Annotated in this window: 54 protein-coding genes (3 of these 54 running past the window's edge); 29 read left to right on the forward strand and 25 right to left on the reverse strand. The window is 69.5% G+C overall.

What is annotated here, in order from left to right; all coding sequences use genetic code 11:
- Positions 1-3, reverse strand: the 5' end (the start) of a protein-coding gene (locus tag LRA89_RS01735; protein ID WP_055758158.1) for a hypothetical protein. Its footprint begins 330 nt before the window's first position; 3 of the gene's 333 nt are visible here — the first part of the coding sequence; its start codon is at positions 1-3; the stop codon falls past the left edge of the window.
- On the reverse strand, positions 1-289 hold the 5' portion of the coding sequence (gene flgM, locus LRA89_RS01740) for a flagellar biosynthesis anti-sigma factor FlgM (RefSeq protein WP_082448124.1). Its footprint begins 11 nt before the window's first position; 289 of the gene's 300 nt are visible here — the first part of the coding sequence; its start codon is at positions 287-289; its stop codon lies beyond the left edge, outside the window. Before flgM ends, LRA89_RS01735 begins: the two co-directional genes overlap by 14 nt.
- A gap of 97 nt (positions 290-386) precedes the next feature.
- A complete protein-coding gene (locus tag LRA89_RS01745) occupies positions 387-920 on the reverse strand; it encodes a flagella basal body P-ring formation protein FlgA (RefSeq protein ID WP_230635915.1) in 534 nt (177 codons plus the stop codon).
- Positions 917-1459 carry an OmpA family protein gene (locus tag LRA89_RS01750; RefSeq protein ID WP_056498864.1) on the reverse strand — a complete coding sequence of 181 codons (543 nt, stop codon included), beginning with the start codon at positions 1457-1459 and terminating at the stop codon, positions 917-919. The genes LRA89_RS01745 and LRA89_RS01750 overlap by 4 nt, the downstream gene beginning before the upstream one ends.
- A complete protein-coding gene (locus LRA89_RS01755) occupies positions 1456-2106 on the reverse strand; it encodes a motility protein A (protein WP_055758171.1) in 651 nt (216 codons plus the stop codon). The genes LRA89_RS01750 and LRA89_RS01755 overlap by 4 nt, the downstream gene beginning before the upstream one ends.
- Before the next feature lie 417 nt (positions 2107-2523).
- Here LRA89_RS01755 and flgB point away from each other — a divergent pair, with 417 nt between their 5' ends.
- From flgB to LRA89_RS01820, 13 genes are all read left to right on the forward strand, one after another.
- Complete coding sequence (flgB, locus tag LRA89_RS01760) at positions 2524-2874, forward strand: flagellar basal body rod protein FlgB (RefSeq protein WP_055758174.1); 351 nt, start codon at positions 2524-2526, stop codon at positions 2872-2874.
- A gap of 3 nt (positions 2875-2877) precedes the next feature.
- Positions 2878-3285 (forward strand): flagellar basal body rod protein FlgC, encoded by a 408-nt coding sequence (flgC, locus tag LRA89_RS01765; protein ID WP_230635917.1) that lies wholly within the window; start codon positions 2878-2880, stop codon positions 3283-3285.
- A gap of 5 nt (positions 3286-3290) precedes the next feature.
- Complete coding sequence (locus LRA89_RS01770) at positions 3291-3968, forward strand: flagellar hook assembly protein FlgD (RefSeq protein ID WP_230635919.1); 678 nt, start codon at positions 3291-3293, stop codon at positions 3966-3968.
- A gap of 28 nt (positions 3969-3996) precedes the next feature.
- Entirely contained in the window at positions 3997-5274 is a 1278-nt protein-coding gene (locus LRA89_RS01775; protein WP_230635921.1) for a flagellar hook protein FlgE, read from the forward strand.
- 54 nt (positions 5275-5328) lie between these two features.
- Positions 5329-6081, forward strand: a complete 753-nt coding sequence (locus tag LRA89_RS01780; protein WP_230635923.1) for a flagellar basal body rod protein FlgF — start codon at positions 5329-5331, stop codon at positions 6079-6081.
- A gap of 12 nt (positions 6082-6093) precedes the next feature.
- Positions 6094-6882 carry a flagellar basal-body rod protein FlgG gene (gene flgG, locus LRA89_RS01785; protein WP_055758190.1) on the forward strand — a complete coding sequence of 263 codons (789 nt, stop codon included), beginning with the start codon at positions 6094-6096 and terminating at the stop codon, positions 6880-6882.
- Positions 6863-7546 carry a flagellar basal body L-ring protein FlgH gene (locus LRA89_RS01790; protein WP_230635924.1) on the forward strand — a complete coding sequence of 228 codons (684 nt, stop codon included), beginning with the start codon at positions 6863-6865 and terminating at the stop codon, positions 7544-7546. Before flgG ends, LRA89_RS01790 begins: the two co-directional genes overlap by 20 nt.
- 11 nt (positions 7547-7557) lie before the next feature.
- The gene (locus tag LRA89_RS01795; RefSeq protein WP_230635926.1) at positions 7558-8649 is read left to right on the forward strand and encodes a flagellar basal body P-ring protein FlgI; all 1092 of its coding nucleotides are present in this window, start codon (positions 7558-7560) and stop codon (positions 8647-8649) included.
- Positions 8646-8987, forward strand: a complete 342-nt coding sequence (locus LRA89_RS01800) for a rod-binding protein (RefSeq protein WP_329958501.1) — start codon at positions 8646-8648, stop codon at positions 8985-8987. The genes LRA89_RS01795 and LRA89_RS01800 overlap by 4 nt, the downstream gene beginning before the upstream one ends.
- Complete coding sequence (flgK, locus tag LRA89_RS01805) at positions 8984-10312, forward strand: flagellar hook-associated protein FlgK (RefSeq protein ID WP_230635928.1); 1329 nt, start codon at positions 8984-8986, stop codon at positions 10310-10312. The genes LRA89_RS01800 and flgK overlap by 4 nt, the downstream gene beginning before the upstream one ends.
- Before the next feature lie 8 nt (positions 10313-10320).
- Entirely contained in the window at positions 10321-11220 is a 900-nt protein-coding gene (locus LRA89_RS01810) for a flagellin N-terminal helical domain-containing protein (protein ID WP_055758206.1), read from the forward strand.
- A gap of 114 nt (positions 11221-11334) precedes the next feature.
- Positions 11335-12198 (forward strand): flagellar motor stator protein MotA, encoded by an 864-nt coding sequence (gene motA, locus LRA89_RS01815; RefSeq protein WP_055758208.1) that lies wholly within the window; start codon positions 11335-11337, stop codon positions 12196-12198.
- A 25-nt stretch (positions 12199-12223) separates the two neighbouring features.
- The gene (locus LRA89_RS01820; protein WP_056498900.1) at positions 12224-13135 is read left to right on the forward strand and encodes a flagellar motor protein MotB; all 912 of its coding nucleotides are present in this window, start codon (positions 12224-12226) and stop codon (positions 13133-13135) included.
- A 149-nt stretch (positions 13136-13284) separates the two neighbouring features.
- On the opposite strand, the gene LRA89_RS01825 is transcribed toward LRA89_RS01820, so the two are convergent.
- The 4 genes from LRA89_RS01825 to LRA89_RS01840 form a co-directional block, all read right to left on the reverse strand.
- A complete protein-coding gene (locus LRA89_RS01825; RefSeq protein WP_230635930.1) occupies positions 13285-13998 on the reverse strand; it encodes a hypothetical protein in 714 nt (237 codons plus the stop codon).
- Positions 13999-14127: 129 nt separating this feature from the next.
- The gene (gene metW / locus LRA89_RS01830) at positions 14128-14715 is read right to left on the reverse strand and encodes a methionine biosynthesis protein MetW (protein WP_055758216.1); all 588 of its coding nucleotides are present in this window, start codon (positions 14713-14715) and stop codon (positions 14128-14130) included.
- A complete protein-coding gene (gene metX / locus LRA89_RS01835; RefSeq protein WP_230635932.1) occupies positions 14712-15836 on the reverse strand; it encodes a homoserine O-acetyltransferase MetX in 1125 nt (374 codons plus the stop codon). Before metX ends, metW begins: the two co-directional genes overlap by 4 nt.
- Before the next feature lie 32 nt (positions 15837-15868).
- Entirely contained in the window at positions 15869-17440 is a 1572-nt protein-coding gene (locus tag LRA89_RS01840; RefSeq protein ID WP_230635934.1) for a flavin monoamine oxidase family protein, read from the reverse strand.
- 136 nt (positions 17441-17576) lie between these two features.
- Here LRA89_RS01840 and hisC point away from each other — a divergent pair, with 136 nt between their 5' ends.
- On the forward strand, positions 17577-18671 hold the full coding sequence (gene hisC / locus LRA89_RS01845; protein ID WP_056498911.1) for a histidinol-phosphate transaminase: 1095 nt from the start codon (positions 17577-17579) through the stop codon (positions 18669-18671).
- Positions 18671-19579: a prephenate/arogenate dehydrogenase family protein gene (locus LRA89_RS01850; protein ID WP_056498912.1), complete on the forward strand. Its 909-nt coding sequence runs from the start codon at positions 18671-18673 to the stop codon at positions 19577-19579. Before hisC ends, LRA89_RS01850 begins: the two co-directional genes overlap by 1 nt.
- A gap of 209 nt (positions 19580-19788) precedes the next feature.
- On the opposite strand, the gene gspN is transcribed toward LRA89_RS01850, so the two are convergent.
- Positions 19789-20496 carry a type II secretion system protein N gene (gspN, locus tag LRA89_RS01855; protein ID WP_230635936.1) on the reverse strand — a complete coding sequence of 236 codons (708 nt, stop codon included), beginning with the start codon at positions 20494-20496 and terminating at the stop codon, positions 19789-19791.
- On the opposite strand from gspN, the gene LRA89_RS01860 reads away from it, so the two are divergent.
- From LRA89_RS01860 to LRA89_RS01870, 3 genes are read left to right on the forward strand one after another with little or no spacing between them, the layout of a single operon-like run.
- Entirely contained in the window at positions 20496-21518 is a 1023-nt protein-coding gene (locus LRA89_RS01860) for a hypothetical protein (protein WP_230635938.1), read from the forward strand. The genes gspN and LRA89_RS01860 overlap by 1 nt on opposite strands.
- Positions 21515-22180, forward strand: coding sequence for a type II secretion system protein GspJ (locus LRA89_RS01865; RefSeq protein ID WP_268934889.1), 666 nt, complete (start codon positions 21515-21517; stop codon positions 22178-22180). Before LRA89_RS01860 ends, LRA89_RS01865 begins: the two co-directional genes overlap by 4 nt.
- Entirely contained in the window at positions 22177-23055 is an 879-nt protein-coding gene (locus LRA89_RS01870) for a general secretion pathway protein GspK (RefSeq protein WP_230635940.1), read from the forward strand. The genes LRA89_RS01865 and LRA89_RS01870 overlap by 4 nt, the downstream gene beginning before the upstream one ends.
- Positions 23056-23705: 650 nt before the next feature.
- On the opposite strand, the gene LRA89_RS01875 is transcribed toward LRA89_RS01870, so the two are convergent.
- Both LRA89_RS01875 and rsmI read right to left on the reverse strand, forming a co-directional pair.
- Positions 23706-24074, reverse strand: a complete 369-nt coding sequence (locus LRA89_RS01875; protein WP_230635942.1) for a YraN family protein — start codon at positions 24072-24074, stop codon at positions 23706-23708.
- Positions 24071-24907, reverse strand: coding sequence for a 16S rRNA (cytidine(1402)-2'-O)-methyltransferase (rsmI, locus tag LRA89_RS01880; RefSeq protein ID WP_230635944.1), 837 nt, complete (start codon positions 24905-24907; stop codon positions 24071-24073). The genes LRA89_RS01875 and rsmI overlap by 4 nt, the downstream gene beginning before the upstream one ends.
- Positions 24908-24918: 11 nt before the next feature.
- Here rsmI and LRA89_RS01885 point away from each other — a divergent pair, with 11 nt between their 5' ends.
- A complete protein-coding gene (locus LRA89_RS01885; protein ID WP_230635946.1) occupies positions 24919-26118 on the forward strand; it encodes a penicillin-binding protein activator in 1200 nt (399 codons plus the stop codon).
- A 309-nt stretch (positions 26119-26427) separates the two neighbouring features.
- On the opposite strand, the gene LRA89_RS01890 is transcribed toward LRA89_RS01885, so the two are convergent.
- Positions 26428-27243, reverse strand: coding sequence for an LD-carboxypeptidase (locus tag LRA89_RS01890; protein ID WP_230635948.1), 816 nt, complete (start codon positions 27241-27243; stop codon positions 26428-26430).
- Between the two features lie 48 nt (positions 27244-27291).
- Between LRA89_RS01890 and LRA89_RS01895 the strand changes: the two genes are divergently transcribed.
- The 3 genes from LRA89_RS01895 (at position 27292) to LRA89_RS01905 (ending at position 30528) form a co-directional block, all read left to right on the forward strand.
- Positions 27292-28692 (forward strand): glutamate ligase domain-containing protein, encoded by a 1401-nt coding sequence (locus tag LRA89_RS01895; RefSeq protein WP_230635950.1) that lies wholly within the window; start codon positions 27292-27294, stop codon positions 28690-28692.
- 73 nt (positions 28693-28765) lie between these two features.
- Positions 28766-30118, forward strand: coding sequence for an MFS transporter (locus LRA89_RS01900; RefSeq protein WP_230635952.1), 1353 nt, complete (start codon positions 28766-28768; stop codon positions 30116-30118).
- A 68-nt stretch (positions 30119-30186) separates the two neighbouring features.
- Positions 30187-30528: a DUF3060 domain-containing protein gene (locus LRA89_RS01905; RefSeq protein WP_055758259.1), complete on the forward strand. Its 342-nt coding sequence runs from the start codon at positions 30187-30189 to the stop codon at positions 30526-30528.
- 16 nt (positions 30529-30544) lie between these two features.
- On the opposite strand, the gene LRA89_RS01910 is transcribed toward LRA89_RS01905, so the two are convergent.
- On the reverse strand, positions 30545-31477 hold the full coding sequence (locus LRA89_RS01910; protein ID WP_230635954.1) for an ROK family protein: 933 nt from the start codon (positions 31475-31477) through the stop codon (positions 30545-30547).
- Positions 31478-31572: 95 nt separating this feature from the next.
- Positions 31573-32775: an ROK family transcriptional regulator gene (locus LRA89_RS01915; RefSeq protein WP_055758264.1), complete on the reverse strand. Its 1203-nt coding sequence runs from the start codon at positions 32773-32775 to the stop codon at positions 31573-31575.
- A gap of 251 nt (positions 32776-33026) precedes the next feature.
- Here LRA89_RS01915 and LRA89_RS01920 point away from each other — a divergent pair, with 251 nt between their 5' ends.
- The 3 genes from LRA89_RS01920 (at position 33027) to LRA89_RS01930 (ending at position 37835) form a co-directional block, all read left to right on the forward strand.
- Positions 33027-35540, forward strand: coding sequence for a glycoside hydrolase family 3 protein (locus tag LRA89_RS01920; protein ID WP_230635958.1), 2514 nt, complete (start codon positions 33027-33029; stop codon positions 35538-35540).
- Positions 35541-35685: 145 nt separating this feature from the next.
- Entirely contained in the window at positions 35686-37218 is a 1533-nt protein-coding gene (locus tag LRA89_RS01925; protein ID WP_230635960.1) for a carboxylesterase/lipase family protein, read from the forward strand.
- A gap of 284 nt (positions 37219-37502) precedes the next feature.
- Entirely contained in the window at positions 37503-37835 is a 333-nt protein-coding gene (locus tag LRA89_RS01930; RefSeq protein WP_055758270.1) for a hypothetical protein, read from the forward strand.
- Here the strand turns inward: LRA89_RS01930 and LRA89_RS01935 are convergent.
- The gene (locus LRA89_RS01935; RefSeq protein ID WP_230635962.1) at positions 37832-38740 is read right to left on the reverse strand and encodes an ROK family protein; all 909 of its coding nucleotides are present in this window, start codon (positions 38738-38740) and stop codon (positions 37832-37834) included. The two genes, LRA89_RS01930 and LRA89_RS01935, sit on opposite strands and share 4 nt — an antisense overlap.
- Positions 38725-40575: a M61 family metallopeptidase gene (locus LRA89_RS01940; protein WP_230635964.1), complete on the reverse strand. Its 1851-nt coding sequence runs from the start codon at positions 40573-40575 to the stop codon at positions 38725-38727. Before LRA89_RS01940 ends, LRA89_RS01935 begins: the two co-directional genes overlap by 16 nt.
- 132 nt (positions 40576-40707) lie before the next feature.
- On the opposite strand from LRA89_RS01940, the gene LRA89_RS01945 reads away from it, so the two are divergent.
- Genes LRA89_RS01945 through LRA89_RS01960 form a run of 4 tightly spaced genes read left to right on the forward strand, consistent with a single transcriptional unit; the run spans position 40708 to position 46091 of the window.
- Positions 40708-42471, forward strand: coding sequence for a type I secretion system permease/ATPase (locus LRA89_RS01945; RefSeq protein WP_230635966.1), 1764 nt, complete (start codon positions 40708-40710; stop codon positions 42469-42471).
- Positions 42471-43847 (forward strand): HlyD family type I secretion periplasmic adaptor subunit, encoded by a 1377-nt coding sequence (locus LRA89_RS01950; RefSeq protein WP_230635968.1) that lies wholly within the window; start codon positions 42471-42473, stop codon positions 43845-43847. Before LRA89_RS01945 ends, LRA89_RS01950 begins: the two co-directional genes overlap by 1 nt.
- A complete protein-coding gene (locus LRA89_RS01955; protein WP_230635970.1) occupies positions 43837-45387 on the forward strand; it encodes a TolC family outer membrane protein in 1551 nt (516 codons plus the stop codon). Before LRA89_RS01950 ends, LRA89_RS01955 begins: the two co-directional genes overlap by 11 nt.
- 47 nt (positions 45388-45434) lie before the next feature.
- The gene (locus LRA89_RS01960; protein WP_230635972.1) at positions 45435-46091 is read left to right on the forward strand and encodes an HPP family protein; all 657 of its coding nucleotides are present in this window, start codon (positions 45435-45437) and stop codon (positions 46089-46091) included.
- Here LRA89_RS01960 and pelF read toward each other — a convergent pair.
- The 8 genes in view from pelF to LRA89_RS02000 are tightly spaced (at most 45 nt apart) and all read right to left on the reverse strand, a layout consistent with a single transcriptional unit that may run on beyond the window.
- Positions 46088-47569 carry a GT4 family glycosyltransferase PelF gene (gene pelF, locus LRA89_RS01965; protein ID WP_230635974.1) on the reverse strand — a complete coding sequence of 494 codons (1482 nt, stop codon included), beginning with the start codon at positions 47567-47569 and terminating at the stop codon, positions 46088-46090. The genes LRA89_RS01960 and pelF overlap by 4 nt on opposite strands.
- A complete protein-coding gene (locus tag LRA89_RS01970; RefSeq protein ID WP_230635976.1) occupies positions 47566-48405 on the reverse strand; it encodes a hypothetical protein in 840 nt (279 codons plus the stop codon). Before LRA89_RS01970 ends, pelF begins: the two co-directional genes overlap by 4 nt.
- The gene (locus LRA89_RS01975; protein WP_230635978.1) at positions 48402-49343 is read right to left on the reverse strand and encodes a hypothetical protein; all 942 of its coding nucleotides are present in this window, start codon (positions 49341-49343) and stop codon (positions 48402-48404) included. The genes LRA89_RS01970 and LRA89_RS01975 overlap by 4 nt, the downstream gene beginning before the upstream one ends.
- Positions 49340-50815: a hypothetical protein gene (locus tag LRA89_RS01980; RefSeq protein WP_230635980.1), complete on the reverse strand. Its 1476-nt coding sequence runs from the start codon at positions 50813-50815 to the stop codon at positions 49340-49342. Before LRA89_RS01980 ends, LRA89_RS01975 begins: the two co-directional genes overlap by 4 nt.
- Entirely contained in the window at positions 50812-52539 is a 1728-nt protein-coding gene (locus LRA89_RS01985; RefSeq protein WP_230635982.1) for a hypothetical protein, read from the reverse strand. The genes LRA89_RS01980 and LRA89_RS01985 overlap by 4 nt, the downstream gene beginning before the upstream one ends.
- Entirely contained in the window at positions 52536-53399 is an 864-nt protein-coding gene (locus tag LRA89_RS01990; RefSeq protein WP_230768868.1) for an endo alpha-1,4 polygalactosaminidase, read from the reverse strand. Before LRA89_RS01990 ends, LRA89_RS01985 begins: the two co-directional genes overlap by 4 nt.
- A 2-nt stretch (positions 53400-53401) precedes the next feature.
- Positions 53402-54799: an exopolysaccharide Pel transporter PelG gene (pelG, locus tag LRA89_RS01995; RefSeq protein ID WP_230635984.1), complete on the reverse strand. Its 1398-nt coding sequence runs from the start codon at positions 54797-54799 to the stop codon at positions 53402-53404.
- Positions 54800-54844: 45 nt separating this feature from the next.
- Positions 54845-55649, reverse strand: the 3' portion of a protein-coding gene (locus tag LRA89_RS02000) for a cadherin domain-containing protein (RefSeq protein WP_230635986.1). Its footprint extends 3224 nt past the window's final position; 805 of the gene's 4029 nt are visible here — the last part of the coding sequence; its start codon lies off the right edge, out of view; its stop codon occupies positions 54845-54847.

Consider the following 55649-nt stretch of genomic DNA (forward strand, 5'->3'; position numbering starts at 1 on the left):
CACGGCTGATCCAATCGAATTTGAGAGCGATGAGATTGTCGGCGATGGTCGCGGGCGAGATCGGGAAGCGGCCTTCCTCGATCGCGCGACGGATCATCGCCACCCGGTCGACATCGACCGGGGGTGACTGGGCGAGCGACGCGGCGGTCTTCGCGACCGCGCTCGTCTTGTCGACGGGGGCGGTGGTATCGACGCTCGCGACGGGCGCGGTCGGCGACGGGGCTTGCACCCGCGTGACGCCACGCGGGCCTGTCGTTACTATCGGGCGATTGCCGATCGGGTCTACCATGTCCCTCGTCCTTGTACGAACTGCTGACACAGAGGGTAACGGCCGATCGGCAAAGTCCTTTAGGAAAAATTACCGGCATTTTTTCGAAGGGCAATATTTAGCCGGCAAAGCCCGGCAGCGCGGCCCGCCCCGCCTCGATCGCGACCGCCTGAATCGGTGGTTTGGCGGGGTCGACCTTGACCATCAACCGTCCCCCGGCGGGCGCGTCGCCCATCGCCACCCCGTCGCGGGTGATCGAAAAGCCGCGCGCGCCGGCCTCGACCATGATCGGGTCGCCGCGCCGGATCACCGGTTCGGCCTTCACCGGCGCGGCGGCGATCACCGCTGCTGCCGGTGCGCTCGGCGCCACCGGCACCGCGCGGCGCACCGGTACATAGATTTTCCACGCCGGGGCCATGCAGCTCACCACCACCGCGTCCTTGCGATCGGACAGCCACCCGAACTGCGGCATCGCGCAGCGCGCCAGTTTCAGGCGCGGATCGACCGGCATCTGCGCGCCGCCTACCTGACCCACGCCCACGCCGGTGAACTGCGCGACCGCCGCATCGAGTTGCGCGGTCGGCTGGAACCCCTGCGCGATCGCGGGCAGCGCCAGCGCGAGCAGCGGGATGCCAAGGAACGGGCGGATCATCGGGTCACTCCTGTGGATGGCCGGCAACCGGCATCTGCCGGGCGGCAAGCGCTTGCCGGGTCGCCGGCAAAGCCCAGATCGATACGGACGCCGCGTCCGCCGGTGGCGGGGGCGGCAAGGACGATTTGTGCGGGGCGGACCGCCCCTTGCGCGACGAGCACGGCGGCGAGCGCGCGGGCGCGGTCGCTGGCGAGGATCGCGGCGCTGCCGGTTGCGGGATCGCTGTCGCCGTCGCTCGACCCCGTCAGCGTCACCGCGATGCGCGGGTCGCGCGCGGCATCGCGCACCTCGGCGACCAGCCGGGCGTGATCCGGCGGCAACACCGCCGATCCTACCGCGAAGCCGGGCAGGGCGAGGCCGGCGACGGTCATCGGCGGCGCATCGAACGCGGCGCGGATGCCCTCGGCCAGCGCCGGGCGATCGGTCCCCTGCGTCGCCTGCAGAAAGACGAAGAAGCCGACGAGCAGCAGCGACAGATCGGCCAGCGTCGTCAGCCACAGCGGCCGCCCCGGCGCGGTATCGAACCGGGCGAGCATCATTCCGCCGCCTCGCGAAACTGCGGTCGTTCGCGGCGGGCCAGCGCGACCAGCGGCGTTTCCAGCCGGCTGCGCTCGAACGCCTCGGCACGCGCGCGGGCGCGCAGTCGCCCGGCGACCGGCATGCCGACCAGCGCGGCGATCACCGCGCCATACAGGGTGGCGAGCAGCGCCATCGCCATCGCCTGTCCGATCGTCGCCGGGTCAGTCATCGCCATGAACATCCTGACCAGCCCGACCAGCGTCGCGACCATGCCGAACGCGGGGGCAAGTTCGGCGACCGCGCCCCACATCTCGGCAGCGGCGAGATGGCGTTCGGCGCGCGCGGCGACACGGTGGCGGACCAGCGCCTCGACCTGGCCCGGCCCGGCGCCATCGACGATCGCGGCGATCGCGGCGGCGGTATCGGGATCGGCGATCCGCGACTTGTCGAGCGCCATCACCCCATGCCGCTTGGCGATCCGCCCCAGCGCGTCGATTTGCTCCAGCACCGGTTCGGCGAGGAACGGCGCGCGCCCGATCGCGCCGACCGCGCGCAGCGCGCGGGCGACGACCGCGACCGGCGTGCGGATCAGGATCGCCAGCGTCGTCCCGCCGACGACGAACGCGGCGGCAAGAGGATCGGCGAAGGGGGCAAGGGCGGCAAGCATCGCGTTCGCTCCTGCAAGCACGATGCCAAGTTCAGGGCCGGCAAGCGATTGCCGGGCGGCATGCCGCCTTGCCGGTCGTGGCACCCGTCATTCCGGCGAAGGCCGGAATCCACGGATACGAAGCGACGCGCTTCCTTCGATGCCGCCCGTGACCATGGATTCCGGCCTGCGCCGGAATGACGGCTTTTGATGCGGGCCGTGCCCTCCTTCTTTTCGTCTTTCCCGCGAAGGCGGGAATCCATATACGCCGACGTTGCCCCTCATGCTGCGACCGTAGCGGCTATGGATTCCCGCCTTCGCGGGAATGACGAGGGGGTACGCTGCAACACTCGCCCGGCTCACACCCCGAAACTGGCACGCCCCTTGCTGATCCATGCCCGACGCGCAGCGAGCGTGCCGGTTGGGGAACAAGGGTCGATGGCCGAAAACAGTCTGTTCGGGGTACATGGTGCCGCGCTCGAAGTGCGCGGACAGCGCATGGGCGTGCTGGCGTCGAACATCGCCAATGCCTCGACCCCCGGCTTCAAGGCGAAGGACATCGATTTTCGCGCCGCGCTGTCGGGCGTCGAGATGGGCGGCGACGCCGATGCGACGATCGGGCGCAACACGCTCTATCGCCTGCCGCTTCAGGCATCGCTCGACGGCAATACCGTCGAACTCGCGACCGAACAGACCGCCTTCGCCGAAAACGCGGTGGCGTATCAGACGACGCTCTCGTTCCTGAACGGCCGCATCTCGACGATCACCCGCGCGCTGAAGGGAGAATAGGCGATGCCCGGTCCCATGAATCTGTTCCAGGTCGCCGGGCGCGCGATGTCGGCGCAGCTCGTCCGCATGAACACCACCGCCTCCAACCTCGCCAACGCCGGCGCGGTATCGTCGACCGAAGGCGGCGCGTTCCGCACGATGAAGCCGGTGTTCCGCACCAGCTTCGATCGCGCGACGGGACTTGCGACGGTCGATGTCGAGAAGGTCGTGACCGCCGGCGAGAACCCGACGAAGCGCTACGATCCGGGCAACCCGATGGCCGATGCCAGTGGCAACGTCTGGGAAAGCGCGGTCGATGAATCGCGCGAGCTGGTCGACATGATGGAGGCCGCCCGCACCTATCAGAACAACGTCGAGGTGATGTCGACCGCCAAGACGCTCATCACCGAAACCCTGAAGCTGGGACGCTGACCGCCATGAGCTATGAAACCACCGTCGCCGGTCTGGGCATCCAGCGCACCGGCACCGATGCGACCAGCACCGCCAAGCTCGGCCAGCGCTCGCTTGGGCAGGAGGATTTCCTCGCGCTGATGACCGCGCAGATGAAGAACCAGGACCCGTTCAAGCCGGTCGACAATACCCAGATGGTCGCGCAGATGGCGCAATTCTCGTCGCTGGCCGGCATCACCGAGATGTCGACCACGATGAAGGCGATCGCCGACAAGCTGGGCGCATCGACCCCGGCCGACGCGCTGTCATGGGTCGGCAAGACCGTGCTGACCGAAGGGGTCACCGCCTACCCCCGCAGCGACGGCGGCGTGACCGGCGCGGTCGAGCTGGACGGCGATGCGAGTGCCGTGGACCTGACCATCAAGGACGCGGCAGGCACTGTCGTGCGGCAGGTCGCGATGGGCGCGCAAGGGAAAGGCGCGGTCGGCTACGACTGGGACGGCACGACCGACAGCGGCGCGCCCGCCGGATCGGGTCCGTTCACCATCACCGCGAAAGCCACCGGCACCGACGGCAAGGCCGTGGCCGCGCGCAATCTCGTCTGGGCGCCGGTCACCTCGGTCACGCTGACCGATGGCCAGCCCGTCCTCAACGTCACCGGGGTCGGCCATATCGCCCCGTCCGCCATCCGCCAGGCCGCCTGAGCCAGCCCTTTCTCCACAGGAGCATCCGATGTCCTTCTACACCTCGCTCTCCGGCCTGAAGTCGGCGCAGAACGACATGTCGTCGATCAGCCACAACCTCGCCAACGTCTCGACCACCGGCTTCAAGAAGAGCCGCGCCGAATTCGCCGATGTGATGGCGAGCAACTTCACCCGCTCGCCGACGCAGATGATCGGGCAGGGCAGCGTGATGAAGGCCAACCGCCAGCAGTTCGGCGAGGGGAATCTGGCCCAGTCGTCGGGCGCGCTCGATCTCGCCATCGCCGGCGATGGTTTCTTCGCGGTCAAGGGGGCGGGCAGCGGCGTCAACTATACCCGCAACGGATCGTTCCGGGTCGATGCCGAGCAGTTCGTGACCGACGCCGGTGGCAAGCGGTTGCAGGTCTATCCGGTCGACGGATCGGGCAACGTCATCGGCCAGACGATGGGCGCGCTGACCGATCTCAAGCTCGCCGAGACGTCGGGCACGGCGAAGGCGACCGGCGAGGTCCGGCTGAACGTCAATCTCGCTGCCAAGTCGACGCTGCCGACCAACACCCAGTTCGATCGCTTCGATGCCAGCAGCTATAATCAGGTGACGACCACCACCGTCTATGACGCGGGCGGCAATCCGATGACGATGACCAGCTATTTCCAGCGCGCGACCGCGCCGGTGGAAACCGCCGCGGGTGCCGCCGCCGACCTGTCGGGCACGTGGAACGTCCACAGCTTCATCGGCGACCAGCCGCTGAAAGCCGGCGAGAATACGTCGGTCCAGATGACGTTCGACGCGGCGGGTAAGTTGACCACGCCGACCGATGCGGTGACGTTCGGGGCGTTCATGCCGCCCAGCGGCGTGGCGCAGCAGCAATTCTCGCTCAACCTCGCCCAGTCGACCTCACTCGCCACGCCGTTCAAGGTCGCCACCCAGACGCAGGACGGCGTCGCGGTCGGCGAGTTGCAGAGCGTGGCGGTGGACGAGAAGGGGCTGGTCAAGGCCAGCTATTCGAACGGCGAGAGCAAGACGCTGGGGCAGGTGGCGATCGTCAACTTCGTCAACCCCGCCGCGCTGCGCCAGTTGGGCGACAGCACCTGGTCGGCGACCGGCGTGTCGGGCCAGCCGGTGGCGGGTGCCTCGGGCCAGAATGGCGCGGGCGACCTGAAATCGGGCATGATCGAGGGATCGAACGTCGACATCACCGAGGAACTGGTCGGGCTGATCGCGGCGCAGCGCAATTTCCAGGCGAACGCGAAGGCGCTCGATACCGCCGGGCAGATCACGGAATCGATCATCAACATCCGCACCTGATGAAATTGGCATGACCCTTGCTGCGAAGCAGGGGTCATTCGGAGGAAAGCATCGATGGACCGTCTGGTCTATACCGCATTGTCGGGGCTCAAGAGCCACCTCGCGTCGCAGGCGGCGATCGCGAACAATATCGCGAACGCCTCGACGGTCGGCTACCGCGCCGACCGCGTGAACTTCGAGCGGCTGGTGATGAAGGGCGGCAACAACGAGCTCGACTCGCGTGCGCCCGCCGCCGAGGAGGTGGTCGATATGGACCGCCGCGCCGGCGCGATCATGTCCACCGGCCGCAACCTCGACATCGCGGTCCAGTCGGATTCGTGGATCGGGGTGCAGGCGGCGGACGGTTCGGAGGCGTATACACGGCGTGGCGACCTTCAGGTGACGCTGGCCGGCACGCTGGAAACCGGCGATCACTTCCCGGTCATGGGTGCCGGCGGGCCGATCACCGTGCCGCCCTATCAGTCGATCGAGATCGCCGAGGACGGCCGCGTGCTGATCGTGCCGCAGGGGGCCGAGCGCGGCACCCCGCCGCAGGAAATCGGGCAGGTCAAGCTGGTCAGCGCGACCGGCAGCAAGACCGTCAAGGGCCTCGACAACCTGCTGCATGTCGAAGGGGGCGGTGCGCTGCCCGCCGACATGACGGCAAAGGTCCGCTCGGGCGCGCTCGAACAGTCGAATGTCAATCTGACACAGGCGCTGGTCGACATGATCGAGAACCAGCGCAGCTACGAGGTGCAGGCCAACCTGCTCAAGGAGGCGAAATCGATGGACGAGAGCGCCGCCAACCTCATGCGAATCCAGGCATAAAGGGAAACCACCATGGCAAATGCGGCAATGCACATCGCGCGCACCGGGCTGGATGCCCAGGACATGCGGATGCGCGTCATCTCGAACAACCTCGCCAACGTCAACACCACCGGCTTCAAGCGCGACCGCGCGGCGTTCGAGACGCTGTCGTATCAGGTCGTGACGGCGGCCGGATCGCAGTCGACGCAGGAATCGCGCTACGCGACCGGCCTCAACCTTGGCACCGGTGTCCGGGTGCAGGGTACCGCGCGGATCGATACGCAGGGCTCGCTCCAGACGACGGGCAACAGCCTCGACATGGCGATGGACGGCGACGGCTTCTTCCAGATCCAGTTGCCCAACGGCCAGCTGGGCTACACCCGCGCCGGCAATTTCTCGCGCAGCGCCGAAGGGCTGCTGGTGACGAGCGAGGGTTATCAGGTGATGCCCGGCATCACGATCCCCGAAGGCACCACCGCAGTCACGGTCGGCGGCGACGGCACGGTATCGGCCAAGGTCGCGAACCAGACCGAGGCGCAGCAGCTGGGCCAGGTCCAGATCGCGAACTTCGCCAATCCGGCGGGACTGCAGGCGACCGGCGACAATTACCTGATCGAGACGGCGGCATCGGGCGCGGTCGCGATGGGCATCGCCGGACAGGACGGTCGCGGCCAGATCCGGCAGGGGATGCTTGAGGGATCGAACGTCAACGTCGTCGAGGAACTCGTCGACATGATCGAGACGCAGCGCGCCTATGAGGTCAATTCCAAGATGATCTCGGCCACCGACGAAATGCTGAAATATGTCAACCAGAACATCTAGGGCGCTGGCCACCCTCGCGGTGTTCGCGCTGGCGGCAGGCCCGGCAACCGCGCGTCCGCTGTTCGGCAAGAAAGCGCCGCCCGAGGATTACAGCGCGACCTTGTCCGCGCCGCCGGCCCCGGTGCGCGTCGCCACCGGCGCGATCTTTCAGGCGGACGACGGCTATGCCGCGCTGTACGAGGGATGGCGCGCGCGGAAAGTCGGCGATCCGCTGACGATCGTGCTGGTCGAACGCACCACGGCGTCCAAGTCGGCGGCGTCGAAGCTGGACAGCGGCGGCGGCTTCGGCATTACCCCGCCGTCGGCGGGGCCGCTGTCGTTCGACCCGAACATCGCGCGCGCCTCGGGCACCCGCAATTTCAACGGCGGCGCACAGGCGGATCAGGCCAATGCCCTGTCGGGCGAAGTCTCGGTCACGGTCGCTGCGGTCTATCCCAACGGTACGATGCTGGTGCAGGGGCAGAAGCGGGTGACGCTCAATCGCGGTGACGAATTCGTCGCGATCAAGGGGATCGTGCGCACCGCCGACGTGGACGCGAACAACCGCGTTCCCTCTACCCGCGTCGCCGACGCCCGCATCGCCTACACCGGCAAGGGCGATGTCGCCCGTGCCAGCCGGCAGGGGTGGCTCAGCCGCTTCTTCCAGGTCGTCAGCCCTTTCTAGGACCCGCATCCATGCGCTTCCTGCTCGCCATCCTCGCGTTTCTTGTCGCCGCCGCGCCGGTCCATGCCGAACGGGTCAAGGACCTCGGCCGGTTCCAGGGCATCCGGTCGAACCAGCTGACCGGCTACGGCATCGTCGTCGGGCTGCCGGGGACGGGAGACGACAATCTCGAATATACCGTGCAGTCGGTGAAGGCGATCACGTCGCGCATGGGGCTGCAACTGCCGCCCGGGGCCAATCCCGGCCTCAAGAACGCGGCGGTGGTCATGATTACCGCCGAACTGCCCGCCTTTGCCAAGCCCGGCCAGCGGATCGACGTCACCGTCGCCTCGATGGGCAAGGCCAAGTCGCTTCGCGGCGGCGCGCTGGTCATGACCCCGCTGATGGGCGCGGACGGGCAGATCTATGCGATGGCACAGGGCAATCTCGCGGTCGGTGGCTTGGGCGCGGAAGGTGCCGATGGCTCGAAGATCGTCGTCAACATCCCCTCGGCCGGACGCATTCCCGATGGCGCGACCGTCGAGCGCACCGTCGACACCGGCTTCGCCACCGCGCCGACGCTGACCTTCAACCTGGCGCAGGCCGATTTCACCACCGCGCAGAATGTCGCGAGCGCGATCAACCGTCGCTTCGGCATGGGCACCGCCACCGCGATCGACGCGGTATCGGTCGCGATGCGCGCCGCGCCGGGGGCGACCACCCGGTCGATGCTGATGAGCGAGGTCGAGAACCTGCGGGTCGAGGCGGCGGAGACGGCGGCGCGCGTCATCGTCAATGCGCGCACCGGCACCGTCGTCATCAACTCGGCGGTGCGCGTGTCGCCCGCCGCCGTCACCCACGGCAAGCTGACCGTCCGCATCGACGAGGACCAGCGCATCAGCCAGCCCGCGCCGTTCAGCCAGGGCCAGACCGCGCTCGAACAGAAGAGCGGCGTGACGATCGAACAGGAGACGCGGCCGATGTTTCTGCTCGATCCCGGCCCCAAGCTGGCCGACGTGGTTAAGGCGATCAACGCGATCGGCGCATCGCCCGCCGACCTCGTCGCCATCCTCGAGGCGCTGAAGGAATCGGGCGCGCTCAAGGCCGAACTGGTGGTCCTGTGAGCATCATCGGGTCCACCACCGGCATCGACGCCGACACCAGCCGGCTGGGCGGCGAAAAGAACCTCAAGGCGGCGGGCGAACGCTTCGAGGCGGTCTTCACCGGCATGATGCTGAAATCGATGCGCAAGACCAAACTCGCCGAAACGTTGTTCGAGAGCAAGGCCGCCGACCAGTTCCGCGACATGTGGGACCAGAAGGTGGCCGAAAGCATGGCGGTGTCGACGCCGCTTGGCATCGGCAAGGCGATGACCGACTTTCTGATGAAGGGACAGGGCGCGAATAGCACTGAAGCCGCGCCGGCTTCTGCCGTTACTTCCGGAGAAGGGAAGAACGGATGAGCGACCTGATGTCGATCGGTGCGAGCGGGGTCAGGGCGCACCAGGCGGCGCTGACCACCACCTCCGACAATATCGCCAATGCCGCGACGCCGGGCTATGTCCGGCGCAGCACCACGCTGACGCAGGTCGGGGGCACCTCGGTCCGGCTGGGCGCGGGCATGGGCGTGGCGGTATCGGGCATCGCCCGCGCCGCCGACACGTTCCGTTCGGCACAGGTCCGCGCGGCGGGCAGCGATGTCGCGCGCACCGAAACCGGCATGGTCTGGCTCGACCGGATCGAAAGCGCGCTGGGTGGCCAGGCGCTCGACGAGCGGATGGGCGATTTCTTCAACGCCGGCACCGCGCTGGCCGCCGACCCCTCCGCCACCGCGCCGCGCGCGGCGATGCTGGAAGCGGCAAGCGGTGTTGCGCAGGCATTCTCCGGCACGGTCCGCGCGATCGACTCGGCCATCGCCGACCTCGACACCGCCGCCGCCGCCGATGCGGCCAAGCTCGGCGAATTGTCGAGCGGCCTTGCCAAGATCAACGAGGGCCTCGGCCGCGTCACCGACGGCAGCGCGGGGCAGGCGCAACTGCTTGACCAGCGCGACCGGCTGCTGGAGGAGATGAGCGGCCTTACCGACGTCACCACGACCTTCGATTCCGCCGGCCGCGCCAGCGTGCGCGGCGGCGGGGCCGATGGCGCGCTGCTGGTCCATGGGTCGGACGCGGCGAAGGTCGGCTATGCCCGCAACGCCGATGGCGCGGTCAGTTTCGTCAGCAGCCGCGCCGGGGTCGAATCGATCCTGACGCCGACCGGCGGCTCGCTCGCCGGCATCGCCGAGGGCGCGGCGCGGCTGGGCGAGGCGCGCGCGTCGATCACCACACTCGCCACCGAATTCGTGAACGGCGTGAACGACGTGCAGGGCAGGGGGCAGGATCTTGCCGGCAAGGGCGGCAATCCGATGTTCGCGCTGGAAACCGGCGGCACCGTCAAGGCGGAGCTGAGCGATCCCGCCGCCATCGCCGCCGCATCGCCGGGCAAGGGCACGCGCGACAATGGCAATCTGTCGAAACTCGCCGACCTGCGCTCGACCGCGAAGTTCGAGACGCGCACCGTCGCGCTACAGGCCGCCAACGGCTCGGCGCTCGCCGCGCGCAAGACGGTGGCGCAGGCGCAAGGGTCGATCAACGACTCGGCGGTCGCCGCGCGCGATGCCGCCTCGGGCGTCAACCTCGATGCCGAGGCGATCGACCTGATGCGCTTCCAACAGGCCTATCAGGCGTCGAGCCGCGTGATCCAGGTCGCGCGCGAGACGCTCGATACGCTGCTCCAGATCCGATAGGCGCTCCGATGCAGATTTCCACCGCAGGCTTCTACAACCGCGCCGCCGCCCGCATGGCCGACCTGTCGTCGACCACCGAACGGTTGCAGACCGAAATCGCGACCAAGAAGGTCAACATCGCCTCCGACGACGCGACAGGCTGGACCCGGTTGGGCGGCATCAAGCGCGACGACGCGGCGGATGGCGCGTACAAGGCCAATATCACGCTGGCACGCGGGCTGTTGTCGCAGACCGATACCGCGCTCGAACAGGTGAGCGACCGGCTGGTCCGCGTCCGCGAACTGGCGATCAGCGCCAACAGCGGCACGCTGAGCATGGACGGCCGCGCGGGCATCGCCACCGAACTGGAGGCGATCCGCGACGACATGCTTTCGGTCGCGAATAGCAAGGACGTGCGCGGTCAGCCGATCTTCGGCGGCACCGGCGATGCGGCGTTCACGAAGGGGACGGGCGGCGCGATCGGCTATGCCGGCACCGGCGACGTCGCGACGCTGCCGATCGGCGAGGGCGCGCAGGTACAGGTCGGTGCCGACGGCGGACGGGTGTTCGGCGGTGCCGCCGACGCGACCGACATCTTCGCGACCATCGCCACGCTGGTGGCCACGCTGCGCGATCCCGCCGCCGCCTTGCCCGCCGCCGCCGGCAAGGCGCTCGACGATCTGACGAAGGTCGAATCGCAGGTCACGACCGCGCGCGCCTCGGCCGGTGCCCGCGCCGCGCGGCTGGAGGTCGAATCGGCGCGACTCGACACCGTTGCGCTCGACCGCACCGAAGCGCGCGTCGCGATCGAGGCGACCGACCTGCCAAGCGCCATGGTCGAGCTGCAAAAGACGATGACGGTGCTGCAGGCGACCCAGGCCAGCGTGGCCAAACTGGCCGGCATGTCGTTGTTCGATTACCTGAAATAAGCGCGACCCACCCCGACTCGGGGCCTTGGTAACCATTTCTCGACCTTCATGGTGAATAACCGGGAAAGCATGATCGCGCGTTCGGCGATCCCATTCCAAAGGGGCTAGTGCCACATGTTTCCGGCCATCGGTTTCGTCGTGCTGATCGCGATGGTGTTCGGCGGGTTCGCCATCACCGGCGGTGCGCTCGGCCCCGTCATGCACGCACTGCCGCACGAGATGCTCATCATCGGCGGCGCGGCGGTCGGCGCGCTCATCATCGGCAATTCGGGTAAAGAGCTGAAGGCGATGGGCGGCGGCTTCATGAAGGTGATGAAGGGGCCGAAATACAAGAAGCAGGATTATCTCGACGCGATCTTCCTCGTCTCGAAACTGATGAAGATGCTGCGCGCCGAAGGGCCGATCGCGCTCGAACCGCATGTCGAGGATCCGAAGTCGTCGGCGATCTTCTCCGAATATCCCCGGCTGATGGCCGATCACACCTTGGTCAACCTGATCGCCGACACGCTGCGCCTCGTCGTCGTTTCGTCGGGCACGCTCGACGTGCATGCGGTCGAGGAGGTCATGGATAATTCGATCAAGACCCATCATCACGAGGTGCAGGGGCCGCAGGGCACGCTCCAGGGCCTGGCCGACGCGCTGCCCGCGCTCGGCATCGTCGCCGCCGTGCTCGGCGTGGTCAAGACGATGGGTTCGATCGACAAGCCGCCGTCGATTCTGGGCGGCATGATCGGCTCGGCGCTGGTCGGCACCTTCCTCGGCGTGTTGCTGGCCTATGGTATCGTGGGGCCGCTCGCCACGCGGTTGCAGCAGGTGATCGACGCCGACGCCGCGATCTATCACGTCGTCAAGCAGATCATCATCGCCTCGCTGCACGGCCATCCGCAGCCGCTGGTGATCGAAGCGGCGCGTTCGGGCATCGCCCATCACAACCAGCCCGGCTTTGCCGAGGTGTTCGACGGCCTGCGCGGACGGTGAGGATGATGACCAGGAGGATCCGCTGATGGCCGCCCGCGCTCCGCACGGCAACAACCAGCCGCCCAAGATCATCATCGTCAAGAAGATCATCGACGCCGGCCACGGCGGCCATCACGGCGGCGCGTGGAAGGTCGCCTATGCCGACTTCGTGACGGCGATGATGGCGTTCTTCCTGCTGATGTGGCTGCTCGGCGCGACCAACGAGAAGCAGCGCAAGGCGCTCGCCGATTATTTCGCGCCGACGCTGGTCGAACTGAAGCAGAACTCGGCCGGATCGAACGGCATCTTCGGTGGTGAATCGATCATCGACAAGGACAATTACCCGCACAAGGCGCAGCAGACCGGCACCCGGTCGATGACCATCCCGGTCGATGCAAGCGGCGGCGACCGCACCGGCGCGGGCGACAAGGGCGCGATGAAGAACCGCCAGCAACTGGCGGCAGAGGACAAGCAGGCGTTCGACAAGATCAAGCGCACGCTGTCGCGTCGGATGCAGAGCGACGTACGTCTTGCCAAGCTGGCCAAGAACGTCCGTATCGTGCCGACGCGCGACGGGGTGCGGATCGATCTGGTCGACAATGCCGATTATTCGATGTTCGCGCTGGGCACCACCGCGCTCGCCCCCGAAGCCGGGGAGCTGATGCGCCTGATCGCCGATACCGTGCGCGACCTGCCCAACACCATCATGATCCGCGGCCATACCGATGCCGTCGCCTATGGCCGGCCGCAGGACATGAACAACTGGATGCTGTCGTCGGGCCGGGCCGAGGCGACCCGCCGCCGGCTGGCGCTGGGCGGGGTCGGCGAACGCCGCTTCGAACGGATCGAGGGCGTCGCCGATCGCGAACCGATGATCGTCAAGGATCCCTACGATCCGCGCAACCGCCGCGTGGCGATCACCCTGTTGTATCAGGCGACGCGCGGCTTTGGCGGCTGATCCAGCCGGCGTTCGGGCGGGGCCGGTCGTGACGCCGCGACCGGCCCCGCGTCGCGCTGCGGCGAAGTAGCAGGACGCCGCCAACGCCAACGAGGAACGCCCGCGCTCATCGCGCGGGCGTTCGTTTTACCGCCAGTCTGTCCAGGAAATCAGCGCGCCGCCACGCGGTAGCTGCCGCCGGTCACTTCGGTCGAGGCGACCAGGATTTGCGGATCGACCGCCAGCTTCGGCCCTTGCCCCGCCTGCCACTGCGCGAGCGCGATGCGATAGGCGTCATAGGCGCGATAAAATTCGACGAACGGCTCGTCGAGCGAGCCGAGGCCCGGCGCGGCGAAGCCGTCGAGGCTGCCGGCGGGCAGGTCGGCGACCTGCGCCAGCATCGGCAGCGCGGTCGCGCAGAAGCGCGCCCGCACCGGCGGCTGGGCGAAATAATTATACACCCGCGTCATCGAATCGTCGAACCGGTCCTGCCAGTCGCCACCGCCGCGCCGGTATTCCGCCTCCAGCGCGCGGTGCGCGGCGGCGAAGCGGGCGGCGTGGACCTTCAGCAACCGGTTATACTGCGCGACGCCATTGGGATCGCCGATGTCGCACTGGAGCGCGGCGACGTTCAGCGCCGAGCGGAGATGCCACAGCGCGGCGTTGGTGGAGAGCGTGCGGTTGATCGTCGCATAGCCACCATCGGGGGTGGCGGCGGGAATGGCGAGGTTGGCGGCCGCCCCCAGCGGTGGCTTGGGCATCGGTTGTGGTGCGGCGGCCACCGGCGGCACCGGCGGCGGAGCGACCGCCTCGGGCGCCTTTCTGGCGCACCCGTTCAGCAGGACCCCGCCCGCGAGGAATAGCGTGAAAAGCCGTGTACGCATCGAACCGAATCCCGTTCTGCCCCGAACCCCGGACGGTGACGACTATCGGCATCAATGACTTAGGCTTGGTTAACGGCGGTGATTTGTACTCCACCACTGACAGGTGGGGGGAGCCACAAGGCGAACTGCTCAGCGCTTCAGCAGAAACACCGCATGTTCAGCGCGGAAGTTCGCCGCCGCCGCCGTGGTGCGCTTGCCGCCCGACAGGAACCAGGCGTCGACCACGGTGATGCCGCGCTTGCCGACGAAGGCGCGGAAATCGTCGATCGTCACATGATGGATGTTGGGCGTGTCATACCATTCGAGCGGCAACAGCTTCGTCACCGGCATCCGCCCGCCCCACAGCAGCGAGGCGCGTACCCGCCAGTGCGCGAAATTGGGGAAGGATACGAACGCCTGCCCGCCGATGCGCAGCAGATGGTCGAGCACGACATGCGGGCGCATCGCAGTCTGGAGCGTCTGGCTGAGGATCGCATAGTCGAAGCTGGCGTCGGGATAGTCGGCGAGGTCGCGATCGGCATCGCCCTGCATCACCGACAGCCCCTTGGCCATCGCATCGGCGACGTTGCGCGCGTCGATCTCCAGCCCGCGCGCATCGACGCCGCGCGTGTCGCGCAACGCCGCCATCAACTGCCCGTCGCCGCAGCCCACATCAAGCACGCGCGATCCCGGCGCGACATGGGCGGCGATAATCGCCAGATCAGGGCGAAGCGTCATGCCCGCGCCTCCAGAAAGCCGCGCATCACCCGGTCGAGATCGGGCGATTCGAGCAGGAACGCATCATGGCCGAACGGCGACGACAGCTCGACGAAGCTGGCGGGCGCACCGGCGGCGTTGAGCGCATGGACGATGCTGCGCGACTCCGCCGTCGGATAGAGCCAGTCGGTATCGTAGCTGACGATGCAGAACCGCGCTTTCGTCGCGCGAAAGGCGTTGGCGAGAATGCCGCCATGTTCCTCGGCCAGATCGAAATAGTCGAGCGCGCGGGTGATGTAGAGATAGGAATTGGCATCGAACCGGTCGGTGAAGGCAAGGCCCTGATGCCGCAGATAGCTTTCGACCTGAAAATCGGCGTCGAAGCCGAACGTCTTGGACCCCGCCTGTCCATCGGCGCGCGCCTGCAACTTGCGGCCGAACTTGGCGGTGAGACCGGCTTCGGACAGATAGGTGATGTGCGCCGCCATCCGCGCGACCGACAGGCCGGCCGATGGGGCCGCGCCGTCGTAATATTCGCCGCCGGCCCAGTTGGGATCGGCCATGATCGCCTGCCGCCCGACTTCGTGGAACGCGATGTTCTGCGCCGAATGCCGCGCGGTCGAGGCGATCACCACCACCGCCTCGACCCGGTCGGGCAGCGTCGCCCCCCATGACAGCGCCTGCATGCCGCCCATCGACCCGCCGACCACCGCGCGAAGGCGTTCGATGCCGAGATGGTCGAGCAACATGCCCTGCGCGCGCACCATGTCGCGGATGGTCAGCACCGGGAAGCGCATCGCATAGGGGCGGCCGGTCGCGGGATCGATGCTGGCGGGACCCGACGATCCCATGCAACTGCCCAGCACGTTCGAGCAGATGACGAACTGTTTATCCAGATCGATCGGCTTGCCCGGCCCAATCATCCGCGACCACCAGCCGGGCTTGCCGGTGCGCGGATGGGCGGAGGCGACATGATGGTCGCCGGTCAGCGCGTGGCAGATCAGCACCGCATTGTCGCGCGCCGGGTTCAGCGTGCCATAGGTTTCATAGGCGATGTCGATCCGGTCGAGCACCGCCCCGCCGTCGAGCGCGAGGGGGGTGTCGAGCGTGACGCGGCGATCGGGACCGAAGCGGGAATCCATGGGCTTGCCGCTACCGGTCCGCGCCGGCCGGTTCAAGCCGCGTCGGGGGCGATCCGCCGTCCGAGCAGGCTGGCGGCGGCAAGCCGTCCGGTCTGCGCCGCGCCGTTCATATAGCCGGGATAGGCATCGGACAGATGCTCGCCCGCGAACACGATCCGCCCCGCGCGCGCCACCTGAGTCGCGCGGCCGTCGGCTTCCTCCAGCCACAACAGTTTCGCGAAACGGGTCAGCATCCCCGGCGGATAATTGACATAGGCCCCGCCGATCAGCGGATCGGCGCTCCATCCGGTGCGATCGAAGCTCCAGTCGGCGCTGCGGTGCGCGTTCAGCGCCACGAGCGCGGGGGCGAACAGCGCGTCGAGCTGCCCCGGTGCGGGCGGCGCGCCATGGGCGGTGAAGCCCGCCGCCTGATCGCCGCCAAAGAACCAGTTCCACACCGGGCGTTCGGGTCCGCCGCGTACCGTCGCGTCCCACCCTTGCGCGGCGGCGGCGGCTGGATCGGCCGACCACAGCTCGCCACCCTCGCCGATCGCCGCGCGCCATGGCGTGCTCGCCATCGCCCATTGCAGCTTTTCGTTGCGGCCCAGTTGCATCGCGCCGAGGAACTGCCGCCACGGCGCGGGCAGCGGGGCGGCGATCTCGATCCGGCGGGCGACGTTGGCGGGAAGCGCCAGCACGACATGATCGCAGGCGATGCGCGACAGGTCGCGGAACACGATGCCCGCGCCCCGGCCATTCGCCTCGACCCGGATCGCCTCGCGCGCGGTAGCGATGCGATCGGCGTGGAGTGCGGCCAGCGCCTCGACAAGCGTCGAGCTGCCGCCCGACAGGACATAGCGTTCGTCGCTGCCGCCCAGCACCTCCACCCGGTCCCCGTCGACGACGGGCAGGTTGAACAGCAGTCCGATCGCCGACACCCGATCGGGCTCCGCGCCATATTCGGTGCGCGCGGTCTGTTCGAGCAGGCGGCGGACCCACGGGTCGGGCAGCAGCGCGGCGTGGAGATCGAAATAGGCGGCCATCGACAGCCGGTCGAGCCGGCGCGCGGTGCCCTCGAAATCGTCCGACAGCGCCTTGGCGTCGAGGTCGATCCGCCGCGCGATCGGGCGCAGCGCGCGCGCCAGCCGGGCGTCGGACACGCTATCGCCATTCTCGACGATGATCGTGCGATGGGCGGTGTCCTTGCGATCGATCAGCGCGATGCCGAAGCGGCGGGCGAGCGCGTGCATGTCGGCATGGTCGGTGTTGACCAACTGTCCGCCGCGCTCGAACGCGACGCCGTCGGGCAGGCGACGGGTATGGACCCGCCCGCCCAGCCGCGCCTTCGCCTCGTACAGCCACGCATCGACCCCGGCGGCGCGCAGATGGTGCAGCGCGGTCAGCCCGGCGAGGCCACCGCCCAGAATCGCGACGCGGCCGGGCGCGGTCGGCCGGGCGGCCAGCGGCGCGGCCATGCCGGCCAGTCCGGTCGCCGCCAGCCCTTGCAACAACGCGCGGCGGGTGGCGCTCCAACTCGCCGGGACAGGCGCGGGCGCACCTTCATCGATCAGGTTGGCACGCCGTGCCGCCTGCATCGCCCGCCAGATCGTGTCGCCCGCCCGCATTGCCGCCCCTGTTCCGCTTGTCCCGCGTTGCAGCGGCCATAGCAGGCGATGGTTAACGGGTCTTGGTGTTCTTGGTGTAGCGGTCCCGATCCCTCGATCTTGCGTTCATGGCCGGCTTGGCGCAGGGGGCGGGGCCATGAACGCTCCCGCTCCCAAGCCATGGATCCTCGACATCGCCCCCTATGTCCCCGGCCGGTCGAAGACCGACGACGGGCGGCAGGTGGCGAAACTCTCGTCGAACGAGAACCCGCTCGGCACCTCGCCGCACGCCCGCGCCGCCTTCGCGCAGGCCGACCGCAGCCTCGAGCGCTATCCCGATCCCGGTGCCGCCGATCTGCGCGCGGCGATCGCGCAGGCGCATGGGCTGGACCCGGCGCGGATCATCTATGGCACCGGATCGGACGAGGTGCTGCATCTGGCCGCCGGGGCCTATGCCGGGCACGGCGACGAGGTGATCTTCGTGCGCTACGGCTTCGCGGTCTATGAGATCGCGACGCGGCGCGTCGGCGCGACCCCGGTGGTGGCGCCGGACAAGGATCACGCGACCGACGTCGATGCGATCCTCGCCTGCGTGACCGACCGGACGCGCGTGGTGTTCGTCGCCAATCCGAACAATCCCACCGGCACCTATTCCCCCCGCGCGGAGATCGCGCGGCTGCACGCCGCCCTGCGCCCCGACATCCTGCTGGTGCTCGATCAGGCCTATGCCGAATATCTCGAGGATCACGAGGACGACCACGGCCTCGACCTCGCCCGGACGCAGGCGAACGTGCTGGTCACGCGGACCTTTTCCAAGATCCACGGTCTGGCCGCCGAGCGGATCGGCTGGGGCTATGGCTCGGCGGAGGCGATCGACGCGATGCACCGCATCCGCGCGCCGTTCAACGTGACGACCGCCGGACAGCAGGCGGCGATCGCGGCGGTGCGCGATACCAGCTTCGTCGAGGCCAGCCGCGCGCACAACCGCCAGTGGCGGACATGGTTCGAAGGTGAGATCGCCGCGCTGGGCAACGCGGGCCTGCGCGCCGTGCCATCAAAGGCCAATTTCGTGCTGGTGCTGTTCGATGGACCGGTCAGCGCGGGCGACGCCTATCAGGGGTTGATGGACAAGGGCTTCATCACCCGCTGGCTGCCCGGACAGGGCCTCGCCAACGGCCTGCGTATCTCGATCGGCACCGAGGCGGAGGTACGCGGCGTCGCCGCCGCGCTTCGCGAGATCGTGGGCGGCTGATGCTGCCGTTCGCGCGGGTCGCGATCCTCGGGCTGGGGCTGATCGGATCGTCGATCGCCCGCGCGGTCCGCGCCGACATGCCGGGCGTGCGGCTGACCGGGCATGACGCCTCGGCGGAAGCGCGCGAGACGGTGCGCGCGCTGGGCCTGCTCGACGATGTCAGCGACCATGCCGGCGCGGCGGTGATCGATGCCGATCTGGTGATCCTGTGCGTGCCGGTCGGCGCGATCGGCCCGGTCGCCGCCGAGATCGCGCCCGACCTGCCCCCCGGCGTCGTCGTCAGCGACGTCGGGTCGAGCAAGGCGGGCATCGCCGCCGCACTGGCGCAGGCCCTGCCCGGCGTCGCGATCGTTCCCGCGCATCCGGTGGCGGGGACGGAACGCAGCGGGCCGGAGGCGGGCTTCGCCACGCTGTTCAAGGGCCGCTGGTGCATTCTCACGCCTGCGGCCGACGCCGACCCGCTCGCGGTCGAGCGCGTCGCCGAATTCTGGCGCAGGATCGGGGCGGACATCGAAATGATGGACGCGCAGCACCATGATCTGGTGCTGGCGATCACCAGCCACCTGCCGCACCTGATCGCCTATACCATCGTCGGCACCGCCAGCGATCTGGAGGCGGTGACGCAGAGCGAGGTTATCAAATATTCGGCGGGCGGTTTCCGCGACTTCACCCGCATCGCCGCGTCCGACCCGACGATGTGGCGCGACGTGTTCCTCGCCAACAAGGACGCGGTGCTGACCATGCTCCAGCGCTTCTCCGAGGACCTGTCGGCGCTGCAACGCGCGATCCGCTGGGACAAGGGCGACGAACTGTTCGACCTGTTCAGCCGCACCCGCACCATCCGCCGCTCGATCGTCGAACAGGGGCAGGACGACGCCCGCGAGGACTTCGGACGGCGGCACGGGTAGGGGACGCTAGGGCCGATCGACCTTCCTTCGCGCGTCGTCACCCCGGACGTGTTCCGGGGTCCACTTGTCCCCGAACGCTGTCGATACAGCCTCAAGGCGCACCGATTGCCGAGCCGTGGACCCCGGAACAAGTCCGGGGTGACGAAAGGGGTGGCTGTTTCGACCGAAAATAACGAAGATCGGCCGGCAATGCTGAATGTCGATCCGGCCTAGAACCGCCCTTCCACCGCCGCCCCCGCCGGCAACCCCACGAACGGCAGCGTCGCGGCGCCGTCGCCGGTCATCTGGAACTTCAGCACGCCGTCCTCGCGCAGCGTCGCGTCCATCAGCGTGCGGCGGCGCTGCGCGTCGGGGGCCAGCCGCACCCGCGTCTCCTGCCCGATATGCTCGGCGGTCAGCAGCAGCGCAGGGGTTGGCGTCGCGATGCCGGCCCTGGTCGCGCAACTGCCCGGATCGATCGCGACGCGGCCGTCGGCCATCGCCGATCCGCTGGCGGTCGATAGTTTGGACAGGTCGATCTGCATCGTCGCGTCGCAGGTGAAGGGCAGATCGGGTTGCAGCGCCTGAAGCAGCGAGGCATCGGCCGATCCCGCCACCTTGTCCAGTTGCACGCCACTGCCCCAGGCGATCGCCTGTCCGCCCAGATCGGTATCGGGGCCGGTCGCGGTCCAGTCGACCGCGAAGCCGAGGCTGGTGAGGCTGCGCAGCGGCGCGAACCGCCATTCCAGCCGGCTGCCCCCCGCCACGCCGACCTCGCCGTGCCAGATCGTACCGCCGACCCCGCTGCGCCATGCGACGTTGCGCACGATCAGGCTGGCGGGCAATGTCGCGACCATCGCGATCGCGAACGAGACTATGCCGAGGGTGGCGAAGGCGATACTACGCCGCCGTGCCTGACTCCGTGAAAGACCCGGCAATGCCAACGCGACGCGCGACGCTGAAACTGGTGGGACAGGGCCTTGCGCTGTCGTCGGCGGCATCGATCGCATCCCCCCTGTGGGCGGCGCGCCGGGCGAAGGGCGTGGCCGCGTTGCTGGTGCCGCTCACCGGTGAACGGGCGGCGCTGGGCCGTAGCATAGCCGCCGCGGCGATGCTCGCCGAAACCGACGCCACGGCGCTGCGCGTGATCGATACCGGCGGCAGCGCCGACGGTGCGGTGCGCGCCGCGCTGGCGGCGGTGAAGGGCGGCGCGGCGCTGTTGCTGGGGCCGCTCACCGCTGCCGAGACGCGCGCGGTGGCCACCGCCGTCGGCGCGCGCGTGCCGGTGGTGGCGCTGACCAACGATGCCGCCGCGCAGGGAAATGGCGCGTTCGTGCTGGGCATCACCCCGGCGCAGGCGACCGGCGCGCTGCTCGGTTATGCCCGGTCGCGCGGGGTGCGTCGCGTCGCGGCGCTCGACGACGGAACGCCGTGGAGCAGCGCCTGCGTCGCGGCGGCGAAGCGCGCGGAGGGCGATCTCGGCCTCATCGTCCTTCCCACGCCGGCGGGCGGGGTGGTGAGCGAGGCGGATGCGCTGTTCGTGCCGGGGGGAAGTGCCAGCGCGCTGGCGAGCATGGCGCGGGCGCGGGCCGGCGGCATGCAGTTGCTCGCAACCGTGCAGGCGCTCGACTATCGCCCTGACGCGCTGACCGCGCTGGAGGGGGCATGGATCGCCAGCCCCGATCCGGCGCGCTTCGCGACCTTCGCCGCCGCCTTCGCCGCGCGCAACGGTGGCCGGCCCGGCGCGATCGCCGCGCTCGGCTATGACGCCGCCGGCATCGCCAAGACCCTGCGCGCGGGCGACCTGCTGAGCCGCGAGGGGTTGCTGCGCGAGGCTGGGTTCGATTGCGCGACCGGCCCGCTGCGCTTCCGCGCCGACGGCAGTTGCGCGCGCGACTTCGCGATCCTCGTCGCCGCGAACGGCGCGTACGAGAAGGTGGCCGAGAGCCGCGGGGCATGATCGAAGCAGGTGTAAGCCTATCGTCACCCCGGACTTGTTCCGGGGTCCACGGTCCCGCAAACGCCGCGACCGTTCCTTGCGCGGAACCGTGGACCCCGGAACAAGTCCGGGGTGACGATGAAGGGGCGGGTCCGGTTGTCGAACCTAGCCAAGCCGGCTTCACCCTGCTCGAACTGATGATCTCGCTCGGCCTGTTCGCGCTGATCGCGGTGGCGGGGCTGACGCTGGTCGACAGCGTCATCGGCGTCGACGGGCGGACCGAGGCGCGACTCGACCGGGTGGCCGACCTGCAACGCGCGATGGTGGTGATTTCGAGCGACCTCGACCAGATCGCGCCGGGGCCGCTCGCCGGGGACGCCGCTGGGGTGCGCTTCGCCCGCGCCGCGCCGGGGTTCGGCGGGCCGGCGGTGCCGGTCGCCTACCGCGTCGTCGGCGGCCGGCTGGAACGGATCGTCGGCGGCCGGCCGCAACAGGTGCTCGATCAGGTGGCGGGCGCGCGCTGGCGCTATTTCGACGGCGGCTGGCTGCCGGCATGGCCGCCCGCGCCCGATCGCTCGGGCGAATGGCCGCGCGCGGTGGTGGTCGAGCTGCAACTGGGCGGGACGGGCGGCGGAACCCTGCGCCGTGTCGTCACCTTGCCGGTCCCGGCGCAGCCGTCATGAGCCGCTCGGTGGCCGAGCGCGAGCGCGGCATGATCCTCGTCAACGTGCTGATGTTCGTCGCGATCGCCAGCGGACTCGTCCTGCTCATGATAAACCGCGAGGAACTGGCGCTCGACCGCTCGATCCGCTCGCGCGAAGCGTCGCGCGCGCTGGCGGTGGTGCGCGGCGGCGAGCTGTCGGCGCTGACCGCGCTGCAACGCGACGCGCGGGTCGCGCCCGAGGCGGATTATCCCGGCGAACCGTGGGGGTCCTTGAGCGAGAACGGCATCGCGATCGACGGCGGCCGCTTCGACCTCGCCATCGCCGACGCGCAGGGGCGCTTCAACGTCAATTCGGTGCGGCGCGGCGAGGACCCGATCCCGCAGCTGGTCTTCATCCGCATCGCCCGCGCCGCCGGCCTGTCCGACGAACAGGCGGTCGCCGGTATCGCCCTCATCCGCGAGCGCGGGCCGGTGCAGGACCTACGCCCGCTCGCCGCGTTCTTGCCGCCCGACAAGGCGGCGCTGCTGGCGCGCATGGTCACGGCGCTGCCCGGCGACACCCCGGTCAATCTCAACGCGGCGACCCCCGAACTGCTCGGCGTGCTGTTCGAACCGGCGCAGGTCCAGCGGCTGCTCGCGGTGCGCAACCGGCAGGGCTATCTCTCGAAGGAAGACCTGACCCGCGAGGACGTGACCGTGCCGGCGGGCACCGGCTTCCAGTCGAGCCATTACTGGGTCCGCACCCGCGCGACGATCGGCGGCACGGTGCAGCAGGGCGCGACGCTGGTCGAACGTATCAAGACCGAGACGGGAACGCTGGCGGTGCCGGTGGAACGCTGGCGCAACGCGGCGATCCCGCCCGAGGTGCCGGGGTTCGGGTCGGGAGCAGGCTGATACGACGGGATGACGAGGACCGTAGCGACGGTTGACGCCCGATAACGTCCTTTCCAGCAAGCATCTGTTCGATTAGCATTCCCGGATGTCCCGGATCGCACCTTATGCCGATTTCGTCGGATGGTCGGCTTTCAGCGTCGCGATAGCGATCGTGATTTTTGTGCCGGAGCGAAGCGGGTGGTCATTCCCGTTATACCTGATCGCTGGCGCACTATTCGTCGTCAGCATTGTCCAACGGCGTGGTTTCACGGACGACGGCTGATCGCTAGGCCGGATCGGCATTCAGCCTTGGCAGGGGAAATCTGCCCTCGAACCCCCCGCGTCATCCCCGCGCAGGCGGGGATCCATACACGCCGACGCCGGTGATCGAACCTGTCTCGTTGCGTCTATGGGTTGCCGCCTGCGCGGGAACGACGAAAAGGTGTAGCATCTGCTGAATGTTGACCCCGCTCAGGCTACGATGCCGGCAGGCGGCACAAACATGGATGCGGCTGAAGCTGAAGTTCTGACGCGCCGGACAGATCGGTCCTCGTAGAACCGGACGTCATCCCAGCGAAGGCTGGGATCTCATAGTGACAGGGCGAGGCAGGAACCGCCTGAGGCCCCAGCCTTCGCTGGGGCGACGCTTCCATATCGATGGGTTAGGCCCCTCAATACCCCACCCACGCATTCTCGATATGCCGCACTCCCGCCCCCTTGGCGATCAGGATCACGTCGATCCGCACGTCCTCGCCACCCGCCGCATAGCGCGGCATCAGCACTTCCGCCGCAGCCGCGACCCGCGCCAGCCGGCGTTCGTCGATCGCCATGTCCAGCCCGGCAGCGCTCGCCCGCAACTTCACCTCGACGAACGCGATCAGCCCGCCGCGCCGTGCGATCAAATCGACCTCGCCGGCCTTGGTCTTCACCCGCCGGCCGACGATCTCCCAGCCTTTCAGCCGCAGCCACCATCCTGCCAGCCGCTCGCCGCGCCGCCCGGCCGCATCCGCCGCCACCCGTGAGGCGCGGGTGCGCGTCACTCGCCCTTCATCGCCAGCGCCCGCGCGTACAGCGCCTTGCGGTCGAGCCCCAGCGCCTTCGCCACTTCCCCCGCTGCTTTGGACGCGGGCAGCCGGGTCAGCGCCTCGCGCAGCGCCGCCTCGCCATCCTCGGCCGTGGCGGGCGGCGGCGCGCCCGGCGGCGCGACGACGATCACGATCTCGCCCCGGGGCGGCGCATCGGCATAGCGTTCCGCCAGTACCGACAGCGTCCCCGTCACGCATTCCTCGAACCGCTTGGTGATCTCGCGCGCGACGCCGGCCTCGCGCTCGCCCAGCCCTTGCGCCAGCGCCGCCAGCGTCACCGCCAGCCGCGGTCCGCTCTCATAGAACACCAGCGTCGCGCGTATGCCCGCGATCTCGGCGATTGCCTCGGCGCGGGCATGCGCCTTGGGCGGCAGGAAGCCGGCGAACAGGAACCGGTCGGTCGGCAGCCCCGCCAGCGTCAGCGCCGCCACCGCCGCGCACGGCCCCGGGATCGTCACCACCGCATGGCCCGCCGCGCGCGCATCGCGCACCAATTTGTACCCCGGATCGGAGATCAGCGGCGTGCCGGCGTCGGACACCAGCGCCACCGCTTCCGACGCCATCCGTGCGATCAGCCCGGGGCGCATCCCCTCGGCATTATGGTCGTGATACGGAATCATCGGCCGTTTGACGCCGATATGACGCAGCAGGCCGGCGGTGACGCGGCTGTCCTCCACCGCGATCACCTCGGCGCGCGACAATATGTCGGCAGCGCGCGGACTTAAGTCTGCGAGATTGCCGATCGGGGTCGCAACGATGTAGAGGCCGGGGGCAAGTTTCTCGGTCATCAGGATACCCCATGGCAGACACCACCGCCCGCCCGCAATGGCGTCACCATCTCGCGCGGGGGTTTGCGGTGCTCGGCGTCGCCTTGCTGTCCGCCTGTACCGGCATCGTGCCCAAGGGGCCGGTGGAGCAGGCCCCGCCGGCGCCCACCCGGCCGCAGCCGACCCGACCCGACCCGATCACCGGCGGCATCCCGCTCGATACCCAGCGCCACCGCGTCGCGCTGCTGGTGCCGCTCACCGGCCCCAACGGCGGCGTCGGCCGCTCGATCGCCAATGCGACGCAACTCGCGCTGCTCGATTCGCGCAGCGAGCGGGTGCGGATCACCACCTATGACACCGCGACCGGCGCCGCCGCCGCCGCACAGCGCGCCATCGCCGAGGGCAACCGCCTGATCCTCGGACCCCTGCTCGCCGACGATGTCCGCGCGGTGGCACCCATCGCGCGCGGCGCGAAGGTGCCGGTCATCAGCTATTCCAACGACGTGTCGGTCGCGGGCAACGGCGCGTATCTGCTCGGCTACACCCCGGCGCAGTCGATCGACCGGGTGGTCGGCTATGCCCGCAGCAGCGGCATCACCCGCTTCGCCGGGCTGGTGCCCGCCGGCGTTTATGGCCAGCGCGCCTCGACCAGCTTCCTGCGCGCGGTCGAACAGGCCGGCGGGCAGGTCGTCTCGCTCCAGACCTATGACCGGGGGCAGGGGCAGGTGGCGGCCGCCGTCACCCGCCTGTCGCGCACCTCGCCCTATGAAGCGGTCCTCATCGCCGATCAGGCCGGCACCGCCGCCGTGGCGGTGCCCGCGATCCGCCGGGGCACGAGCAAGGGCGCGCGCGTGCTCGGCACCGAATTGTGGAACACCGAAACCGGGCTGGGGTCGATGCCGGCGCTGAACGGCGCATGGTATGCCAGCGTCTCGAACGCGCTCTATCGCCAGTTCGCCACCAAATATCGCGCGCGTTTCAACGCCGCGCCCTACCGCCTGTCGAGCCTCGGCTATGATTCGGTGCTGTTGACCATCCGCATCGCCCGCGACTGGCCGATCGGCCGCGACTTTCCCGAATCGCGCCTGCGTGGCGAGGACGGGTTTGCGGGGCTGGACGGCGCGTTCCGCTTCGGCCGCGACGGCGTGGCCGAACGCGCGCTGGAGGTGCAGGAGGTGCGGACGGGCGGCGCGGTGACGGTATCGCCTGCGCCGCGGACCTTCGGGGAGTAGAGCCACCCGTCGGTTTCGTTCGCTTCTTGTTGATTCACGCGAAGGCGCGGAGAGGCGGAGGCGTTGCGTTCGCGACTGGGTCGGCGGTTTGATCGGTATGAGGTCGAGTGCGGATGCGCTCGACCAGGAAGAAGGGGTTTTCGCGCAAAGGCGCAGAGGCGCGGAGAGAAGGGGGCGCTTGCCGCGCCAGCGGCTTTCCTTTGTTACCCGGCAAACGGGACGCTTCGCCGGACAGGCATCAGCCGTTCCGACCGGAACCGCTCTGCGCCTCCGCGCCTCCGCGTGAACCGACCTTTTTAGCGTCCGCTCTCAAGCCACCCCGAACGGGACCACCCGGTTCTCGGCATAATGGCCGATCGTCGCGCGCCCCAGATACGGCACGCCCATCGCCCGTGCCCAGCGGGTGACGATCGCCTCCTCGCTCTCGCCGAACTCGGTATCCTCGGGGCTGCGGTCCGTCACCGCGCCCAGCCGCAACCCGGCGATCCCCTGCAACTGCGTCGCGGCGGCAAGCTGGAAGAACAGCCGGTCGAGCCGGTACAGGTCCTCGCCCACCTCCTCGACCATCACGACATGGTCGGTCAGGTCGGGGAGCCACGGCGTCCCGATCAGCGCGCACAGGATGACGAGGTTGAACGCCACCGTTGGCCGCCCGTCCAGCTCGGGGGCGAGCACCCGCCGATCGCCGTCGACCAGCCATGCCAGCGTGCGCGCCGCGCTGTTGGTGCCGCCGGCCTTGCCGACCTGCCCCGCCATCGGCCCGTGCGTCGGCCGTCCGATCCGCCGGGCATAAAGCGCGCCGAGCAGGAACCCCATGTCCGAAAACCCGACATAGGCCTTGGCCGCCGCCGCGCGGTTCAACTTCGGGATCACGGCGGACAGGATACGGTTCGACCCATATCCGCCGCGCGCGAACCAGATCGCGTCGAACCCGGGATCATTGGCGAACTCCAGAAACGCGGCGGCGCGCTGTTCGTCGGTCCCGGCGAAATGCCCGGCGTCGAGGAAGCATTGCGGATGCACCACGAGATCGAGGGCGGGGTAGGTGAGGGCGGCAAACCCCAAAGTGCGCGCCATCGCACCCTCGTCTACCCGCCGCGCGGGCGCCACCACTCCGATCCGCATGTCCCGGTCCCGCTTGCAAGGTTGGATTTGGGGCGATAGCGCCGGGGGATGCTCCACGGCAAATCCTTCTTCCTCGTCGGCATCGGCGGTTCGGGCATGCTGCCCCTCGCGATGATCCTCGCCGGGCGCGGTGCGACGGTCGCCGGATCGGACCGCAGCCTCGATACCGACAGCCTGCCCGCGAAGTTCGATTCGCTGCGTGCGGCCGGCATCGCGCTGTTCCCCCAGGATGGCAGCGGCATCGTGTCGGCCGACCAGATCGTCGTCGCCTCCGCCGCGATCGAGCCGACCGTCGCCGACATCGTCGCCGCCGTGGCGGTCGGGGCACGGCGGATGGGCCGCGCCGAGCTGCTCGCCGAACTGTTCAACGCGGCAGCCTTGCCGATCGGGGTGGCGGGCACCAGCGGCAAATCGACCGTGACCGGCATGATCGGCCATATCCTCCATGCCGTGGGCCGCGACCCGACCGTAATGAACGGCGCGGTGATGAAGAATTTCATCGCGCCCGACCGCCCCTTCGCCAGCGCGCTGGTGGGCACGGGCGATGCCTTCGTCAGCGAGGTGGATGAAAGCGATGGATCAATCGCCTTCTATCATCCGCGCATCGCGGTGCTGAACAACGTCAGCCTCGACCACAAGTCGCTGGAGGAGCTGCGCATCCTCTTCGGCGGCTTCGCGGCGCGCGCCGGGCACACGATCGTCAACGTCGGCGATGCCGAAGCCGCCGCACTGGCGATGGAAATGGCGGAAAGCCGCCGAACGACCTTTGCGATCGACGCTCCGGCGGACATGATCGGGTGTAAACTTTGTAAACTTTCGGCCTCGGTCGACTTCACGCTGCGGGTCGGGGATCGCTCGTACGACGTCCATCTGGCGGTCCCCGGCGCGCACAATGTCGCGAACGCGCTGGCTGCGATCGGCGCGGTCGTTGCCGCCGGCGTTCCGATCGAGGCGGCGATCGCCGCGATCGCCGGCTTCACCGGGCTCAAGCGCCGCTTCGAGCTGGTCGGCACCGCAGGTGGCGTGACCGTCATCGACGACTTCGGCCACAACCCCGACAAGATCGCCGCGACCATCGCCACGCTGCGCGCGCACCCCGGCCGGCTGCTGCTGTTGTTCCAGCCGCATGGCTATGGTCCGCTCAAGGTCATGCGCCGCGAACTGGTGGCGATGTTCGCCGCGCGGTTGCAGGGCGACGACCTGCTGGTGCTGCCCGATCCGGTCTATCGCGGCGGCACTGTCAGCCGCGAAGTGACCAGCGCCGACATCGTCGCCGATCTGGCCGTCACCGGCACCCCGGCCCGCCACATCCCCGATCGCGCCGCCGCCGCCGCGCATCTGGCGGCGCAGGCACGGCCGGGCGATCGCATCGTCGTGATGGGCGCGCGCGACGACACGCTGTCGGCGCTGGCGGCATCGATCGTGACGATGCTGGAGGCACGCACGTAACCCCTATCGCCCCGACCCGACTGGCAATATGATAATCAAATAGCCGAATTTGTCGGACAAGGGGAGAGGCCAGTTGGTCGAGAAGCGGGCGGGTAGCGCCACCACCACGGGACTGGCGTTCGCCGCCGTCACCACATTGTTCTTCGCGTGGGGGTTCATCACCTCGCTGATCGATCCGTTGGTCGCGGCGGTGAAGGGCATCTTCACCCTCACCGATTTCGAGGCGCAGTTCGCCGCCACCGCCTTCTTCCTCGCTTACGGCCTCATCTCGATGCCCGCCGCGATCCTGCTCGCGCGGCTGAAGGCGGTGCCTTCGATCCTGTTCGCGCTCATCACCATGGTCGTCGGCTGTCTGACGATGCTGGTCGCGGCCAATCTGGCGGTGTTCCCGCTGGTGCTGCTCGGCCTGTTCATCCTCGCCGCCGGGATCACCGTGCTGCAGGTCGCGGCGAACCCGCTGGCGGCGGCGCTGGGCGATCCGAAGCTCAGCCATTTCCGCCTGACGCTCAGCCAGACGTTCAATTCGTTCGGCACCTTCCTCGGGCCGCTGCTGGGGGCCACGCTGTTCCTCGACGGGGTCGAGGTGAAGGACGGCACGGTCCTGACCGATGCGGTTCGCGCCGGGGCGCTGGCCGGGATCGACCGCGCCTATTTCTGGATTGCCGGGCTGATCGCGGCGCTGGCGCTGTTCTTCTTCCTCAGCCGCCGGGTCGTCTCCGCCGCCGTGCCCGCAACGCCGGCACAGGTTCCGTCTGCGGGCACGCTGCTGTCCGAAGCGTTTTCGTCGCGCTGGGCGCTGCTCGGCGCGGGCGCGATCTTCCTCTATGTCGGCGCGGAAGTCGCGATCGGGACGCAGATGGCACTGTTCCTCAACGCCGACAGCGTGTGGGGCATGTCCGACGCCGCGTTCGGCGTGCCGCTGCTCGGCTTCGCGATGGGCAGCGACGGGGTTCCCGGCGTCTCGCTTCAGGAAGCGGGCAAGGCGGTCGCCTTCTACTGGTTTGGCGCGATGGTCGGCCGTTTGATCGGAACGGTACTGCTCGCGAAGGTAAAGGCGTACAAGCTGCTGGCGCTGTTCACCGCCGTCGCGGTGGCGATTTGCCTGTATGTCGCGGCGGTCGGCGGAATCACCGCCGGGTTCGTGGCGATCTCCATCGGGCTGTTCAATTCGATCATGTTCCCGGTGATCTTCACCCTGACGCTGGAACGGTCGAGCGCGAGCGAGGCGGCGACGTCGGGGTTGCTCTGCACCGCGATCGTCGGCGGGGCGATCGTGCCGTTGATCGTCGGCATCGTGTCGGGCGCGACCAGCCACGGCGTCGCCTTCGTGGTGCCGGCGCTCTGCTATGCCGCGCTGTGCGTCTTCGCGCTTGCCGCCGGGCGGACGGGGGTGCGCAACGTCGCTTCGGCGAAGAGCCTGCACTGATCGTCGCTTAACCGCTGTCGCCCGTCGATGTCGCGGCCATGGTCGCGGCATCGACAAGGAGACATGCCATGCCGTTCACGAAACTCGCTATCGTCCTTGCCGCCGCCACCCTGCCACTGGCCGCCGCCATCGCGCAGGACCGGTACGAAGGGGCGGGGGCGACGCAGGAGATGGACTGCGGCGGGCAGGGTGCGACCATCGTCGGCGCGAGCAACATCATGACCGTGACCGGCGCGTGCAGGACGCTGGTGATCGAAGGCGCGGGCAACCGCGTCACCGTCGATCTGGCCCCTCGCGCGACGATCCGCATCACCGGGGCCAGCAATCAGGTGGTGTGGCGCACCCCCGACCGCAGTAAGCCGCGCGTCAGCGTGACCGGGGCTGGCAACCGGGTGTCGATGGCACGGTAAGCGCCGCGCGGCGGGGTCAGGCCGGTTCTGCGATCCGTTCGCCCAGCGCCACCTGCGCCAGCGCGATCGATCCGAGCGGCCCCGCCTGATCGCCCAGTGCCGGGGCGACGATGTAGGGCGCGCCCTCGGGCAGCGGCAGATAGCCGTTGATGCTCTCGCGCAGCGCCGGCTCGATCCGGGCCAGCACGTGCGGCTGCTTGTTCATCACCCCGCCGCCGATCGCGATGCGCTGCGGTCCGGTGGTCGCGACCATCGCATGACACATCGCGACGATCGCCGAGACGACCCGGTCCCACACGGGATGGTCGTCCGGGATGGTCGAGACATGCACGTCGCCCAGCGCCGCCTTGATGCCGGTGCCCGATGCCAGTCCCTCGACGCAATCGTCGTGGAACGGACAGCCGCTGGGCAAGGTGTCGTGCGCCAGACGGGGAACGCGCAGATGGCCGATCTCGGCATGGCCGATCCCGCGCGTCGGCGCGCCGTTGACCAGCAACCCGACGCCGACGCCGGTGCCGATCGTCACATAGGCGAAATCGGTCAGGCCCTTGCCCGATCCCCAGCGCGTCTCGGCATAGGCCGCGCCGTTGACGTCGGTGTCGAACGTGACCGGCACGTCGAGCTCGGCCGACAGCCGCCCGGCGACATCGGCCATCGCCCAATGGGGCTTGGTGGTGGCGAGGATATGCCCCCAGGTCGGCGAAGCGCGGTTGAGATCGACCGGACCGAAGCTGGCGATGCCCAGCGCGGCGAAGCCATGGGTCGACCACCAGCGCTCCAGCACCGCGGCGATCGCGGGCAACGTCTCGTTCGGGTGGGTCGTCGGCACGGTTTCCTGCGCCAGTATCGCACCGGGTCCATAGGCGAGGGTGCAGACGCATTTGGTGCCGCCCAGTTCCACCCCTGCGAACGGCAATACGTCGCCACCCGACCGCGGTTCGCGGTCCATCGCCACAGTCATCCTCGTCAAACCCTGTTGTCCGGTAGTTGCCAACACCGTCGCAGGCTTTGGTTTAAATAGCAAATATGAAATTCTTATTCAGTTCAATCGCTTTCGACGACTGCTTTCCATAGCGCGTTGGTGCGCGGCAACAGGAAATGGCTGAACGGCAGAATCGCCGCGCCGACCGCCGGGGCATCTTCGGCCAGCATCGCGCGGCGGACCGGGGCGAGCGCTGGGATATTGTCGGCCTCGGCGGTCAGCCGCGCGGTCAGCCGCCGCGCCAGCGCATCGACATGGGCACCGGGCAGCCGTCCGCCGATGAACACCGCCGCCGGATTGATGAGGCAGTTGATCGCGACCAGCGGTTCGACCAGCCGGTCGACCGCCTCGTCGATCCAGCGGTCGACGATCGCGATCAGCGCCGGGTCCTCGGCCCGGTCGCCCAGCATGTCGGCGATGGTGAAGCCGGCGGCGCGCAACGGATGCGACAGGCCGGAGAGCGATACGCTGTGCTGGATCTGGGCCCGTCCGCCGCGACCATCGCTGCCCAGCAGGAAGCCGATCTCGCCCGAACGGCCGCTCGCTCCCCGGAAATAGGCCCCGTCGAGCACGAGTCCGCCGCCCAGTGCGGAAGAAATCAGAATATAGAAAAAACTGGCATGGTGCTGGCCATGGCCCAGTTGCTGTTCGCCCATCGCGGCGGCGGCGGCGTCGTTTTCGACGAAGACCGGCAGCGCGACCGGTTCGGCGAACAGCGCGGCCATGTCGACGCTTTCCCATTCGGCATAGCTGGCTGGCCGGCCGGGCAGGTCGACGGTGCCGAGATCGTCGGGACGGGCCACGCCGATGCCGACGATGCGGTCGGCATCGATCCCCGCATCGGCGATCAGCGCGCCGATCTGCGCGCCGTAGAAGGCGGCGACATCGGCCGGCAGCGCGAAATCGACATCGTGGCTGGCGCGCGCCAGCGTCTGTCCGGCGAAATCGACCAGCACGATCGTCACATGATCGCGATCGACGTTGATGCCGATCGCATAGCAGGCGGCGGGCTTCACGACCAGCTTGGCCGGCGGCTGGCCGCGCCCGCCGCGCCGGCGCCCGGCTTCCTCGATCAATCCCTCGTTCAGCAGCCGACGGGTGATATTGGCGATGGCCGGCGGCGTCAGGCCGGTGATGTTGGCCAGATCGATGCGGGTCAGCGACCCCGACACGCGAATGGCGTGCAGCGTGATCCGCTGGTTATGATCCGCCGCCCGGGCCAGGTTCGTGCCCGACAGGCGGATGGGTTCCGGCGCGCTCACCATTGATCGGGGCGACCCGCGGCGGAAAGGAACGTCGTCACGCTGGCTGATCTCCCGAGGCTCCACCCGTGGAACGGCCCGGGCAGCTTGTTTGACGGGCACGGTGGACCAGTGCGTTACCGGTATCAATCCGAAAACATGCGATCGTTCCCAAAGCGGTCCGATAACGTCGTTGACAACGCTGTCTGTTTTGACGATCGAAGCGGAAACGCGCGCAACCGGCATGAGGGGGCGCGGCTTAGGAGAGTGATGCGATGACCCCGGCCAAGACGTTCCTGCTGAGCACCGTGCTGGCCGCGCTGGGTGCCGCATCCGCCGCACCGGCACAGACCGTGCCGGCCCCGGCCCCCGCCGCGACGGTCCACCCCGAGCTTTGGCCGCGCGCCAACTGGCCGTACAAGACCGACGCGAAGATCGAGGCGCGGATCGCCGACCTGCTCAAGCGGATGACGGTCGAGGAAAAGGTCGGTCAGGTCATCCAGGGCGATATTGCCAGCCTGACCCCCGCCGACGTCAAGCGCTATCACCTGGGTTCGGTGCTGAACGGCGGCAATTCCGCGCCGAACAACGACGAGTTCGCGCCTGCCTCCGAATGGCTGAAGCTCGCCGATCGCTTCTACGAGGCGTCGGTCGACAAGTCCGACGGCGGCGTCGGCATTCCCGTGATCTGGGGCACCGATGCGGTCCATGGCCACAGCAACATCGTCGGCGCGACGCTGTTCCCGCACAACGTCGGGTTGGGCGCGATGCGCGACCCGGTGCTGATGCGGCGGATCGCCCAGGCGACGGCGGCGGAAATCCGCGCGACCGGCATCGAATGGACCTTCGCCCCGACGATTACCGTGCCGCAGGACATTCGCTGGGGCCGTGCCTATGAAGGCTATTCGTCCGACCCGAAGCTGGTGGCGAGCTATGTCACCCAGTTCATCGAGGGGCTGCAGGGTGCGCCCGGTTCTACGGATCAGTTGAAGGGGCCGTATGTGCTGGCGTCGACCAAGCACTTCCTCGCCGACGGCGGCACCTTCGGCGGGCAGGATCAGGGCGATGCTAGGATCCCCGAAACGACGCTGCGCGACATTCACGGCACCCCCTATGTCTCGGCGATCAACGCCGGGGTGCAGACGGTCATGGCCAGCTTTTCGAGCTGGAACGGCGAGAAGATCACCGGCCACAAGGGGCTGATGACCGACGTCCTCAAGAAGCGGATGGGCTTCGGCGGGTTCATCGTCAGCGACTGGAACGCGCATGGCCAGGTGGCGGGCTGCACCAACGCGAGTTGCCCGCGCGCGATCAACGCCGGGCTCGACATGTACATGGCGCCCGATAGCTGGAAGCCGATGTGGGAAAGCCTCGTCGCCCAGGTGAAGGCGGGCGAGGTGCCGATGCCCCGGCTGGACGATGCGGTCGCCAACATCCTGCGCGTGAAGCTGCGTGCCGGGCTGTTCGACGTCGGCAAGCCGTCGACCCGGATGCTGTCGGGTGATTACGCCCAGCTTGGCAGCCCCGAACACCGCGCGATCGCGCGTGAGGCGGTGGCCAAGTCGCTGGTGCTGCTCAAGAACAACGGCTCGCTGCTGCCGCTGAAACCCGGCGCGCGGGTGCTGGTGGCGGGTGACGGTGCCGACGATGTCGCGCGCCAGTCGGGCGGCTGGACGCTGACGTGGCAGGGGACCGGCATCGATCCCAAATATTTCCCCGGCGCGACCTCGCTCTACAAGGGCATCGACGGCGCGGTGAAGGCAGCGGGCGGCAGCGCCACCCTGTCGCCCGCCGGCACCTTCACCGGGGCGAAGCCCGACGTGGCGATCGTGGTGTTCGGCGAGACGCAATACGCCGAGTTCCAGGGCGACATCAAAACGCTGCAACTGCGCCCCGAACAGCGTGGCCCCATCGAGACGATGAAGAAGCTAAAGGCGCAAGGGATACCGGTCGTCGCGGTGATGCTGACCGGGCGTCCGCTGTTCGTGAACCCGGCGATCAACGCCGCCGACGCCTTCGTCGTCGCATGGCTCCCCGGATCGGAAGGGGCGGGCGTGTCCGACGTGCTGTTCCGCCAGAAGAACGGGCAGGTGCGGCGCGACTTCACCGGCAAGCTGTCGTTCGCATGGCCGGCGACGGCTGATGCGACCGGGCCGACGCTGTTCCCGCTCGGCTATGGCCTGTCGGGTGCCGCCCGGTCGAGCGTGCCGGTGCTGTCCGAGGACCCGCGCGTGACCGAAACCGATTCGGGCGGCGTATTCATGGACAAGGGCCTGCCCGCGACGTCGTGGTCGCTGTCGGTCGGCGGTGCTGGAACCGGCGGCAACACGCGCATCACCACCGTGCCGGCGCAGTCGGGCGGCGGCCGGGTGAAGGTCAGCGCGACCGACCACGGCGTGCAGGAAGGCGCGCGGCGCTTCGAGATCGACGGCAGTGGCCCGGCCGAGATCGAACTGCGCACCCAGTCGCCGGTCGACCTGACGCGCCAGACCAATGGCGACGTGATGCTGCTGGCGACGATGCGGGTCGATGCCGCGCCGGCCCAGCCGGTGAAGCTCGGCATCCGTACCGGGGCGGGCGGCAACGACGTGTCGCTCGGCAAGCTGGAGCTGCTGCCGGTCGGCGAATGGAAGACGATCGGCGTGCCGCTGAAATGCTTCGCCGGCAACGTCAACATGGCCACCGTCGACGCGCCGTTCGTGCTGAGCACCACCGGGCGGATGACGGTCAGCATCGCGCGCGTCGCGCTCGGCATGTCGCCCGACGTGAAGCTGCCCTGCGCGAAGTAGTCGGGCAACCGAACCTCCAGCCGTCACCCCGGACTTGTTCCGGGGTCCACGGTTCGGCAAACGATGCCGATCATGGCGCATCCGCCGGCGTGCGCGGATGGGTGGACCCCGGAACAGGTCCGGGGTGACGATGGGGCAGATGGCGATGATCGGACGGAACGGTACGATGGGCGGCAAGGTCGGCGCGGTGTTTGTGATGCTCGCGCTGGCGGTTCCGGCCGCCGCGCAGACCCCGCCGGTGGCCGCTCCCGCCGTGCCGGTGCCACCGCGCGTGTCGGTATCGGGCGGCATCGTCGAGGGGCAGGTGCTGCCCGACCGCACCGTGTTCCGCGGCATTCCCTTCGCCGCACCGCCGCTGGCCGCCAATCGCTGGCGCGAGCCGCAGCCGGTGGTCGAATGGACCGGCATCCGCACCACGACCCAGGCGGCACCCGCCTGCCTCCAGAACGACTATGGCTGGAACCACCGCGACCATGTCTATGCCAGCGAGGATTGCCTGACGCTCGACGTCGGCAGCCCGGCGATGACCGGCAAGGCGCCGGTGGTGGTGTGGATCCACGGCGGCAGCAACCGCGCGGGATCGGCCGAGGGCATGGTGCTGTCGTCGATGGTCGCGCGCGGGGTGGTGGTCGTGGCCATCCAGTATCGCCTCGGCATCCTCGGCTTTCTACCGCACCGCGATCTGGCGGCTGAAGCGCAGGGGAGTAGCGGCAATTACGGACTGATGGACCAGATCGCCGCGCTGCGCTGGGTCCGCGACAATATCGCCAAGTTCGGCGGCGATCCCGACAACGTCACCATCGCGGGCGAGAGCGCGGGATCGCAGGACGTGTCGCTGCTGTTGGCGTCGCCGCTGGCGCGCGGGCTGTTCGCCAAGGCGGCGATGGAATCGGGCACGCCGGGGTTCGGCCTGCCATGGCGGCCGCTCAAGGAAGCGTTCCGCATCGGCGACCAGCTCGACGGGCTGATGGGGACGCAGGGGACGGCAGCGCTGCGCCGCGCCTCGGCGCAGTCGCTGCTGGCGGCCGATCTGAAGCTGCACGACGCGAAGCTGACCGCCGACGATTATCTGTATCTGCGCACCACGATCGACGGCGCGGTGCTGCCCGACAGCCCCGACAAGCTGTTCGTCACCGCGCCGCGCCGCCCGGTGATTATCGGCAGCAACCTGATCGAACTCGACCTGCCCGGCGGCCGCGCGGCGCGTGACGGTTTCGTCGACCTGTCGTTCGGGGCCAATGCCGATGCGGCGCGAGGCTATTACCGGCTCGATTCGGCCGATCCGGCACCGCTCGCGCGCCTCGGCACCCGCAACCAGCAGATTGCGACCGACGCGACCTTCCGCTGTCCGGCGGGGACGCTGGCGAACCTGCTCGCCACGCGCGGCTGGCCGGTATGGCGCTATGAGTTCGATCTGGCGGGCGACGGCGGCACCGGGCCGACCACCCATGCCGCTGAGATCGGCTATATCTTTCACGATCGCCGCGCCGGGCCGGTGTATATGCAGGATTATTGGGTGGCCTTTGCCAAGACGGGCGATCCGTCGGGCGAAGGGCTGACGCCATGGCCGCGCATGGCGCGCGGCAAGCCGGCCAACATGCTGTTCGACGCAAAGGGCGCGACCCCGCGCGACGGCGACATTCGTGGTGACATCTGCCGGCTGACCAGCGCACTGTAAGGCGGATCGATCTTCAACGCGGCGTTCGACTCCTCCCCTCCCTGATAAGGGAGGGGTCGGGGGTGGGTTGGCCGGTTGTGGAGCGGTTGGCTTTCCTCGCAGGCCGACCCACCCCCAGCCCTTCCCTTGTCGGGGAGGGGAGCAATTCCGGCGGAAGGTCGATCCGGCCGAAGCTGAACGAACTCGCCCGCGCCGCGACAATTCGACACAGTTTTCATGTGGTTGCGACAAATCGCTGCGACAAGGGTTTCCTATCTTCGCTTCACAGCAAGAGGAGGAACCCCATGAAAAAAATCGCACTTCTGATCGCCGGTCTCGGCATCGCCACCACCGCGCTCCCCGCCGCCGCGCAGGGCTGGCAGTCGGTCAACCAGCGTCAGGCGCAGATCGAGCGCCGGATCGACCAGGGCATCCGCAGCGGCGCGCTCAGCCGGCGCGAGGCGGTGAACCTGCGCGGAGAATTCCGCCAGATCGCACAGCTCGAACAGCGCTATCGCCGCTCGAACGGCCTGTCGCAGATGGAGCGCCGCGATCTCGACCGCCGCTTCGACGTGCTGTCGCGCAAGGTGCGGATCGACCGCAACGATCGCAACAACCGTCCGGGCTATCGGCGCTAAGCCACCATCCCCGCCGCATAGGCACCGATGATCCCCGCATCGGTGCCGAGCGCGCCCGGCACGACGATCGGCGTCGTCGCCGGGCGCAGCATATTGGCCCGCACCGCCGTATCGAGCCGGGCGATCAGCGCCGGCGCACGCGACAGGCCGCCGCCGACCGGCACGATCGTCGCGGCGATCGTGTTGAGCAGCATCGCCAGCGGACCGCCGAGCAGCGCCGCCCAAGCGTCGACCGTCGCCAGCGCGGCCCCGTCGCCGGCATCGGCCCCGGCGGTGATCGCAAGGCTGGTAGCGTCGATCCCGTGGAGGAAGCGGTGCAGCCGCTCGATTCCGCGCGCGCCGCCGATGGTGTCGAGGCATCCCGCCAACCCGCAGCCACAAGGGAACACCGGCACCATGCCCGGATGGCCCGGCACCGGATGCAGCACCGCGCCATGGCCCCATTCGCCGCCGATCCCGCCGCCGCCCGACACGATCCGCCCGTCCTCAACCAGCCCGCCGCCGACGCCGGTGCCGAGGATGATGCCGAACACGCGGGCGTGTCCCTGCGCGACGCCGGCGGTCGCTTCGGCCAGCACGAACGCATCGGCATCGTTGATCGCGCGCACCGCGACGCCCAGTGCCGCCGACAGGTCGCGCGCCAGCGGCCGGCCGTGGATCGCGGGTACGTTCGCGGCGGTGATCGTACCGTCCGCCGGATCGACCAGCCCGGCGGTGGCGATCGCGACATCGGCGCAAGGATGCGCGGCCAGTCCTTGCGCGAACGCCGCTACGAACCCCGGCCAGTCGCGCGGGGTCGGCACCGACCAGCGGTGGCGGATCGCAGCGCCTGTCCCCACCACCGCCAGATCGATCGACGTGCCGCCGATGTCGGCGCAGAGCCGCGTGGCTATTGTCCCAGCCATGCGGTGCGGAATGCGCGCTGCGCCGGGGTAAGCGTCTGGCCGATCGTCTCGCCGCGCACGATCTCCAGCGTCGGATCGGCGGCTGGGGTGAGCGTCGCGGTGATCTCCTGCCCGCCGCGCCGGCGATAGCGGATCGGCACGGCGACACCGGGGCGCAGCGTCGCCAGCGCGGTGGTCCATCCGGCGACGTCGCCGATCGTCGTCGTGCCGAGCGCCACGATGGTATCGCCACGATCGACTCCTGCGGCATAGAGCGGCGTGTCGGGCGCGGGCGACTGGGCCAGCGTCACCCCGCCGTTCTCGGCGGTGGCGGCGCTCCGCCCGATCCAGCCCGGCGTGCCCGATACGGGACGCAGCACCAGCCCGGCCTGCGCCAGCAGCGGCGCGAAGTCGGGCAGCGCGCTCCCCCGGATCGTCTGGGCGAAGAACCGGTCGGCGAACGCCGTGTTGCCGGTCAGCGTGGCGAGCGCCACCCGCAGATCGTCGGGGCGATACGGCCGTTCGGGCGCGCCGTGCGTCCGCCACAACAGCCGCATGTAATCGTCGAGCGACTTGCCCGGAAACCGCTGGCGCAGTTCGAGATCGAGCGCGAGGCCGATGACCGCGCCATAGGGGTAGTAGGACACGAAGATCGTCGGATCGACCGGATCGATCGCGCGCGCCGAATCGACGAACGGCGCGCGCAGGCTCATCTCCTGCGGCGAGGCGTTGATCCGCGCGGGCAGCCGCGCCGGGCTGGTGACGATGCCGCTCAGCGTCGGCCCCAACTGGTCGAGATAGTCGTCGACGCTCATCACCCCCGCGCGGCGGATCGCCAGCGGCCCGTAATATTGGGTGAACCCCTCCGCCAGCCACAGCGACGGCGTCGGGTTCGCACGGGTGAAATCGAACGGTTCGAGTTCGGCGGGGCGGATACGCTCGACGTTCCAGCTATGGAAGAATTCATGGCTCAGCGTGCCGATCTGTTCGTCGTCCGCCGCCGCCAGCGAGCGCACGTCGGTGATGATCGTCGAGTTGCGATGCTCCATCCCGTCGCCGGTGGCCCACGGCAGATAATCGGCGATGAAGGTATAGGTGCCGAAGTCATAGGGCGCGGGCGCACCGAAAGTGGCGATGTGGGCGCGCACGACCCGTTTCGCCTTTTCGGTATAGCGGTCCATGTCCGCCGGGCTGCCCAGATGATGGAGCGCCAGGCGGTAGGTCTGCCCGCCCTCGCGCCATTCGCGCACCATATGGTCGGACAGCTCGGTCGGGCTGTCCATCAGATATTGGAGGTTGGGCGCCCAGAAGGTGTCGCTACGCCCCGCGACCGGGGGCAGTTGCGTCGCGACCCTCCATTTGGGGTCGGGCGCGGCGAAGCGCACGCGGACCGGCTGCGCATCATAGCCGCTCGCCCACATCAGCGTCGCGGGCATGTTGAGATGCGCGTGGGTCGGGTCGATCTGCGCATAGGTGCCGTCGCCATGATCGGCATAGAGGGTGTAGGTGACGGTAACGGTGCCGTCATGGCCCGCGACGCTCCAGCCATAGGGGTCGTTGCGGGTCAGCGGCAGCGGCCGGCCGGCCCCGTCGACCGCACGCACGTCCGACACGTTCTTGGCGAATTCGTGGATCGCGTAGCGGCCGGGCGACGATCGCGCCATCTGCACGCGCAACGGCCCGGCGGGGACATTGGTCCAGGTCGCGGTGATCCGCGCGCGGTGGTGCGCGGCATCGGGAAAGGCGACCTCGTAACGCACGCGGGCGGCATCGCCCGGATCGCGCGCGATGGATTGCGCGGCGGCGGGCAGGGCGATGCTGCTGGCCAGCAGCAGGGCAAGGATCGAACGGCGCATGACAGGTGAACTCCCCCGGACGGACCGCCCGCTTCTATCGTCCGCGTCATGGCCTCGACAAGCCGGCGTGTGGGATGGCGGCGTTCATCGTTTGCAAGCCAGCTCTTAACCTTTTTGCGCCACGGTGCGCCCATGTCCCGCCCGGTTCCGCTGTCCGCGTCCGCTTCCTCCGGCAATCTGCTGCACGACACCGTGCGGCGGTGCCGTCGTCACCTGTGGGCGGCGGCGCTGTTCTCGGGGTTGGTCAATATCCTCTATCTCGTGCCGTCGATCTTCATGCTCCAAGTCTATGACCGGGTCGTGCCGACGCGCGGCGAGACGACGCTCCTGCTGCTGACGCTGATCCTCGCGGTATCGCTGGTCGTGTTCGCGGTGCTGGACGCGGTGCGGATGCGGCTGCTGCTGCGCGCATCAATGCGGTTAGAGCGGCGCGCGGCACCCGGCATCCTGCTGCGCATCATGGGCAGCGACGTGGGGACGGGCAGCCAGCGGATGCAGGCGCTGCGCGATTTCGACACGCTGCGCGGCACGATGACCGGGCCGATCATGGTCGCGCTGTTCGACGCGCCATGGGCGCCGATCTATATCCTGATCTCGTTCCTGCTGCATCCGTGGATCGGCGTGCTGGCGCTGGCCAGCTCGATCGTCCTCGCCACGCTGGCATGGGCCAGCGACCGCGCGACTGCCACCGCGATGCGCGACGCCAATGCCCGCGCGGTGCTGGCCAATCGCGAACAGGATTTCTCGATCCACATGGCGGAGGTCGCGCGGGTGCTCGGCATGCGCAATGCGCTCGTCACCCGCCACCTGCTCGAACGCGCCGATCTGGTGCGACGGCAGGCGGGGATCGCGGCGATGCAGTCGCGTTTCCTTGGGATCACCAAGTTCCTGCGGCTGTTGCTGCAATCGCTCGCGCTGGCGCTGGGCGCGCTGCTCGCCATCCGGCAGGATATTTCGGGCGGGGCGATCTTCGCCGCCTCGCTGCTGCTCGGTCGGGCATTGCAGCCGGTCGAACAGATATTGGGCGCGCTGAAACCGCTGGCCAGCGCGCGACAGGCATGGGCGAACCTTACCGCCTTTTGCGACCTGCCCGAACCCGGCACCACCGCGACGACGCTGCCTGCCCCGGAAGGACGGATCGATGTGCGGAACCTGACCGTACAGGCACCGGGCAGCGACCGCGAAATCCTGTCCGACCTCAGCTTCTCGATTGCGCCCGGCGAGATCGTCGCGCTGGTCGGTCCCAGTGGTGCTGGCAAGTCGACGCTGCTGCGCGCGCTGGCCGGCGCGCTGTCGCCCGAAACCGGTGAGGTGCGGATTGACGGCGCGGCGCTGGCCGACTGGAACCGCGAACAACTCGGCCGGCATCTGGGCTATATGCCGCAGTCGCCGTCGCTGTTTCCGACGACGGTCCATGCCAATATCTCGCGGTTTCAGGCGGTGTTGGCCGGCGACGGTCCCGAAATCGACGAGCGCGTGGTCGCCGCCGCCACCCGCGCGGGAGCGCATCATCTGATCCTCGGGCTTCCGCAGGGCTATGGCACGATGCTGTCGATGGGCGACGGTGCCGGGCTGTCGGCGGGGCAGGGGCAGGCGGTGGCGCTGGCCCGCGCGCTGTACGGCGAACCGGCGATCCTGTTCCTCGACGAACCCAATGCGCATCTCGATAGCGAAGGGGAGGCGCGGTTGGTCCAGACGCTCGAATCGCTGCGGACGCGCGGCGCGACCGTCGTCGTCTCGACCCACCGCACCGGACTGTTGCAGGCGGTCGACAAGATCCTGTTGCTGAAGGACGGGCGTATCCAGTTGTTCGATGACCGCGACCGGGTGATCCGTGGCCCCGCCACGCCGCAAAGCGTTGCCCCGCCGCCCGCCGCCGCCGGGGGAGCGCGCTGATGGACGGCACGATCATCCCCGCCGATCGCCGGCAGGACGCGGTCCATGCCCGGATCGCGCAGGACCTCGCGCTTGACGATTCGCCGCGCCATGCCGTGCGGATCGGCATCGTCATCGCCGTGCTGTTCTTCGTCGTCGGCCTCGGCTGGGCGGCGTTCGCCCGGCTGGACGCGGCGGCGGCGGGCGAGGGGCAGATCGTCGTCGCGGGCAATCGCCAGACGGTGCAGCACCGCGACGGCGGCATCGTCCGCGCGATGAGCGTGCGCGACGGCCAGCATGTCCGTGCCGGCGACCTGCTGTTCCGCCTTGAAGGGGCCGAGGTCGCCGCGACCGAACGCGCGCTGGCGGCCAGCGTCATCGACCTGCAGGCGCAGCGCGCCCGGCTGGAGGCCGATGTGCGCGGGACCGGGATCCAGTGGCCCGCCGAGTTCGCTCGTGCGACCGGCGACGACCTGCGGCTGGTCGAACGCGCCAAGTCGCTGCAACTGGCGCAGGCCGCCGCCCGCGCCTCGGCGCTCGCCGCCAATGGCGCGGTGCTGCAACAGCAGGCGGCGGGCGTCGCGCAGCAATCGACCGGGTTCGCCGCGCAGGCGCGCGCCACCGAACGCCAGCGCCAGTCGCTCCAGCAACAGCTCGACAGCACGAAGCGGCTGGCCGATCAGGGCTATGTTTCGCGCAATACGGTGCGCGCGATCGAACGATCGATCCAGCAACTCGACGGGGCCGATGGCGACTATGCCTCGCGCGTCGCGGCGGCGCGCGAACAGATCGGCCAGGCGCGTGCCGAACAGGTGCAGACGCGCCGCCGCTATGTCGAGGATTCGGCCGGGCTGCTACGCGACACGCAGTTCCAGTTGAACGAGGCGCTGCCCAAATGGGCGGCGGCGCGCGAGCAACTGGCGCGCACCGAAATCCGCGCGCCGGTCAGCGGGCGGGTTGTCGGCCTGCGGGTGTTCTCGGTCGGCGGCGTCATCCAGGCGGGGCAGCCGATCCTCGACATCGTGCCCGATGCCGCGCCGCTCGTCATCCGCGCGACCTTCCTGCCGACCGATATTGACGGGGTGGTGCCGGGGCGTGAGGCGGAGGTGAAGTTCCTGTCGCTGCACGAACGCGACCTGCCGATCCTCCTCGGCACCGTCGCCACCGTATCGGCCGACGCGCTGCGCGACGAAGCGAGCGGCCGCAGCTATTTCAGTGCCGAAATCACCGTGCCGCGCAGCCAGATCGCCGAGATCGAGGCGGTGCGTGGGGGTGACACCGGCATCCGCCCCGGCGTGCCGGTGCAGGTGACGGTGAAACTGCGCGCCCGCACCGCGCTGCAATATATGCTCGATCCGCTCACCGAGGCATTTTCACGGTCGCTCCATGAACGGTAATCTCCGCACCCTTCCGCTCGTCGCGCTCCTCGTCCTCGCCACCCCGGCGCAGGCGCAGGACTCGCTGGTTCAGGCGATCGCCGACGCCTATCGCACCAACCCGACGCTTGATGCCCAGCGCGCCGAACTGCGCAGCCTCGACGAGACGATCGTGCAGGCGGGCGCGCCGTACCGGCCCACGGTTGGTCTGAACATGGCGCTGCAATATCGCTCAGCCGACCAGCGCAACCTGCTCGACGATTTCGTCACCAACCGCAGCCGGACGATGGCCGCGACGCTGAGCGCGCAACAGATATTGCTGAACGGCGGGCGCACCGCCGCGCAGGTCTCGGTCGCCGAGGCGCGGGTGCTGGCCGCGCGCGAACGGCTGCGGCAGGTGGAAAACGCGATCCTGTTCGAAGTCGTCGATTCCTATGTCTCGGTCCGGCGCGACAGCGATCTGGTGGCGATCCAGCGCCGCTCGCTCGACAGCTATGGCCGGCAGGTCGCGCAGGCGATCGCGCGCGAACGCGGCGGCGACCTGACCCGCACCGACATCGCGCAGGCGCGTGCGCAGGCCGAGATCATCCGCGCGCAACTGGCGCAGAGCGAGGCGAATCTTCAGGTCAGCCGCGCGCGCTTCGCCACGGTGGTCGGGCGGACGCCGGGCACGCTCGCCGAACCGCCGGTGCTGACCGGGCTGCCGCTCTCGCTCGACGCCGCCTTCGCTATCGCCCAGCGCGAAAGCCCGGCGATCGGCGAGGCGTTACTGGCCGCGCGCGCCGGCGACGCGCGGGTGGCCGCCGAACGCGCCGAACGCGCGCCGGTCGTGGCGCTGTCGGGCGGCTATGGGTACGGGACGGCGGGCAGTTTCCAGACGCGCGATCTGGGTGCGCAGGCCAGCGGCGGGGTGACGCTCACCATGCCGCTGATCGCCGGTGGGGTCATCGGATCGCGCATCCGCGCGGCGCAGGCGGATCGCGAACGGCTGGGTTTCGAGATCGAAAGCGCCCGGCGACAGGCGCTGGCACAGACGCAGGATGCGTGGAACCAGTCGATCGCCGCGACGACCGCCGCCGAATCGGGCCGGATCGCGAGCGGCGCGGCGCAGGAAGCGCTGACCGGCGTCCAGCGCGGTTTCGCCGAGGGGTTCCGCTCGAATTTCGAGGTGCTCGATTCGGAACAGCGGCTACTGAACGCGCAACTGGTGCTGACCAACGCGACCTATTCGGCCTATTCGGCGCAGGCGCGTCTCCTCGCCACGCTCGGCCGGTTGCAGGCGGCAGCGCTGGGGCAGGGGGTGCCGACCTATGACGCCACCGCCAACACCCGCGAGGCACGGCGGGCGGTGATCGGCCCGCTCGACCCGGTGCTGGCGGCGATCGACCGCGCGCAGATGCCCGGCAGCGCCTTCGTGCCCCAACCGCCGCTGCCGGCGGCGACCGACCCGGTCCTGCGTCCCGCCACCGCACCGCCGCCGCAAGGGCCGCTCGGCACCGCGCTGCCGCTGCTGCCCAATCCGGTGATCGCCGACCTCAATGACAGCGGCGTGACCGGATAGCAAAACTCGTTGCCGCTCCGGGGCTTCCCCCGCTAGGCGGCGGCCCCATGACCTTCTTCAAACCGTTGCTGCCCGGCGCGACCCTGCTCCACCGGCTGATCGCCTGTGCCGGTGCCGGGATCGGCATCGCGCTGACGATGGTGGTGTGCGCCGGGCTCCCCGCGCTCGGCTCCGATCTGCCGATCATCGTCGCGCCGCTGGGGGCTTCTGCCGTCCTGGTGTTCGCGGTGCCGGCCAGCCCGCTCGCGCAGCCATGGCCGGTGCTCGGCGGCAATATCCTCTCGACATTGGTCGGGGTGGCGGCGTTCGACCTGATCCCCAACGTCGAGGTCGCGGCCGGGGTCGCGGTCGGGGCAGCGATCGCGCTGATGTCGCTGCTGCGGTGCCTGCATCCCCCCGGCGGCGCGGCGGCGCTGACCGCCGTGATCGGCAGCGCGGGCGTGCATGACGCGGGCTATGCCTTCGCCTTCGCACCAGTCGGCATCAATTCGGTCGCGCTCGTCAGCCTCGCGATGGTCTGGCACCGCGCGACGCTGCGCAGCTATCCGCACCGCGCCATGCCTGCCCCGCTGCCGGTCACGCTCGACCCTGCCGACATCGACGCGGCGCTGGCCGACATGCACGAAAGCTTCGACATTGCCCGCGAGGATCTGGACGCGCTGCTCGCCCATGCCGAACGCCATGCGGCCGGGCGGCGGCGTTAGCGCCCGGCCAGTTCCGCATAGAGATCGCGGTACGCGCCGATGATCGTCGGGTGATCGTAATCGCGCAGCACCCGACGCCGCATCGCCTCACCCATTTCCCAGCGGACGGTCGGTTCGCCGGCGATCGCGCAGATGCCCGCCGCCGTCGCCTGCGGATTGACCAGCGGGGTGACGATCCCGCCATGCCCCGGATCATGGGCTCCGCGCCCCTCGATCATCTCGCGGCAACTGCCGACATCGGGCGCGACCACCGGAATGCCGCACGCCCCCCCTTCGAGGATGACGAGCGGCTGTGCTTCGGACAGGCTGGTCAGCACCAGCAGGTCGATGCGGTTCATCCACTCCTCGATTCTGACCCGCCCGGCAAAGGTCAGCACGTCGCCCAGCTTCAGGTCGGCGACGAGGCGCGTGCATTCGGCGGCATATTCGGGGTCCTCGTCCTCCGGCCCCAGCACCACGAAGCGCAGGTGCGGCTTGTCGGCATGCGCGATGGCGCAGGCGCGGATGAAGGTCTTGATGTCCTTGATCGGCACGACCCGGCCGAGCAGCGCGACCAGCGGGTGATCGGGATCGCGCGCATCGGCCAGATGCGCGAAGCGCCGCGCGTCGATGCCGTTGGGGATCACCCGCACCCGATCGGACGCGGCCCCCAGCCGCCGCTGCACCGCGTTGTTCTCACCGTATAGCGCGACGATCGGATCGCAGGCGTCGTAGCAGGCGGTGGCATAGCTGGTGAAGGCACGCACCCACAGGTCGCGCAGATCGCGCACGGTGCGGTCCATCTCGAGTCCCGTGTCGACCTGATCGCCGATCCATTCGGCCATCATCACTTCAATCTGGCGTTCGAGCAGATAGATGCCGTGTTCGGTGATGAACGATGGCCGTCCCGTCACCCGCGCCGCGCGCGCCGCCAGCAGCCCGGCAAAGCCGGTCGAGATGGTGTGATAGGCCCGCGCCCGGGGCAGCGGCGCGGTCAGCACCGCCAGCAATCCGCCGAGCAGCACGCGCATCGCCCAGAAATAATGGTGGAACGACGCCTTCGGCAGCAACGCTTGATAATGACGCTTCAACCGGGCGAAGGTGGCGGGATGCGCCAGAATATCGCCGGGGGTCAGCCGCCGCGTGCCCTCGTCCAGCAGGTCGATCAGCTTGCCGAGCGTCGCCGCCCCGCCCACCGCGACGAATTCGATCAGCGCGTCGGCGATTGCTGTCGCATGTGCACGCGGCAGGCCGCGCGGCATCGCGGTTTCGGGGGCGAGGCCGATCTCGACGACCTGCACGACATTGGGCGGCGGCGTGAGCTGAAAGGGCAGGGGGGCCGCCGATGGCTTGATCGCCACGATCGCGAAGCGGATGTCGGGCAGGTTGGCGATCAGGTCCTGCAACCATCCCGACACCCCGCCGACGACATAGGGGTAGGCCCCCTCGACGATCAGGCAGATGTCGACCTCGCGCCCGTCACGCATGTCGTCGCTCATGCCGCCGCGCTGTCCCGCCACCATGCGCTTGCCTGCGCCATGCGCTCGCCGCCGACCGGCCGGTCGGCGCCTGCGACCAGCGCGTCGATCGCGGCATAGTCGCCCGCCGCCCACAGCGCCTCGACCCGCACCGCGTCCGCATTGTCGTCGTCCAGCAAGGCCAGCGCATCGTCGCGCAGATGCCCGCGCTGCGAATCGGACAGCAGCACATTGGCACGGGCATGATCGGCCAGCAGCGCGATCAGCGTCGCGCGGGTTTCCCCGTTCGCCGCATCGGCCTCCAGTGCCGCGCGGCCGACCGCCAGATTCTGCACCACCCGCGCCGAGGCTGCAGCGGCCAGCGCGCGGATCGTCTGGTCGCTGTCGGTCAGCGCCAGCGCGATCAGCGGCGAGAGCGCCGGCTGGAACGATCGCACCACCGTCTCCAGCGCGCGGCGGCGCTCGGCGACATGGCCGTGGCGCATCACCGTCACCAGCGAATGGAGCGTCTCCGCCTCGGCATGGAGCACCCGCCCGTCGAGCATCCGCGCGACCGCGAGGCTTGCCCCGCGCTGCCCCGGCCGGGCGCGCGCCGCTAGTTCGGGCAGCGGCAACGGCGGACGCTCGACCCGCGGCAGATGGACGATGATCCAGCCGACCAGCAGCAACGCCGCCGGCCCGAAGATGCCGGCCATGGCGGACGCGAAATCGACCCGCCGCCCCTCGCGCAGCCACAAGGCATAGCCGACCGCGACCAGCAGCGCATGCGCCGCCAGCACCACCGCGCCGCCGCCGACCACGCCGAACGCGATGACGCCAAGGTCGATCGCCGCCGCCACCGGCAACGCCCATCTCACGCGACGCGCCCCGATGGCTGGATCATTGTCGCGGTGCCGCGCTCGCGCACGGTGATGAGCGGGGTCAGCCAGCCGCCGATCTCGGCCATCTCCGCCAGCGCATGGGCGTTGAGTGCGGCGAACGGCAGGACGTGGATCACCAGACAGCCGGCGATCCGCCCACTTTCCACCTGCGCCAGCGGAATGGCGACGATGCCGATCCCCGCCAGTGCAGGCCGGTCGGCGCGGCGGCCGACATGGATCGGCCCCTGCCGCCGCCGCGCCAGCGTCGCCAGCGCGTCGGGCAGCACCTCGGGCCGGGTCATCGCGCTGGCCCCGCGCAGCCATGCGCGCGCCTCGGTCCCGGCGAAGCGGTAGCAGGTGAAATCCTCGCTGCGCGCCGCCATTGCGATCAGCGCGGCCAATGCGGCGCGCCGCTCGGCCGGATCGCCCGATCCCAGCCGGCTGGCGGTGGCGACGACATGGCCGAGCGTGCGCGGGTCGGTCGCCACCTCGACCTGCAGCGTGCGGTTGGTGCGGGCAAGGCGGTGGAACGCTTCGGTCAGCCGCGCGACGTTGCGCCGCGCGACGCTGGCCCGCCGTTCGAGCAGATGGTAGCGCGCGGTGCGCAACATCGTCACCTCGCCCACCGCCACCGCCGCCACGAACCACAACAGCGGCGGCAGCGACAGGTGGAACAGATGGTCGAGATAATCGCGCTCCGCCGCGCCCGGCGCGGCATGGAGCAGCCACAGCGCCGAAGCGATCGCCGCCGCCGCCAATGCGGGCATCGTGCCATAGGCCAGCGCCATGACCAGCACCGGCAGCCACAGCGGATTGGGCTGCACCTTCGCGAATGCCCCGCCGGTGCCGAGCAGCCGGTCGAGCAGGATCAGCGCGCCGAAACCCACCACCAGTTCGGCGGCGATCCGGCCGATGCGTTTCCGGGTCCCGGTCATCGTCCGTTCCCCAGCCCGCGGCTGACCTGTGCGCGCGCGAACACCTGTTCGCCGGGAAAGCCCGGCCGCGCGATCGAGGTGATGCCGCCGCTCGCCTCGATCCGCCACGCGGTCGCGACCGGCAGGTTGAGGCCCAAGCTGGCATTGGGGCCGTTGCCGCCGAAGCGATCGACCGTCCAGCCGGCAAGGCCGGTCAGTTGCGCCTCGCCGAACGCACCGCTCAGCAACCCCTGCACCGTATGATTTTCGCGGTTCACCAGATCGACGATCGCGCTGCCGTCGCCGTACCGGCGCAGCCGCTGGACATATTCGCCTTCCAGCCGATAGGTGAGGCCAAACGCGATGCCGCCCCGGCGCACGATATAGTCGAGCCCGCCGGCCAGCGTCAGCGTGTCGCTCGCCCCGCCCATGCCGGCGAGGCCATAGCGATTGGCCCCGACGTCCACTTGCCCGACCAGCCCCGGTGCGATGCGATAGCCGCCACCGGCGGTGATCCGCGACAGATGCCCGCCGCCGATCGCCTGTTCGACCGTCGAATAATCGGGCTGGTGCAGCAGCAGCGCGGCGCGCCATTGTGCCTCGGCCGAGCCAGCGGTCACGCGCACGCCGCCGCCGGTCACGCCGCTGTCGATCGCGCCGGCCAGCACCGCCTGCACCCGCGTCGCGTCGCCCACCCGCGCGGTCGCCGCCAGATCGACGATCGGGTCGACGTAACTTTCGCGCCGCGTGCCCGTATCGACCCGACTGGCGACCGCGCGGACCCCGCCGCCCAGCGTCAGCGTGTCGTCGACCGCCACATCCGCGCGTGCCGCGCTCTCGACCTGCGACAGGTCGCCACCGCTGCGCAGCGTCGCGCCGACGCTGGCCGCACCAGGCGCGAACGCCTGCGCGCGGCGCGCGGTGCGATCGGTCGCGCCGATCCGCCGATACGCCTTGGCCGCGCCGCGCAGGTCGCCATCGGCGTTGCGGGCGTCGGCGACGATCCGGCCGACGCGCGGATCGTCGGGATAGGCGTGCGCCAGCGCCTCGGCAGCGCGGCGTCCCTGTCCCGGATAACCCGCCGCGACATCCGCCTCGATCGCCAGCAGCCGCATGTCGAGTTCGACCGGCTGGTCGGGCGCGTCGACGACGATGTCATCGGCATGCGCGGCAAAGACGACTGCAATCGCCGATCCGCTGGCGCTCCACGTCATGTCCCACCCGGCGGCGGGACGCAGGACGAGGCTGTCGTCGTTCCAGCGCAGGTCGCCGATCGCATTGCCTGCGGCGGCGCGAAACGCATCGATCGCGGCCTCGTCGATCGGCTGGTCGGACCGCACGACCAGTTCGCCATCCCGCGCCTCGGCGGCGATCGCGGTGCCCGGCCGCCACACCAGCCGCGCGCCGTCGCCGACGACGCGGGCGTCGCTCAGCACGGCGGGGGGCACGCGCAGCATCGGTGCCTGCGCGGCGAGAAGGGCGAGGAAAATCATTGTGCCAGCACCATTCGCGCGCGCCCCGGCTGCCCCTGCGCGATCAGCAGCCGGGCATGAAGATTGGCCAGCGTCCGGTCGGCGGGATCGGCGTCCCGCAGTGCTTCGACCATCGCCACCGCCTCGCGCCCGCGCCCCAGCCGGTCGAGCAGTTCGGCGCGGGCCCGCCCCGCCTCGGGCGTCGCGGCCAGCGCACGTTCCAGCCACGGCCGCGCCGCGCCTGCGCCGTTCGCCTTGGCCTGCGCATCGGCCATCAGCCGGATCGCGGCGACATCGTTCGGATGATCGCCCAGATGATCGCGCAACAACGCGATCGTCCGTGCGGCATCGCCACCGTTCCACGCACTCCACGCCAGATCGATCCGGTCGCGGGGGAAGGCGATTTCCGCCGCGATCCGCGCACGCGCCAGCGCCGCCGCCTGCGCCGGATCGACGCGGCGCGGGGTCGCGCCGCTCGCCGCGCGCAACTGATCGACCGACAGCGCCCGCCCGTCGAGCAGCCGCGCCAGCACTGCCCGCGCGCCCGCGCCATCGCCCGCCGCATTGGCCAGCGTCAGCCGGGTCAGCAACGTCTCGTTCCTGTCGGCCAGCGGATGGCGGCCAAGGAACGCCAGCGCCTCGGCCGGGCGGTCGCGCTCGGCATAGGCGCTCAGCCATTGCCGCTGTTCGTCGGCGTCGCCGCTCAGCGTGCGCTGCCGCAACCACGCCAGATCGCGGGCATCGGGCCTTGGTCCCAGCAAATACAGCAACCGCCTGGCCGCCGCGCGATCGGTCCCGCCGGTCGCCGACGCGCGCATCAGCAGCGCGGTCGCATCGTCGCGCGCGCCCAGCGCCAGCAGCCGTTCGGCGAGCATCGGCAGATCGGCTCCGCTCGCCCCGGCACGCGCCATCACCTGCGCGCGCAACCCCGCCTTGTCGCCGGCTTGGGCGAGGATCGCCTCGCGCGCCGCCTCGACCTGCGCGGACGGCAGCATCCCCGCCGCCGCCAGCGCGCCCGCCCGGTCGCCGCGCGCCTGCGCCACCCGGATCGCGGTCCACGGGTCCTTCGCGCGCCAGTCGCTGCCGACCCGGTCGAGCACCGCGATCAGGTCGTAGCGTTTCCGCTGCTCCAGCCGCTGGACGAGGTCGAGCGTCAGCGCCGCATCGGGCCGGGGAATCGCCCCGGCCTGCGCCGCGCGCACCAGCAGGTCGGGCCGGTCGAGGCCGTACGCCGCCGCGACGATCGCCGGGGCGGGCACCTCGCCGCGTCCCTCGACCGTCCGCGCCAGCAGCGCCGCCGCCTCGTCCTTCCGCCCGGTCTTCGCCAGCAGGTCCATCCTCAGCGGCCAGCTCGCCGCGCTCGCCCCGTCGGGCCGCGCCGCCAGATAGGCGAGCGCCACAGCCCCGCGCCCGGCGGCGGCAAGGTCATAGGCGACCTGCAGCGTCGTCACCTTCTCGCCCGCGTCGATCAGCCGCTGGGTCAGCGCCGCCAGCGTCGCGGCATCGGCGGTCGCGATCTGCGCGGCGATCGCCGGCAGCGGCGGCGGACGGTCGAGCGGGATCACCGGCGTGGGCCGCGCCGGCGGCGGCACCGCGACCGACACGACGATCGGCGGCCTTGCGCGCCGTTCGACATGCAGCACCTCCAGCGGTCCGGGCAGCAGCAGCGCGGCGGCGGCAAGGATCGCCAGCCCCGCGACCACCGGCACGCCGATCGCCAGCCACCGGTCGGGTGCCGCCCTCATCTACCCGGCTCCGGCCACAACCGGTCGAGCGCCAGCGTCGAGACATAGGGGAGGAACCCTGCCGCCCGCTCGCGGGCATAGAGCGCGGCGACGGCGCTCGGATCGGCGGGGTCCCAGTAATCGAGCGTATGCAGCGCCAGCCGGGGATTGATCGCGGCGGCACGCCGGAGCCGGTCGGCCTGCCACTGCCAGTCGCTCTCCGACAGGGTTTCATACGCCTTGGTCGTGAAGTTCCACCGCGTCGCCATCGCCTCGCCCAGCACATGGTCGATGCTCGGCGCGACCGAATCGAGCAGGGCATAGCCCCGGTTCAGCATGATGCGAATCGCGGGAAACCGCACGCGCACGGCGGCGATCAGCGCGGCCCCTGCCTGCACTATGGCCTTGTTCCTGATCGGGTCCTGCCGTTCCATTGCCTCGGCGTTATCCATCGTATCGATGAAGATTCCGTCATAACCCTTGGCCAATATCGCCGGCACGATCGTATCGATCACCGCGTTCGTCCACGCCGGATGGCGCAGGTCGACGAAGCGCGCGTCGGGCCAGTGCGGGTTGGGCTTGCCGAGTGCGCCGGCCTTGTCCAGCGCGGCGAAATAGGGGCGCTGCCGCTCGACCTCGCCGAAGCTGACATAGCCGAGCAGCTTCGACCCCGGCCCGCGCAGCGGCGCGATCGGCCGGGCGTGATGCGGCTCCAGGACGAGCAGGCCATAGCCCTGCGCCACGGCGGGCACGCTCGCCGCGCCGTAATCGACCGCCCAGCGCAGCGTCGCGGGCGGGCTGCCCTCGGCCCGGCGACGCAGCGCCACGGTCAGCGCCATAGCGCCCGCGCCCAGCGTCATCAGCCGCCGCCGTCCGATCATCGTCACAACCAACGCCCTCCGTGCCCGACGACCGCGGGATTGTTACCGACGAACAACAGGTACGTCAGGTTCACGCTCGCCTCCGCGACCAGCGCGATGCCGACCGACGCCCCGACCACCGCACCCGCCATATAGCCCCAGCCGAACGCCGCGAACCCTGCATCGAACTGCGCCCAGGTGGCGATCGCGCTGCCGATCGCAAAGGCGGTCCATGTCGCCAGGATGCGCCCGAACAGGTCGTAGTAGGCGAGCACCACCGTGGTCGCGATCGCGATCAGGTGGAACACGACCCCCGCCGAAGTCTGGCGAAACGCGAAGATCGCGCGCATGTCCGCGCCGATCAGGTCGAACAGCGGCACCGCCAGCACCCATGCCAGCGCCGCGACCAGCAACTGCACCAGCACCAGCAGGCGGATACCGTCGATCATCGTGCGCACCACGTCGCCGCGCGCTTCCTCGATCCGCTCCATCGTCGACGTGCCGGTGCAGCGCGCCAGCATGCTGCCGAACGCCCGGTCAAACCGCGTTTCGGTGACGATCAGCAGCAGCGTCAGCCCCGGCACGATCGTCAGCAGGCCGAGGAAACTGCCCTCGTCGTTGATCGGATTAAGCCGCAACAGCCCCAGCGCCCAACCACTTTCAGGACCGAACCACAGGATCCATTTGTCGATCCAGATCGCCGCGACCCCGGCGACCCCGGCCAGCGCGATGATCGTCGCCAGACGCCTGGGCATCGCATCAGGCGCGGGCAGCACTGGATCGCCCGCGAAATGGCGGCGCAACAGCAACAGGATCGCGCCCAGCGTCGTGCCGATCCCCAGCGTCACCACCGCCAGCACGCTCGTTAGCCCGGCGTGCGGCACCAGCAGCAAGGCCCCGGTCGACAGCGATATGCCGAGCAGATAGGCGGCGGGCACCGCGCGGAACCGGTTGAGCGTCGTCAGCATCGGTGCCGCGATCCAGATCTGCGTCAGCCACGCCAGCGTCACCGCCGACAACAGCGCCGGCCACAGCGACAATTCCGCGAGCAGCGCGAACAGCACGATCCCCACCACCAGCCCGATCGCGCCCCCCGCTGCCAGCGCGACCAGCAGGATGCCGGGGATCGCCGCCGCGTCGCGCGCGAAGATGCGATCGGCGACCAGCCGCGTCGCGACGAGGCCGATCGGCGCGGCGGCCAGCGCCGACAGGCTGAACGCATAGATCAGCACCGTCTGCACGACATGCGCGGCATCGCCGCTCAGGTGATGCGCCGCCCAGCGTTCGAGCAGGATCATCGCGCCGGCGGTGATGAGCCACGGCCCCGAACTGATGATCGCGCCATGCACGGCGGCGCCGGCGATCCCGCCGACCCCGCCCTCGCGCGCCACCCGCGCCAGTTGAAACCCGATACCCGCCATGACCGTCCTCTACCCCGGCCATAGCCGGGGTTTCGTAACAGTCCCTTACAGGAAGAAGTCGTTGGCGGTCAGATTGTGGTGGCCGAGCAGCGCGATCGAGAAGTCGGCGACGCTGCCGACCCCGGTATTGCCCTCGACGACGGTATATTCCTTGCCGTCGATCATCTGGAAGCTGAAGCGCAACTGCGCCGCTCCGGTGAACTTCGCGCCGGCGTTGCCGAACAGGCTAAACGCCTGATCGCCGCGCGCCAACGACGACGTGTTGGCGTCGATCGCCGACAGGTCGATCTTGTCCTCGCCCGAACGGAAATCGGTGATGACATCGCGCAGCGACGACGACGTCAGCGTATCGCCGCTGCGCTCGAACCGGAACACGTCGGCACCGGCACCGCCGGTCATGACGTCGCGGTCGTCGCCGCCGATCAACGTGTCGTTGCCGTCGCCACCGTTCAGCGTGTCGCGCCCGTCGCCGCCGATCAGCGTGTCGTTGCCGCCAAGGCCGTTCAGCACGTCGTTGCCCCAGCTCCCGTTGAGCATGTCCTGCTCGCTGGTGCCGTTCATCGTTTCGGAAAAAATCGTTCCGGTCTGGTTCAGCCCGACGACGTCCTTCACGAACACCCACAGCAACTGCTTGTCGCTGACGCCGTAGGAATCGGTCGCGACGACGGTCACGTCATAGATGTTGTTGCGGTCCGAATCCTGCGGGTTCTCGAAATCGGGCGCGGTCTTGAACGTCAGCACCCCGCTCACCGGATCGATATTGAACAGCGATCCCTCGCCCCCCGCCGCGATCGAATAACGGATGCTGTCGCCGTCGCGCAGATTGGGGTCGGTCGCGGTGACGGTCGCG

Origin of the sequence: Sphingomonas sp. Leaf4 (assembly GCF_920939515.1) — a bacterium.
GTDB lineage: Bacteria > Pseudomonadota > Alphaproteobacteria > Sphingomonadales > Sphingomonadaceae > Sphingomonas.

What these genes read in the sequence shown, in the direction of transcription:
- LRA89_RS01930 (WP_055758270.1), top strand. Translation starts at nt 37,503, where the DNA reads ATGAAAAAAATCGCACTTCTGATCGCCGGTCTCGGCATCGCCACCACC.
- flgB (WP_055758174.1), top strand. Translation starts at nt 2,524, where the DNA reads ATGGCCGAAAACAGTCTGTTCGGGGTACATGGTGCCGCGCTCGAAGTG.
- LRA89_RS01955 (WP_230635970.1), top strand. Translation starts at nt 43,837, where the DNA reads ATGAACGGTAATCTCCGCACCCTTCCGCTCGTCGCGCTCCTCGTCCTC.
- LRA89_RS01940 (WP_230635964.1), bottom strand. Translation starts at nt 40,575, where the DNA reads ATGCGCCGTTCGATCCTTGCCCTGCTGCTGGCCAGCAGCATCGCCCTG.
- LRA89_RS01775 (WP_230635921.1), top strand. Translation starts at nt 3,997, where the DNA reads ATGTCCTTCTACACCTCGCTCTCCGGCCTGAAGTCGGCGCAGAACGAC.
- LRA89_RS01890 (WP_230635948.1), bottom strand. Translation starts at nt 27,243, where the DNA reads ATGCGGATCGGAGTGGTGGCGCCCGCGCGGCGGGTAGACGAGGGTGCG.
- LRA89_RS01825 (WP_230635930.1), bottom strand. Translation starts at nt 13,998, where the DNA reads ATGCGTACACGGCTTTTCACGCTATTCCTCGCGGGCGGGGTCCTGCTG.
- LRA89_RS01925 (WP_230635960.1), top strand. Translation starts at nt 35,686, where the DNA reads ATGATCGGACGGAACGGTACGATGGGCGGCAAGGTCGGCGCGGTGTTT.
- flgC (WP_230635917.1), top strand. Translation starts at nt 2,878, where the DNA reads ATGCCCGGTCCCATGAATCTGTTCCAGGTCGCCGGGCGCGCGATGTCG.
- LRA89_RS01790 (WP_230635924.1), top strand. Translation starts at nt 6,863, where the DNA reads ATGTCAACCAGAACATCTAGGGCGCTGGCCACCCTCGCGGTGTTCGCG.
- flgK (WP_230635928.1), top strand. Translation starts at nt 8,984, where the DNA reads ATGAGCGACCTGATGTCGATCGGTGCGAGCGGGGTCAGGGCGCACCAG.
- metX (WP_230635932.1), bottom strand. Translation starts at nt 15,836, where the DNA reads ATGGATTCCCGCTTCGGTCCCGATCGCCGCGTCACGCTCGACACCCCC.
- LRA89_RS01820 (WP_056498900.1), top strand. Translation starts at nt 12,224, where the DNA reads ATGGCCGCCCGCGCTCCGCACGGCAACAACCAGCCGCCCAAGATCATC.
- rsmI (WP_230635944.1), bottom strand. Translation starts at nt 24,907, where the DNA reads ATGACCGAGAAACTTGCCCCCGGCCTCTACATCGTTGCGACCCCGATC.
- LRA89_RS01910 (WP_230635954.1), bottom strand. Translation starts at nt 31,477, where the DNA reads ATGGACCGCGAACCGCGGTCGGGTGGCGACGTATTGCCGTTCGCAGGG.
- LRA89_RS01935 (WP_230635962.1), bottom strand. Translation starts at nt 38,740, where the DNA reads ATGGCTGGGACAATAGCCACGCGGCTCTGCGCCGACATCGGCGGCACG.
- LRA89_RS01950 (WP_230635968.1), top strand. Translation starts at nt 42,471, where the DNA reads ATGGACGGCACGATCATCCCCGCCGATCGCCGGCAGGACGCGGTCCAT.
- flgG (WP_055758190.1), top strand. Translation starts at nt 6,094, where the DNA reads ATGGCAAATGCGGCAATGCACATCGCGCGCACCGGGCTGGATGCCCAG.
- LRA89_RS01960 (WP_230635972.1), top strand. Translation starts at nt 45,435, where the DNA reads ATGACCTTCTTCAAACCGTTGCTGCCCGGCGCGACCCTGCTCCACCGG.
- LRA89_RS01915 (WP_055758264.1), bottom strand. Translation starts at nt 32,775, where the DNA reads ATGGTGAGCGCGCCGGAACCCATCCGCCTGTCGGGCACGAACCTGGCC.
- LRA89_RS01810 (WP_055758206.1), top strand. Translation starts at nt 10,321, where the DNA reads ATGCAGATTTCCACCGCAGGCTTCTACAACCGCGCCGCCGCCCGCATG.
- LRA89_RS01945 (WP_230635966.1), top strand. Translation starts at nt 40,708, where the DNA reads ATGTCCCGCCCGGTTCCGCTGTCCGCGTCCGCTTCCTCCGGCAATCTG.
- LRA89_RS01905 (WP_055758259.1), top strand. Translation starts at nt 30,187, where the DNA reads ATGCCGTTCACGAAACTCGCTATCGTCCTTGCCGCCGCCACCCTGCCA.
- LRA89_RS01750 (WP_056498864.1), bottom strand. Translation starts at nt 1,459, where the DNA reads ATGATGCTCGCCCGGTTCGATACCGCGCCGGGGCGGCCGCTGTGGCTG.
- LRA89_RS01745 (WP_230635915.1), bottom strand. Translation starts at nt 920, where the DNA reads ATGATCCGCCCGTTCCTTGGCATCCCGCTGCTCGCGCTGGCGCTGCCC.
- LRA89_RS01980 (WP_230635980.1), bottom strand. Translation starts at nt 50,815, where the DNA reads ATGATTTTCCTCGCCCTTCTCGCCGCGCAGGCACCGATGCTGCGCGTG.
- LRA89_RS01755 (WP_055758171.1), bottom strand. Translation starts at nt 2,106, where the DNA reads ATGCTTGCCGCCCTTGCCCCCTTCGCCGATCCTCTTGCCGCCGCGTTC.
- metW (WP_055758216.1), bottom strand. Translation starts at nt 14,715, where the DNA reads ATGACGCTTCGCCCTGATCTGGCGATTATCGCCGCCCATGTCGCGCCG.
- LRA89_RS01975 (WP_230635978.1), bottom strand. Translation starts at nt 49,343, where the DNA reads ATGACCGGGACCCGGAAACGCATCGGCCGGATCGCCGCCGAACTGGTG.
- LRA89_RS01870 (WP_230635940.1), top strand. Translation starts at nt 22,177, where the DNA reads ATGAGCCGCTCGGTGGCCGAGCGCGAGCGCGGCATGATCCTCGTCAAC.
- pelF (WP_230635974.1), bottom strand. Translation starts at nt 47,569, where the DNA reads ATGAGCGACGACATGCGTGACGGGCGCGAGGTCGACATCTGCCTGATC.
- hisC (WP_056498911.1), top strand. Translation starts at nt 17,577, where the DNA reads ATGAACGCTCCCGCTCCCAAGCCATGGATCCTCGACATCGCCCCCTAT.
- LRA89_RS01860 (WP_230635938.1), top strand. Translation starts at nt 20,496, where the DNA reads ATGCCAACGCGACGCGCGACGCTGAAACTGGTGGGACAGGGCCTTGCG.
- pelG (WP_230635984.1), bottom strand. Translation starts at nt 54,799, where the DNA reads ATGGCGGGTATCGGGTTTCAACTGGCGCGGGTGGCGCGCGAGGGCGGG.
- LRA89_RS01885 (WP_230635946.1), top strand. Translation starts at nt 24,919, where the DNA reads ATGGCAGACACCACCGCCCGCCCGCAATGGCGTCACCATCTCGCGCGG.
- motA (WP_055758208.1), top strand. Translation starts at nt 11,335, where the DNA reads ATGTTTCCGGCCATCGGTTTCGTCGTGCTGATCGCGATGGTGTTCGGC.
- LRA89_RS01865 (WP_268934889.1), top strand. Translation starts at nt 21,515, where the DNA reads ATGATCGAAGCAGGTGTAAGCCTATCGTCACCCCGGACTTGTTCCGGG.
- LRA89_RS01990 (WP_230768868.1), bottom strand. Translation starts at nt 53,399, where the DNA reads ATGATCGGACGGCGGCGGCTGATGACGCTGGGCGCGGGCGCTATGGCG.
- LRA89_RS01780 (WP_230635923.1), top strand. Translation starts at nt 5,329, where the DNA reads ATGGACCGTCTGGTCTATACCGCATTGTCGGGGCTCAAGAGCCACCTC.
- LRA89_RS01850 (WP_056498912.1), top strand. Translation starts at nt 18,671, where the DNA reads ATGCTGCCGTTCGCGCGGGTCGCGATCCTCGGGCTGGGGCTGATCGGA.
- LRA89_RS01770 (WP_230635919.1), top strand. Translation starts at nt 3,291, where the DNA reads ATGAGCTATGAAACCACCGTCGCCGGTCTGGGCATCCAGCGCACCGGC.
- LRA89_RS01840 (WP_230635934.1), bottom strand. Translation starts at nt 17,440, where the DNA reads ATGCGGGCGGGCGACACGATCTGGCGGGCGATGCAGGCGGCACGGCGT.
- LRA89_RS01795 (WP_230635926.1), top strand. Translation starts at nt 7,558, where the DNA reads ATGCGCTTCCTGCTCGCCATCCTCGCGTTTCTTGTCGCCGCCGCGCCG.
- LRA89_RS01895 (WP_230635950.1), top strand. Translation starts at nt 27,292, where the DNA reads ATGCTCCACGGCAAATCCTTCTTCCTCGTCGGCATCGGCGGTTCGGGC.
- LRA89_RS01985 (WP_230635982.1), bottom strand. Translation starts at nt 52,539, where the DNA reads ATGAGGGCGGCACCCGACCGGTGGCTGGCGATCGGCGTGCCGGTGGTC.
- LRA89_RS01920 (WP_230635958.1), top strand. Translation starts at nt 33,027, where the DNA reads ATGACCCCGGCCAAGACGTTCCTGCTGAGCACCGTGCTGGCCGCGCTG.